The organism is Bacillus sp. 05T21 (assembly GCF_056396785.1).
In genome coordinates this window covers 1-55,841 of the sequence record NZ_JBFTMD010000018.1, presented here as the reverse complement: position 1 = coordinate 55,841, position 55,841 = coordinate 1, and the positions used below count along the sequence as shown (strand labels likewise).

The window sequence follows — 55,841 nt, the reverse complement described above, 5'->3', positions numbered from 1 at the left end:
AGAAGATGAATTAGTCGTACTAATTGATTATAACAATGATGTCATTACAGATGCACTTCGCGTAGCGCGTGAATTTGGATCAACATTAAAAGGGGTACGTGTCGATACGTCTCGCACAATGATTGATCAATACTTCATTCGTCACCCAGAAGTACTTGGAACATTCGATCCACGTGGTGTAAATCCATCACTTGTATTTGCACTTCGTAAGGCTCTTGATGAGGAAGGGTTCCAACATGTAGATATCGTTGTAACTGGTGGGTTTGATGAGAAGCGTATTCGTGAATTTGAAGCTCAAAATGTTCCTGTCGATATATACGGAGTAGGAAGTAGCTTATTAAAAATGAATATTGGTTTTACTGGTGATAACGTAGAATTAAATGGAAAACCAGAAGCAAAAGCTGGTCGTAAATACCGTCCAAATTCACGTCTAGAGCGTGTTCAATTAGAAACAAAAGAAGATATGTAAAAGCGAGAAAAACTGATAGGTGATTGACCCTATCAGTTTTTCTGTTATCATAGTATAGCGGCTTGTTTTTTGCTATAATAAATGTGTTATGGACATAAAAGAAGTACGTACGAGTTTATCACTGATAAGTGAATATAAAAAGAAATTCACTGCATCAGAAATGTATGATGATTACCAAAATAAGAAAAGATTCATATACTGTCTTATAGATAGGCCGTTGTATTAGTTCGAAATGTTGGAGGTTCTTTAAGATGACAGTTTACCATTTTGTAGGAATTAAAGGAACAGGAATGAGTTCATTAGCACAAATTCTTCATGACATGAAGCATACTGTTCAAGGGTCTGATTATGAAAAGCGTTTCTTTACACAAACAGCATTGGAAAAGCGTGGTATTTCCATCCTTCCTTTTGATAAGAATAATATTAAAGAAGGACAAGTGATTATCGCAGGAAATGCATTTCCTGATACGCATGAAGAAATCGTAGCAGCAAAAGAATTAAATATCCCAGTACATCGTTACCATCACTTCTTAGGTGATCTTATGAATCAGTACACAAGTGTTGCTGTAACTGGTGCACATGGAAAAACATCAACAACTGGTTTGTTAGCCCATGTAATGCAAGGTGCACACCCAACATCATACCTTATTGGAGATGGAACGGGGCATGGGGTAGAAAATAGTAAGTATTTTGTATTTGAAGCTTGTGAGTATCGTCGTCATTTCTTGTCTTACTATCCAGACTATGCAATCATGACAAATATCGATTTCGATCACCCAGATTATTTTGCAGACATCAATGATGTATTTAATGCATTCCAAGAGATGGCATTGCAAGTGAAAAAAGGTATTATTGCATGTGGTGATGATGAAGAACTTCAAAAAGTTCAAGCGAAAGTACCTGTTATTTTCTATGGATTTGGAGAAGATAATGATTTCCAAGCACGTAACATTCAAAAGAGAACTGATGGTACTATATTCGATGTATTCGTTCGTAATACGTATTATGACACGTTCAAAATTACAGGATACGGCGATCACAGCGTATTAAATGCATTAGCAGTAATCGCGCTTTGCCATTATGAAAACGTTGATGTAGAAGCAGTTAAGCATCAGCTAACAACTTTTGAAGGCGTAAAACGTCGCTTTAATGAAAAGCCAATGGGAGAACAAGTTATCATTGATGACTATGCACACCATCCGACAGAAATTAATGCAACGATTGAAGCAGCACGTCAAAAACATCCAGAGCGTGAAGTTGTCGCTGTATTCCAACCACATACATTCTCACGTACAGAGAAGTTTTTAGATGAGTTCGCGGAAAGCTTAAGTAAAGCTGACCAAGTATACTTATGTGATATTTTCGGATCAGCACGTGAAAACAAAGGTGAATTAACAATTGAAGATCTGCAAAAACGTATCGATGGCGCAGAGCTGATTACAGATACAACAACGGATGTGTTAAAGAAACATAAAAACGGCGTTCTTATTTTCATGGGCGCAGGAGACATCCAAAAATTCGAAGCAGCTTACGTAAAAGAAGTTCAAGTTGCAGAGAAGTAATAGAAAAGACGCATAGCTTGGCTGTGCGTCTTTTTTTGTTGTGTCCGATTTTTATTTATGTATTGACCTAGAGTTAGCTCTAGGTTGTAAGATGAATATGTAAAAACAAGGGGGAGAAAACATGTATAAAATCGGTGAAGTAGCAGAGCTAACAGGGATGGGTATTCATACTTTGCGCTATTATGAGAAACTAGGTTTATTGCCACCACCAACGCGAAATAGTGGTATTCGTCAGTATACAGAAGGTGATGTGCGCCTGTTAAAATTTTTATATTCATTAAAGCAAACTGGAATGTCTTTAGAAGAGATGGCTGAGTTTGCAAGTGACGGATGTATTATAGAGGAGATTAGACAGCGGGAAGAGGAAGTACCTGCGAAAATAAAAAAGAGGATTTCAATTTTAACAACACACTTAGATCGTTTAAGGGAACAGCAGGAGCAATTGCAAAAAGTAGTTTTGTTAACAGAGGAGAAGTTAGAAATTTATTATGGTTTTCTAGAAGAGAAAAACTCGGAGGCCAACAATGAAGAATAAAGTATACGCTCAGTTACTAGGGTTTGCGATTTTCACTGGCGGAACATTTAATGCTTCGAAATATGCGGTGCAATATTTCGAAGCGATTCATATAGCGGCATGGCGTTTTGTGATTGCTGCATTTGTGATGTTATGTCTGTTAAAAATACGAAAAGATTTTGAGGTGGAGGTATGGAGGCAGAATGGGGCTTATTACCTTTTGCTAGGTATTGTTGGTATATTTGGTTTTAACTTCTTTTTCTTTTTAGGTATGAAACATACAGAAGCTATTAATGGTGCACTTATTATGGCGACGAATCCGCTCGCTACGACGCTGTTAGCAAGGGTTATTTTACGAGAAAAAATTATAAAGCGCCAAGGTATTGGAATGTTACTTGCATTACTTGGTGTTGTTTTTGTACTTACACAAGGTTCGTTTACAATACTACAAAGCTTATCATTTTCAAAAGGGGATTTTTATATTTTATTAGGGAATATTTGCTGGGCGTTATACGGTGTACTAGGCAGAAGGTTTATTAAAACTGGTAGCCCAATACAAACTACGACATATACGATGACGATTGGTGCTCTTGCCTTTATTGTGATATCTGTCACTCAAAAAAGTATAGTACCAGTTTTGGAAATTCCTTTGTTAGCTTGGGGAGCGATTCTCTTTATGGCAATTGGAATGAGTGTGCTCGGTTACTTATGGTGGAATAATGGAATTGCTCAAATTGGGGCAGCAAGGACATCTCTATTTTTTAATTTAGTGCCTGTTGTTACAATGATTATTTCTTTTATTGAAGGAGTAAATATAACACCCGCACAATCTATAGGAATGATATTAGTTGTTACGGGAGTATTATATTCTTCTGGTTTTATACAAATAAAACCGAAAAAAGTGTGAATATTTAACATTTTGTATCTGTAAGTGTTAGAATAATAAGAAAAATAAAAAGGGGCTAAAAAACATGTTCACACTCCGAGTAGATGACGAAATCGAACTACAACTATTAGAAAAACATCATAAAGAGGAATTATATCAATTATTAGATCAAAACCGTAACCATTTAAGAAGATGGCTCCCTTGGGTAGATGGAACGAAATCAGCTGATGCGTATAATGAGATTTTTCCGATGTGGTTAAAGAAATTTGCAGAGGGCGATGGGTTTGAAGCTGGCATACGTTATAAAGGAAAGCTCGTTGGGATGGTGGGGATTCATCCGGTGAGCTGGGGTAAGAAAGCTACGAGTCTTGGATATTATCTTGCAGAAGATGCTGGTGGGAAAGGTATTATGACGCGAAGTGTGAAGGCTGTGCTTCATTATGCATTTGATAATTTAAAGCTGAATAAAATTGAAATTCGTTGCGGTGTTGAAAATGCGAAAAGCCGTGCGATTCCAGAACGTTTAGGTTTTAAATTAGATGGTATTTTAAGAGATGACGAATGGTTATACGATCATTTTCAGGATATTGCTGTTTATAGTTTATTAGCTTCAGAATGGAAGAAGATTCGATGAACAAGAAGATTTGTATTATTCCGTATGAAAGTATGTTTCAAGAGGAAGTAGTGGATCTTATCGTTCATATTCAGCAAAAAGAGTACAATGTCCCAATTACGAAAGAAGAGCAGCCTGACTTACTTGAAATAGAAACGTTCTATCAAAGGGACAACGGAAATTTTTGGGTAGCAACTTATGATGGGAAAGTAGTTGGAACGGTAGCTTTATTAGATATTGGAAAGCATCAAGTAGCGCTAAGAAAAATGTTCGTGAAGAAAGAGTTCCGTGGAAAAGAATGGGGTGCATCAAGTATGCTACTTCAAACAGCAATTTCTTGGGCGAAGGAAAAGAAATTGGAAGACATTTATTTAGGAACAACAGTTAAATTTCTAGCAGCACACCGTTTCTATGAAAAGAATGGTTTTCAAAGCGTGAGTATAGAAGAGTTGCCAAAAAGTTTTCCTGTGCTAGAGGTAGATAAGAAATTTTATAGGTATACTGTTTAAAAAGGTCATTCATAAATGGCCTTTTTTTATGAACTAAAATGGAAAAAATGGTATAATTTAGTTAGGGGGTGCGTGTATGGATTTTCCAATTCAAAGAAGTAAGTCAGCGGTAATTTTCGTTAGTCTCACATTAGCTTTTATGTTTGTTTATCCAATTGTCATGCTTTTCACAAATAAAGAGCAGTGGATGTCAGCGTTGATTGGAATGGGTTTATGCTTCATTGTAAATGTACCAATCGTTTGGGAAATATTTATTAAAAAACATAAAGTGGAAAATGGCGTATTAAAATATGGTATTTTAAATGACGATGTTGTATTAAAAGATATAAGAGTTGTTCGTCAAGTTGGGAAATCCCTTGAAATTACGACGAATGCATACAAAGTACATATGGTTGCGATGCCGCAAGATATGAATGAATTTTTGGCGCTTATCGAGAAAGAGAACCCAAATGTGAAAATAGAAATGGTAGGTAAGAAATGAAATATGTAAAACCTTTATTCTGTTTAGAAATTTTATTTGTGCTTGTTGGTTGCACTAGAGTATATATGAAATGGGATCTGCCCTTATATGTTCCAATATTAATAGGTACTATCGCAGTGACGCTTTTATTTTATTTTCGTTTCCAGCAAACAAAAAGCAAGAAAAGTAGCTCTATATAGTACAGGAGGGATATAGAAATGAAAAAAATCTGTATGTTGTTTATATTTCTGCTAACAGCATCGATTCTTTTAATAGGATGTAGTGCGAAGAAAGAGAAGTCTGATGTTAGTTTAGAAAAGGCACAAAAAATTGAAATAGAATCCCTTATTGATTCGAGTGATAAAAAAACAATTACTGATAAGAAAGAAATCACAAAGTTGTTTGAATCAATCAAAATGGATGAGTGGGAAATGGAATCGGCTCCTATGGATACTCCGCAAGGGAAAACGTTTAAAATGTATCAAGAGGATACACCGAAATTATTGGATTCGAGTAAAGATAAAAAAGAGTTATATGAAATTGGTACTATGACAGTATATAAAGATGTCCCTTATGTTGAGGTTGAATTGAAAATTAATAAAATAAAAAATAAAAATAGTTTTAAAGTACCAGAAGATGTGGCTAAAAAATTATTAGAGTATTAATGAAAAAGCGCTCTGGATTCTATCCGAGCGCTTTTCATATTATTTTAAGTTCTCTGGGTTTAAAGCTTCTAGTTCAGTTACAACGAAGCGTCCGTCTTTACGGATTAATACGTCGTCGAAGTAAATTTCACCGCCGCCGTATTCAGGGCGCTGAATGCATACTAAATCCCAGTGAATGTTAGAGTTGTTGCCGTTCCATGCATCTTCATAAGCTTGTCCAGGTGTGAAGTGGAAGCTGCCATCGATTTTTTCATCGAATAGAATGTCTCCCATTGGATGTAAGATGTATGGGTTTACGCCGATTGCGAACTCACCAACGTAGCGTGCGCCTTCGTCCGTATCGAAGATTTTGTTAATGCGCTCTGAATCGTTTGCAGTTGCGTCAACGATTTGGCCATTCTCAAATTTAAGTTGTACATTTTCAAATGTATAACCGTTGTAAGGAGATGGTGTGTTGTAAGAAACTGTACCGTTAACAGAATCGCGAACTGGTGCAGAGTATACTTCACCATCTGGAATGTTTAAATGACCCGAGCATTTAATAGCTGGAATGTCTTTAATAGAGAATGTTAAATCAGTTCCAGGGCCAGTTAAGCGAACCTTATCTGTTTTATTCATTAATGTAACAAGGCTATCCATCGCCTTATCCATTTTACCGTAGTCTAAGTTACAAACTTCGAAGTAGAAGTCTTCGAAAGCTTCTGTGCTCATTTTAGCAAGCTGCGCCATAGAAGCATTTGGGTAGCGAAGAACAACCCAGCGTGTTTTCGGAACACGGATGTCTCTATGAACTTTTTTGCCAATTGTTTGGCCGTGAACTTTCATACGTTCACTTGGAACGTCAGCTTGTTCGTTAATGTTATCGCCAGAGCGAAGGCCAATGTAAGCATCCATATCTTTCATTACGCTCGCTTCATATGCAGCGATTTGTTCGAAATGTTCTTCAGTAGCACCCATTAATAAAGAGCGATCTACTTGATGATCTTTTAAAGAAACGAATGGGAAACCACCAGCTGCATATGCTTCTTTTACAAGTGCAGTTACAAGTTCTTTTTGTAAGCCAAAGTTTTCAATTAATACTTTTTCGCCTTTTTTTAAACGAATAGAGTAGTTAATTAAATTGTATGCTAACTTTTCAATGCGTGGATCTTTCATATGTAAAGCCTCCCTACTAATTATGTATCCTCTCCTATTGTAACCTACTTAGTGGAATTTGTTGAATCATTTATGTTAAAGTTAACGAATAAGTATGAAAATTCTAATGAAAAGATAGGGATTAGAATGAAACGGAAAATGATTGTATAATGGGAGAAAGTATGAAAAAGATAAAGGAAGTGATGAAATGCAAGTTCTTCTATATGTAAGTGCGGCTATTATCGCGGTTGCTTTCGCAGTATTAGTAGTGTATGTATGCAGAACGTTGTTATCGGTTCAGAAGACGTTAGAAAACGTTGCGAGCACGTTAGAAGGTTTAGAAAAGCAAATGCAAGGAATAAGCGTAGAGACGGAGCAATTATTACATAAGACAAATGCGTTAGCTGATGATATTCAACAGAAGTCACAGTCGCTAAATAAAGTAGTAGAAGGTGTGGATGGAATCGGAACGACGATCCACTCTTTAAATACGAAGCTTCGCAACGTTTCAGAGTCTGTTACGGACGAAATTGAAAATAATGCAGATAAAGTGGCACAAGTTGTACAGTGGAGCAGCGCAGCAATTGAAGTATATAATCATTACCGTACTACGAGACAAGAGAAAAAGATTGAAAAAGAAGAGCGTAAACTTGAGAGAGCTGAGCAGAAGGCTGAAAAGAGAGAGAAGCGCTCTAGACTTCGCATGAGAGGTGAGTAATGATGAGTATGATGAAGATTGAAACGATTGAAGAACTTGAAGCGTTAGTAGAAAAGAACGAGCCTTACGTTCTTTTTAAACATAGTACGACATGCCCAATTAGTCACGGTGCATATACTGAGTTTCAAGCGTATTGCGGTGAAGAAAGAGAAGTGCCAGCATATTACTTATACGTACAAGAGGCGAGAGATGTTTCGAACCATGTTGCAGAGCAGTACAGCATTAAGCATGAATCTCCGCAAGTGTTATACATAAAAGATGGAATGGTAGTATGGCATACATCGCACTGGAATATTAAAAAAGAAGCTTTAGAAGAGAATGTAAAATAGGGAGAGGCAAGCGAAGGGCTTGCTTCTTTTTTATTTTGTTGCAATATATTTAGTGGTACACTAGAGATACTTTAAAACTAAGTAAATTGACTTTTGAAAGTGGGTTTTAAGCAATGAAGAAAATGGCATTATGCATCGCAAGCTTAAGTTTATTACTGGGGGCTTGCAGCAATAATACTATTGAGAAGAAGGATGAAGTTGTACAGAAAGATACGAAAGAAAAAAGTATGATTCCAAGAACTGCTGTTTCTAAGGATTACTATAGAACTGTTATTCCTTTAAAAGAACAAAGGGTAATTAATACAGTTAATGTTAAAACTAATTCTAAACTAGATTTAGCAGAATATGAAAATGGTTTAATGGATATTGCTTCAAAACAATTCGATACAGAAAATTACGTATTACAATTAAATCAATATATTCCAGAGAAAACAATTGATGAATTAGTTACGAAACAAGAAGTACCAGTTTTGACTAATATTATAGAACAGGACTACTTCGGCAAACAAAATTCAAATGAACTAAGCTTATCTGGTGTTGTTATTGGTTTATCTATGTCTTCAAGTGTATCTAATGAGGAAGCTATTTCTAAAGGTACTGAAGTCGCTAAGGGGCTTATAGAAGCTATTAATAAAAATGATAAATATAACAAATCTCCAATTACATTTGCTATATTCAAGCAAGAAAGTACAAGTTCTTTAAAGAATGGTACTTATATTTCAAGCGCTACTGTTCAAAAGAACGAGACTAATCTTGGAAATTGGGATACTATTGATGAAAAGTCGTATTCGTATCCTTCTCAAGAATTTGGGGGGGCACATGGAGAAGATAATGATAAGCTAAAGAAATTTTCTGAAGCAATGAAGGCATTTTCTCCAGGAGATTATATCCCTGTTAATGCTAAGATTTCTTATAAGCAAAATAAGATGGATAAATTAAAGATGGATATTGTCGTTAAATATAACGGTAAGTCAGAATTAATGGCACTCTCTCAAACGGCTGCTCAAAGTATGTTAGAACAATTTCCTAAAGATGCTAAAGTTCAATTACAGATAAAGTCCGAGAATAAAATCGAGGCTGTTATTATAAAAGAGAAGAACAGCGATAAACCGTTTGTTTCTTTCTTATAATGAAAAGACAGTATTTAAACTGAGGCTACTGAAAAAGTGAATACTTCGAGAAAAACATTTCGAATTTCCTAAAGATGTTGAAAGAAGAAAGGAGGTCATTACCTGTACATAGTAGGGAATGACCTCTTTTTTCTTATGAAATAGACTATTTCAGTGCCTTCTTTAAAGTGTTAGATTATGTTGATGTTATTCAAATTGGCGCTCGCAATATGCAAAACTTTGAACTGTTAAAGGCAGCTGGTGCTGTAAATAAACCAATATTATTAAAGCGTGGTATTCGCACATATGAAACAGCAACGCGTAATACGCTTGATATTTCCGCTGTGCCAATTTAAAAGAAAGAAACACATTTACCTGTTGTTGTCGATGTAACGCATTCTACAGGGCGACGTGACCTTCTCTTACCGTTTGCAAAAGCGGCTATGGCAATTGGTGCTTTTGCTATTATGGCTGAAGTACATCCAGGCCCAGCAGTTGCATTATCAGATGCAGCGCAGCAAATGGGTATTCCAGAATTCAATGAGTTTATGAAAGAATTAAAAGCATTCGGAAGTAATTTATAAAAAGATTTCTTAGTCTATGTAGCCCTTGTTACATAGCTTTTTTACAAAAATTGACCTTTTTTGCATAAAAAATACGAAAATACGAGAAAAGAAGCGAATTTTTTCGAAACTTTTGCGGGAAAATATTGTATGACCCTGTGTTTTTAGCGTATCATTAGTAAAAGGAAGAACTCGGGACGATTGTTGGCATCTGCAAATAGAGTTGATGTCTTTTTTTCATTCAAGTGAACCGATACATAAAAATAGATAACATAAATAGAAGGAGTGTGCGAAGAGATGAACGTAACAATCTATGATGTAGCGCGTGAAGCAAATGTTTCAATGGCTACCGTATCACGCGTTGTGAATGGTAACCCAAATGTAAAGCCTACAACAAGAAAGAAAGTATTAGAAGCAATTGATCGTTTAGGATACCGCCCGAATGCGGTAGCACGTGGACTAGCAAGTAAGAAGACAACTACAGTGGGTGTTATTATTCCTGATATCTCAAATACGTTTTATGCAGAACTTGCTCGTGGAATTGAAGATATCGCAACAATGTACAAATATAACATCATTTTAAGTAACTCTGACCAGAACAAAGAGAAAGAGTTCCACTTATTAAATACGATGCTTGGGAAACAAGTGGACGGGATTGTTTTCATGGGTGAAGATATTACAGATATTCACGTTGAAGAGTTCAAAAAATCTCCAGTACCAATTGTATTAGCAGCGTCATTTGATGAACAAAATGAAACGTCATCAGTAAATATTGATTATACACAAGCAGCTTACGATGCAATGAAGCATTTTATTGAGCAAGGACATAAACGTATCGGTTTCGTCTCTGGTCCTTTCATTAATAAAGCAGGAAGCGCGAAGAAGTTACAAGGTTATAAAAAAGCTTTAGAAGAAGCAGGTATTTCATATGATGAAAATCTTATAATTGATGGAGATTACACATATGATTCAGGTATAGAAGCGTTTGAAAGACTTTGGGGCATGGATGAAAAACCAACAGCAATCTTCGTATCTTCTGATGAAATGGCACTAGGTGTAATCCACGCAGCACAAGACGCGGGATTAAACGTACCAACGGATATCGAAGTGCTTGGTTTTGACAACACACGTCTTGCATTAATGGTTCGCCCGCAACTTTCGACAGTTGTACAACCAATGTATGATATCGGTGCAGTAGCAATGCGTCTACTAACGAAATATATGAACAAAGAAAAAGTAGAAGATCACTCAGTTATCTTACCTCACCGTATCCAATTTAGAGATTCAACGAAGTAAGAATAAGAGAGCTCACAGCGATAGCTGTGAGCTTTTATTCATATTCAGGATAATGGTGTTTAACTACTGTATCTACACTTTCAGTTTTCTTAACATGTAAAAAGCGTGCATATAATTCTTTTCCTGTCTCAAATGGTGTGTCATCTAATTCGAAAACATGCAACACTTTTCTAAACGTCCATGTTACTTGCTCACCGTACATATTATCGTACGTATCTTCAGACTGTAGAGCTATCTTTTCACCTAGCTCATGCGCTTCCTCTAAACTGTTCGCCTTAACGAGAATGATACTTTCTTCAAAAAGTGTATCGTGATTCTCTTCATAATGTTCATCAATTTTAATAGGATTAGGTTTACCTGAATGGACAGATTCAAATAATAATTTTACAGCATACATATGGGAGAATCTCCTTATGCTGAATGTTTTACTTTATAAACAATACTCGCGATAAGTGAAGCGGGTATTGTAAATACGTTACTTTGATAATGATAATGTACTTGGGATTCTTCATAAGACATTTTGTCGTAAAGTTCATTTTGAGACACGTTCATTTTTTTCTGTTTTTCCTTGAGCATCTTAATATAGTTGTACTGTATTGGGACGAGAATGATGAAATAGGCTAATACGATTAGTGAAATCCAAATCATTATGAACACATCCTTATAAAGAATATTTCTATATAACAATTATATCAATAAAAAGAAAAAATAACCATTTTTTCTTTTTATTGAAGCTAATTTTCTTCTGAAAATGCGAACAGTTCCTCTTGGTTTCTTAAATTGCGATCAATACATGTTTGAGCAATACATTTTAATCCTTGTAATAATGTGTCTATGTACAAAGTATCGTACTGAATTATATTTCCCTCTACTATTGTTTCATCTTTTTCCAAGTTAATTGATATTTTTAGTACAGCTGTATTGTTTTGCAAATTTACAACGTCGATGCAAAAAAATGTTTTTCTAAGTCAATCGTAACATAATCGAATCTTTCGGATAGCTCCAAATTGCATGTGGTAGTGTATTCCAAATGAAAGCCTCCTTATTGTGAAGTGTATGTTGTAATGCTTTCGCTACAGTGGGGGAGATTCCTTGTTATATGTCACACAAGTGCAAATTTAACTATTATAGGGCAATGTCATGTATAATAGAAAGAAAAGGCTTGTGAGGGGGGAGAAGAGATGATCGTTCTTTGGATAATTACGCTTTGCATGACCGCTATTTTTGCATATATGACGTTAAAACAAAATGGCTTAAAGCGATTTGTTCCAGGAAGTATTCTTGCAGGAATCGCCCTTATCACGTATGTAATTTCAATTTTTACTGAAAGTATTTCGATAGATTTAAGTACGAGTTTAATGTTTATCGGTATTACACTATTTGCAGGTAGCATTATGGTACTTATGGTTGCTGGTATTATTTTATTTATTCATATGAATTCAGAAACGTTATAGCATATAGAAAAGGCATGTCCCGAGGGGGCATGCCTTTTTATCCGTTCAATTATGCTCTATCTTTAGAAGAGTTTTGTTGTTTTAGTAAGTCGCGAATTTCACCAAGAATTTCTTCTTCTTTTGTTGGTTCTGGAAGTTCTTCTTTCTTTTCTTCTTCTTCTTCTCTTTTAGATGTTAGTTTGTTGAAAACTTTAACGAACATAAAGATAGCAGCTGCAATAATTAAGAAATCAAAAATAGTTTGGATGAAGTTACCATACATAATAGATGATTTACCGAATGTAAGTTTTAAATCTGTAAAGTTAACGCCGCCCAGTACCATACCAAGTAATGGTGTGATGATATCTTTTACTAAAGAACTAACGATTTTACCGAATGCAGCACCGATTACAACCCCGACAGCTAAATCGATTACATTCCCTTTGAATGCGAATTTTTTAAACTCGTTCCACATGTGTTAATCCCATCCTTTCCACGATTCAATATGAAATTTATAATTCCTATCAACATATTCTATAGAAATTTGCGAGAGAAATAAAGAGGAAATGGGAATGAAAGTAAATTCTGAAAAATGTATCCGTTTTAATTTTTAGTTGCATTCTCCAGTAGAGATTGCAACAGTTGCTGCGTTTTTAATCCTTCTAATCCATCTACAACAGGTTTTGTATCTCCGTGAACACATTCGATAAAATGATGAACAGCATCTTCAAAACCGCGCTGTTTTAACGTCGTATCCCATGATGGTGAACCGCTTTGCGAGACGGAGTTTTCTTGTTCAATTTCAAATGTATTCATATTTTTTACGCGAATAATTTTCCCTGTCGTTACAAGTTCAATTTGTTCTAAGTTTGTACCTGCATGGCGATGCATCGCGGTAGAAAGTAACAGTCCACTTGGAGTTGTATATGTATGATGTCCGTAAAGAAGTTCGTTCTTTTCATTGATTTGCATCATATTATGAACGACGTTAAGGTCATCGTTAGCTAACCAGCGAGCAGTATCTACAATATGTAAGTAATCATCTAACATAGTAAAGTCATACGTATATGGCCCCACCTTATTTGTGCGGTGCTTTTCAATTCGAATCCATGAAATATCATTAGCTTGCTCTTTGGCAGCAACGTACATAGGAACGAATCGGCGATTAAATCCGACCATTAACTTTCGGTTATACTTCTCGCTCAACTCGACTAGTTTCTTAGCTTGTTCTACTGTAGCTGCTAGCGGCTTATCAACATAAACATCGATTCCTTTTTTCAGAAGTTCAGAAACGATTTCATAATGTGTAGCAGTTGAACTATGAACGAAGATTGCATCACATTCAGAAGCTAGTGTTTCCATAGAATGAAAGTCTTGAATACGATATTGTTGGCAAATTTGTTTTCTTTTCTCGGGGTTAGGTGTAAAGGCCCCTACAAAATTCCAATCTGTTTCTTTTGTAAGTGTTGGAAGATAGGCTTTTTGTGCGATACTTCCAAGTCCAATCATCCCAATTTTAGGTTTGTTCATGTTTATTCCCACCCTATTAATATTGATGTAACGGGTTAAATGTAGCATAGGGTGGGGGAGGAAGGCAAAAGTTAGCTTTTTACTTACGTCCTTCTAACAAAATCTTTTCTATTTCTGCAAAGTTATGAGCGCGAGCATGTTGTAATGAAGGGAGTATCATTATTGTCGGAATGCCTATGACTGTAAGGAAAAGGATATATAAGGTAATTTATGTTAAAATTTAAAGGGGAATAAAAGATCTGTGCCAACACGCACGATGGTTTGAGAGGGAGTGCTAGATTTTGGGGGCTGAATTAAAGGATAATAAATTAAACAAGGCTGTAAAGATTGGAACTAATATCGTACTTATTTTATTAATTATCGGTGCAATACAAATGTTTTATGATGAAGATTCTACAAATGATCATTTCGGTGGGTTATTTATGATGGTCTTTTTTGGAATTAAAATAATTTCTAATTTTATGATAACTTTAAAAGAAGGAGATAAAAAGTCAGTATTTATTGATTTAGGTTTAGTAGTTTTTGTTGTTCTTCTTTTAGTTGTTTCTAGTGTGAAATATTTTTCTTGAAGGTTAATATATTCATTAACGAGGCTTTAATGGAATAAGCCTCGTATCTTTCTGTGTTATTTAATACTTGCGTCTGATTGTAAAAAATCACTCTATATTAGGTGTTTTTCTTTGAAAATAGGACTTAATTCACTCCAAACATCAAATTTATTACCATCTAAATCATAAAAAACAAAATTCTTCCCAGCATGCCCTCTGTTTTCAATCTCTCCAACTAGAATTTCCTTTTCAATAAATTCACTATGAATTGATTTTAGTGTATGTAATCCATTAACTTCGAATGTTATAGAAAAGCGTTCTTCACCGTGAAAATCAAAAAAATTTAAGGTTTGATTATCTTGGGATTTAACTAGAAAAAAGCTTTGATTTGCAAAGTTAATAATAGCTTTGTCTTCGTCTTTAAAGTTCAACTCTGCTCCCAATTTGTTCACATACCAATTTGAAGAAAGTTCTACGTTGGTAACTGGAATATAAGTCGTTCCAACTCTTAATAATTTTTCTTTCACCCTATTTCCCTCCTTTAGCAAAACAGCACTAATAAACTTGTTCTCTCTTCCTAGACTTATTGCCTTTGTGAGTCCTTAATTTTCTTTTTAATCCCAAAAAATTCTTGAGTAATAGAAGTAAACCGACTGGCTTCTTCTAAAAAAGGATAATGGTTACTGCACTCAAATGGTACAAAGATAGAATTACGAATGCCCTCATGTATCTCAATAGAATATTGAATCGGGCACTGCACATCATGTCTTCCGCAAATAATAAGCGTCTTTGTGTGGATAGAAGGTAAGTACTTTCTTAAATCAAATAACGGATATTCATAAGAGAAAGCATTCATCCGGCTAGCGGACATTGTTTTTTGGATTGGTTTACTAAAATAAGAGTTATAGTTTTCGGGTTTATACAATGATAATTGGGTTCTCTTAGTAGATAGTTCTTTCCGTTCTTCACTTGTAAGGTGAGGGCTTTTTAAGTTTTCAATGAGTTGTTGCATATAATGAAACTGCGAATGTTCGGGGTGATAAACACAAAATGGTGTTTCGGTATAGTTACTTGCTGCGGCTCCGGCGATGACTAATGATTGCAAGAAAGTTGGATATGTAATGGCATATAAAAGTCCAAGCATACCGCCTGTTGAATGACCGGCGAAATGCCATATTGGAAGTTGTAATGCTTCTCGTATTGCTTCTAAGTCGTGAATTGTTTCAATCATGGTTAATTCTTTTTCTGAATGAGCTTTTGCTGAGTTACCAGCGTCTCGTAAATTAATAAGGAATACACGATGCGTAGAAGTGAAAACATCCGCAAAGTAATCACCAGTTTCATTAAATTGCGAATAGTGATGTGTAATGCAAAGCGGTTCGCCATTGCCTTTAGTGAAAATTTCGAATGTGCCGCGCTTTGTATTGATTATTTGTTGTTTCCACATAGTGTCACTACCTTTTTTTATAAGAGTTGGGCCAGTCCATTAGTACATAAAAATATATCAGCGATTATTAGATTATATCGACCACAACTCGAAATATATCAGCGCTTTTTAAAATATATCGACTTACCGACAGAAATCGACAATAAAGAAAAGGAGGCTGTTCAAAAAACGAGCCTCCTCTCTGTTTAATATAAAGATTTTGTCATATTATTCCGAATGATTTCGAGAGATTTCGCTACAGTTAATGCATTTTTTTCTTCGATTTCTGGTTTTCTAGGGATAGGTTGATACATGTTGTCTGGATCTTCCCATGTAAGGGGAAGGTCGGTTTCTGCTTGTCCTTTCCAAGCGTCAATCCATTCTGGAGGGAGATAACCTGAGATGTTTTGGATGTTGTTCATTTCGAGCCAAATGAGTGCCCAAGCTCTTGGTACGACGCGCCAGTGATCATAGCCACCACCGCCGACAGCAATCCAGCGACCGTCGCAATATTCATTAGCGATTTCACGAGCGAGCTTCGGTATTTCACGGTAAATATTCATCGTTGCGCAAAGGTGTGTAAGTGGATCGTAATAATGTGCATCAGCACCATTTTGCGTTAAAATAATATCCGGTTTAAAGTATGCTGCCACTTCTTTTACAACTGTTCGATATGAATCTAAAAACGATTCGTCTTCTGTAAAAGCGTCGAGTGGAACGTTAAAAGAATAATTATATCCATTTCCTTGTCCACGTTCATTTACTGCGCCAGTTCCAGGAAATAAATAACGCCCAGTTTCGTGTAATGAAATGGTGCATACGTTAGGATCGTCGTAAAAAGACCATTGTACCCCGTCACCGTGATGAGCATCTGTATCAATATATAAAACGCGTAAACCGTATTTCTTCTGAATATATTTCATTGCGATAGAGCTATCGTTATAAATACAAAAGCCAGATGCTTTACCACGGAAGCCATGATGTAAGCCGCCGCCTAAATTGAGGGCGTGCTTTACTTTTCCGGAAATAACAGCATCGACAGCTGTTAATGTTCCGCCAACGAGTAATGCACTTGCTTCATGCATATTTGGAAACATTGGTGTATCTTCTGTTCCAAGTCCATATGTCATCGCAATTGATTTTTCTAACTTACCTTCTCCAGCACGTTTTACCGCATTTATGTACTCCTCTGTATGAACGTAGGCAATCTCTTCATCTGTAGCCATCCGTGGCGCGATGACTTGAGAGGGAGAGATAAAACCGCTCTTTTGTAATAAATCATACGTGAGTGTGACGCGCAGTTGGTTAAAAGGATGATCAGGGCTAAATGAATAGCCCCGAAAGTCATCCGAATAAATGAAGGCGCTGCTCATGCTTGCATCCCCATTATGTTTGGCCATAATACGCGGTAGCCCTCTGCTTCGAGTGCATCAATCACTTTTAGAGGATTCATCGTTTGAATGCGGAAAACGAGTACTTTATCATTCTCATCTTTTGCTGGATAGACGAGAACGCTCACAATATTTATTTGTAAATCACTAAAAATAGCAACGACTTTTCCGAGAATACCAGGTTCATTTTTCACTTGAATTTCAATTTGTGAACTCGGTTGATGAGCTCCTGTTAATTTTACTAACGTGTGCAGCACTGTAGATTCAGAAATGATACCTACGAGTTTTCCAGCTTTCGTAACAGGAAGACAGCCTATTTTATTTTCAAAAAATAAAGTCGCAATTTCCTCAACGAAATCGAGAGGGTGACAAGTCATAACAGGGTGTTTCATTATGAGTTCAAGTGGTTGCTTCAGCATATCGAGTGAAACTTGTTCATCTAAAATAGACGGACTTGCATCTCTTACATCCCGATCAGAAATAATGCCTACGACATGATTATTTTGATCGACAATTGGAATGTGCCGAATGCCTTTCGTACGTATTGTTCGGATTGCTGTTTCAATTGTATCGTTTGGATGCAGTGTCACTACATCTTGATTCATAATTTCTTCTACAATCATTCCAGTTGCCCCCTTTATTAATACATAAAACGATTGTGAAAACGTAGACGATCAAATGCTTGAATGGAATCCGTATCAACACGTTTACCGATGCGGACCATTAAACAGTTGGCAGGATGTGAACAAATTTCAGGATCATCTGTAGCCATCCATTGTAAACCACCAGCATTCATCATTTTTTCCATTACTTTTCGGTATTCCCAAACATTTAAGCCTGTTTGTTTTAAATCCCAGTGCCAATAATATTCAGTCGTTAATATAATGTAATCTTCCATATGATCGTCCATCATTGAAACTTCTAATAAATTTTTTCCGACAGAGCAACCGCGAAAGGCTGGGACAACTTCAATCGCCCCAAGCTCAATTAAGTTTTCAATCTTTCCTTCTGACCATCGCTCGAGCGGATCAGGATACAAGTATGTAACATATCCAACAATCGTTTGGTCATGTCTAGCAATAATGAGACGAGCTTCTGGTAACTTAGAAATTTCGACAATTGCTTTATATTGCTGCTCGGCAGGACGAAACGCAATTAAGTCTGGATGAAATTCATACATTTCAAGATTATGTGTAGAGACAGGACCTTCAATAATTAAAGTGCCTTTCGCTGTTTTTAAGTTTCTGGCATTATATATTTTTTTATGAATCAATTTATTGCTCACCACCTTGAGGGTTTGTGAATCTATTAATATCGTACTTTATAATATATGCGATGTGAATCGAATTTTGTCATTAAAAATTTGTCTAAAAATCAACAAAAATACTGAAAATTTTAAATAATGTCATTATAATAGATAATAGAATACATAGGAGGGGGATGTAAAGTATGAAAGTGGAAACGCTTCCTGTCATTAAAGGAGAAAATAATTTGCCGAATTATGAAGAGGCATACGCGAATTTTAACTGGGAAGAGGTTAATAAAAATTTTACTTGGAATGAAACAGGCCGAGTGAATATGGCGTATGAGGCAATTGATAAGCATGCGAAATCCGATCGAAAGAATAAAGTAGCACTTTATTATCAAGATGGATCGCGAAAAGAGAAATATACGTTTAAGGAAATGAAGGATTTTTCTAATAAAGCAGGAAATGTCCTGAAAAACTATGGCGATGTTGAGAAAGGCGATCGCGTTTTTATTTTTATGCCGCGTTCCCCAGAATTATATTTCGCACTTTTAGGTGCAGTGAAATTAGGGGCAATTGTTGGACCATTATTTGAAGCATTTATGGAAGGCGCAGTTCGCGATCGTTTAGAAGATAGCGAAGCGAAGGTGTTAATTACAACTCCTGAATTGTTAGAGCGCATACCATTAAATGATTTACCTGCTTTAAAAACAGTCTTCCTTGTTGGAGACAATGCAGAAGAAGGCGGTAAAACTGTAGCGTTCAATCCTTTATTTGAACAAGCTTCAAAAGAATTACATATCGAATGGTTAGGCCGTGAAGACGGTTTAATTCTACATTACACATCTGGTTCTACTGGTAAGCCAAAAGGTGTCCTTCATGCTCAAAACGCAATGGTTCAGCACTATCAAACAGCGAAATGGGTATTAGATTTAAAAGAAGATGATGTATATTGGTGTACAGCTGACCCAGGCTGGGTAACTGGAACAGCTTACGGTATTTTTGCACCGTGGTTAGTGGGAGCATCAAATGTTATTTTAGGCGGGAGATTTAGTCCGGAAGCGTGGTATGAAGCACTGCAAGATTACGGTGTAACAGTTTGGTATAGTGCACCGACAGCGTTCCGTATGCTAATGGGAGCTGGACAAGACGCAATTAAAAAATATGATTTATCACAAGTGCGTCACGTATTAAGTGTTGGTGAGCCATTAAATCCAGAAGTAATTCGCTGGGGTATGAGCGCATTTGGACTTCGTATTCATGATACGTGGTGGATGACAGAAACAGGCGGACAAGTTATTTGTAACTATCCTTGTATGGAAATCCGTCCAGGTTCAATGGGGAAACCAATTCCAGGTGTGAAAGCAGCGATTGTTGATAATGAAGGAAATGAAGTGCCTCCATACACAATGGGGAACTTAGCAATTGGTAAAGGTTGGCCATCTATGATGCGTGCGGTTTGGAATAACCCGCAAAAATATGAGTCTTACTTCATGCCGGGAGATTGGTACGTATCAGGTGACTCTGCTTATATGGATGAAGATGGATACTTCTGGTTCCAAGGACGTATTGACGATGTAATTATGACGTCAGGTGAGCGTGTTGGTCCGTTTGAAGTAGAAAGTAAATTAATCGAGCATGCTGCTGTAGCGGAAGCTGGTGTAATTGGTATTCCTGATCCAGTACGCGGAGAAATCATTAAAGCATTTATCGCGCTTCGCGTGGGATACGAACCATCTGATGAATTAAAAGAAGAGATTCGTCAATTTGTGAAAAAAGGCCTAGCAGCTCATGCAGCGCCAAGACAAATTGAATTTAGAGATAAATTACCGAAAACGAGAAGTGGTAAAATTATGCGCCGCGTATTAAAAGCGTGGGAATTAAACTTACCAACAGGTGACTTATCGACGATGGAAGATTAAAAGAGGAAGGGTCTGAATGAATACGTTCAGACCCTTCTTTTTTATCCCGCTATTTGCGGGCAGTAAAACTCCCACCTCAAAATTCAGCTGGGGCAAAGAGGTAAGGTGGGAGTCGGGCTGCCCGTAAACGCCCGATTGGTGAGGGCTAATAATCAGTGGGGGATGAACAAAACCCCCACTGATTAAAGTTTCACTTTATGTTATTATAAACTTATATATACGTGTTGGAAGGGGAGAAGGAAATGAAAACAGAAAAAGAAAAGATGATACAAGGGGAGATGTACATACCGGCTGATCCCGTTTTAGTTCAAGGGAGGGAGCAAGCTCGTATATTAACGAGAAAATTAAATGAAACACCAGAAGTAAAACTAGAAGAACGTAGTGCAATCGTAAAAGAATTATTCGGAACGACTGGAGATAACATTCATCTTGAATCTTCTTTTAGATGTGATTACGGTTATAACATTCACGTTGGTGAAAACTTTTACGCAAACTTTGACTGTACGATTTTAGACGTATGCCCAGTTACAATCGGAGTGAACTGTATGTTAGCTCCAGGTGTTCACATTTATACAGCAACGCATCCGCTTGATCCGGTAGAGCGCATAAGCGGATCAGAGTACGGAAAACCAGTTACAATTGGCGATAACGTATGGATTGGCGGAAGAGCGATTATTAATCCGGGCGTAACAATTGGAGATAATGCTGTGATCGCATCTGGCGCTGTTGTAACGAAAGATGTGCCGGACAATGTAGTAGTTGGCGGGAATCCTGCGAAGATTATTAAAAAAATAAAATAATATTTGAACGAAGTGCCTTCCTCGTCTGTATACATTTATGAAAGAATAGATGAGGGAGGCTTTTTTATGTCTAATAAGTTACTTCTTGCTTTTGCCGTAATTGGAATTATCGTCGTATTTTCTTGTGGTTTGCTATTACCGATGCCAATCGGATTTAAAGTATCAATGATTACAGCCGGTGTCATGATGATTGTTATGTTTTCAATCATTATTCCGTTTGATAGAAAACATATAGTACGGAAAAAAGGATATAAAATTGATTTTACAAAAACAAAAGTGTATTTTCGCTGGAATGTATTTGATACGATTTCGGCTTGTTTGGCAGTGTATGCGTGCATATGTGTGCAAGCATTAAATATTTTAGTTTCAACCGGACAGACAATTCAAAACCCGTATGTTCAATTTTTTACGAATCAATCGCAAGTATGGATTATTGTCGCAAGTTGCTATTTAATTTCCCGCATTTCATTAACGTTAAAAGGAATAAAGGAGATCAAAAATCATGGCGCAGATTGGGATTGAGGAAGAGCTCATGCTTGCGTATCRAAGTGGAGATAAGCAGGCAGGAGAAAAACTATATGTTTTGATCAAACCAGCGCTATACACATTTTTATATCGATTTAACCGAGATGAACAATTAAGTATCGATCTCGTGCAAGATACATTTTTGACATTAGAACGAAAGAAACATATGTATGAACCTGAAAAAGGTAAAATAAAAACGTATTTATTTCAAATTGGTTATCGTCTTATGATTAATAAATTAAATAGAAGAAAAAAGTGGCGTACGCTTTTGCCATTTTTAGTGCCGATTCAGGAAAAAGAATTTTCTCACGAAGATCGGCTCACAGTAAGAGCGGCAATTTTGAAAGTTCCTGAAGAACAGCGAGCTGTCCTTATTCTTTCTTATTATCATGATATGCAGCAAAAAGAAATTGCGGAGATATTAAACATTCCGATTGGAACAGTGAAGTCGAGACTTCATAACGGGATAAAGAAATTGAAACAATTGCTGGAGGTGGATGAAATTGAGCGAAAATCCCTTTAAGAGTGAATATAAATTAAAGCATCATTTAGATAGTGATCATGTAGAAATACCAAATTTTCCAAAAACGGTAAGTCGCTTCGATCGATTAATCGGATTTCTTGGTTCTCCAGCGAAAGATCCTGTGGAGGCGACGATTGGCAATGATTTATCGGTTATATTTCATGTGTCGTTATTAGTTGGAGTTCCAATTCTTTCTCTTATTACGATACTCTTTGCGACGTTGTAAAGGATTGGCAAGGAGAGAAACTCGACCTCTATTTGACACGCCTATATAAATGATGGTATAAAGAAAAGTATATGAATAATTGAGCGTGGAAAGGGAGAAGTAGTGATCATTTCCCTGTTTTAGAGAGCTGATGGTCGGTGGAAATCAGCACATAGATGATCGCGAATTACGCCCCTAGAGCATCTTTTTTCGATTGAATTGTATTCAAAAGGGAAAAGACGGTGCTAAGCCGTTATGTAAATAAGGTGGTAGGCTTTTTTTGTCTGCAACTAGGGTGGTAACGCGATGATCAAAATCGTCCCTTATTTAAAGGGGCGATTTTTTTATGTTTTCAACCTTCACGCCAGTAATGAACTTAAAGGAGAGTATGTAGGATATGGGTATTTTACAAGATCTTGAATTTCGCGGTCTAATTAACCAGCAAACAGATGCTGAGGGCCTTGAGCAATTATTAGAAAAAGAAAGCGTTAAATTATACTGTGGTTTCGATCCGACAGCGGATAGCTTACACATCGGTCATATGTTACCAGTATTAATGTTACGTCGTTTCCAATTAGCTGGTCACCAACCAATCGCACTTGTTGGCGGTGGTACTGGTATGATCGGTGACCCAAGTGGTAAAAAAGCTGAACGTACATTAAATACGAAAGATACAGTTGCTTACTACACAGAAAGCATTAAAAACCAACTTTCAAACTTCTTAGAGTTCGAAAACGTGGACAACCCAGCAACAATGGCTAATAACTATGATTGGCTTGGTAACTTAGATGTAATTTCATTCTTACGCGATATCGGTAAAAACTTCGGTTTAAACTATATGTTAGCAAAAGATACAGTAGCATCTCGTTTAGATACTGGTATTTCATTTACTGAGTTTAGTTATATGATTTTACAATCATACGACTTCTTAAACTTATACCAAAACCATAATTGCCGTCTTCAAATCGGTGGTAGTGACCAATGGGGTAACATTACAGCTGGCCTTGAATTAATCCGTAAATCAGAAGAAGATGCGAAAGCATTCGGTTTAACAATTCCGCTAGTTACAAAATCTGATGGTACGAAGTTTGGTAAAACCGAGGGCGGCGCAATTTGGTTAGACCCAGAGAAAACAACTCCTTACGAGTTCTACCAATTCTGGATCAATACAGATGACCGCGATGTAGTTAAATACTTAAAATACTTCACATTCTTATCTCATGAAGAAATTCTTGAGCTTGAGAAGCAAGTAACTGAAGCACCAGAAAAACGTGCAGCACAAAAATCATTAGGATCTGAAATGACAAAACTTGTTCACGGCGAAGAAGCGTTAGAGCAAGCAATTAAAATTTCAGCTGCATTATTCAGTGGCTCTGTAGCAGAACTTACTGCAAGCGAAATCGAGCAAGGATTCAAAGACGTACCATCTGTAGAACGTACTGCAGAAGATACAGTATTAATCGACTTACTTGTAGAAAGCAAAATTTCACCATCTAAACGTCAAGCACGTGAAGATGTAACTAACGGTGCAATCTACGTAAACGGTGAGCGTACACAAGCGTTAGACTACGTTGTAACAGAAAACGACCGCATCGAAGGTAAATTCACAATCATTCGCCGCGGTAAGAAGAAATATTTCTTAATTCGTTACTAATCAGAAACGAATGTAAAACAAATAGTACCCCGAATGGTAGGCTGAAAAGTCTATCGTTCGGGGTTTTTATGTATGCATTTAAATTGCCTCATGATTTCTTTTAAATAGAATATGAAGAATTAATACAAGCATGTAAAGTAAGCTAATTAGCATAACGACAAATGCTGTGGGATAAAATTTTGCCGCATATATAAAGAAATCGATTTGATAAATATCGTCATAATGTGAAACGTACCCTTTAAAATAATTCGTAAACTTAGCGCTATATTTCCATTCATCAGGATAATCTATTAAATTACTCCCTTGATACCAACTCATAAGTGCTGAAGTAATAAACAGCATAAATGCACTGCCTAACTGAACCATTTGGTTTATTGTCAAAATGAAACAACCTCCTATTTAATGGTTATTATAGCGTGCATTCGTATTCCTGTAACCTTTTTGTTGTAATCTCCTTTTCGAGTTCATACGGAAATCACATGTAAGCGGTATGATAAATGTATAACAAATAGAAAGGAGTGGTAAAACAAAATGTCACTAGAAGCGCTCATTATTTTTTCTTTGCTAAACGCTGGTCAGCTTGCAGAGCATTCAAAGGTTGATGTACATAAAGAGCAGAAAGATGCTTATGTATATGTTCAAAAAGAGGAAAATAAATAATTTTAATATATAAATAAAAGCTACCAGAGAGAACGTTTTAGTTTCTTTGGTAGCTTTTTCTATTGAGATATAATTTGGAAGTAATGAAAAAAGGAGTAGTCTGAAAACGAAATGATTATATGTTTAAGGGAATAAGTATAACAGCATGTAATGAAGATGGATTATAAAATTTTGCACAATAAACGGAGCCAGTATTAAAGAGAATCCAATCGTTGGAATGAATAAAAGAGAAGTAAGGACGATTATCCATAACTCATGAAAAAACTTCCTTGAAGTATCTTACTATACATACGACATTTATATAAATAAAAAAAGCCCAGGCCCCTTGATAAACAAGGTTCCTAAGGCTTTTAATAATACTCTTTGCAGAGTACCGAGATTAACGAGAGTAGAACTCTACGATTAATGCTTCGTTGATTTCAGCTGCTAACTCAGAACGCTCAGCGTGACGAGTGTAAGTAGCTTCTAACTTATCAGCATCGAAAGTTAAGTATTCTGGTACGAAGTTGTTAACTTCGATCGCTTCTTTAACAACAACAAGGCTGTTAGATTTTTCGCGAACGCTGATAGTTTGGTTAGGTTTAACGCGGTAAGATGGGATATCTACGCGAGCGCCATCAACCGTGATGTGACCGTGGTTTACTAATTGGCGAGCTGCACGGCGAGTGCGAGCTAAGCCCATACGGTAAACTAAGTTGTCAAGACGAGCTTCAAGAAGGATCATGAAGTTTTCGCCGTGCTTACCAGGCATTTTACCTGCTTGGTCAAATGTGCGACGGAATTGACGTTCAGTCATGCCGTACATGTGACGAAGTTTTTGTTTCTCTTGTAATTGTAAACCGTATTCTGAAAGTTTCTTACGTTGGTTAGGACCGTGAGGACCTGGTGCGTAAGGGCGTTTTTCTAATTCTTTTCCTGTGCCGCTTAGAGAGATTCCAAGACGACGAGACAGTTTCCATGCTGGACCTGTATAACGAGCCATAGTTGACTCCTCCTTTAAAAATGTTTTTATTTTCGTAAAATAAAAACAGACGTAATCGATATTTACGGGTATTTTGTTTTCATGTACCTTCGCTCCAGCAGCAGGGAGTTACGAGATACACCTCCGCAGAGGAACAAAATACAAACGATAAACTCACATTACAAGGCTGCCTTTTTATTTTACACAAACGCTATTATATCTTTTACTTACAGTTTCGTCAAGAGACTCCCTTTTTGTTTTATGCAGATAAATTTTGGAAATTAACAAGAAGGAATTTAAAACAATATAAAAGAAAAGATAGAAACACAAATAAAACGCTTACATAAAATGTAGTAAAGACGTTCATCAGATTTTTCCTGGTGGATATGTGGAAATAAAGACATAAGGGGGATGTTTTTATGAAAAAGAAACATATAGAGACAGCATTAATTCATCACGGATATGAATCAAATGAAAATAAAGGGAGTTTAACACCACCTTTATTTCAAACTTCTACATTTACGTTTGAGACAGCACAGCAAGGAGAAGCGAGTTTTGCGGGAGAAGATCCATCTTATATTTATTCAAGGCTTGGGAATCCAACTGTGAAATTATTTGAAGAACGTATGGCTGTTTTAGAAGGTGGAGAGGAAGCGCTGGCGTTCGGTTCAGGTATGGCAGCCATTTCAGCAACGTTAATCGGTTTTCTAAAGGCTGGAGATCATATTATTTGTTCAAATGGATTATATGGATGTACGTACGGTTTTTTAGAAGTATTAGAAGAGAAATTTATGATTACTCATTCGTTTTGTGATATGGAGACAGAGACTGATATTGAAAATAAAATTCGTCCAAATACAAGGCTCATTTTCGTTGAAACACCGATTAATCCAACGATGAAATTAATTGATTTAGAAAAGGTGATCGGGGTAGCGAAGCGAAATGACTTGCTTGTTATTGTTGATAATACGTTTTGTTCACCTTATTTACAAAGACCTCTTGAGCTCGGTTGTGACGCCGTCGTTCACAGTGCGACAAAATATATTGGTGGTCACGGGGATGTTGTAGCGGGTGTAACAATTTGTAGAACGAAAGCGTTAGCTGACAAAATCCGTCCGATGCGAAAAGATATCGGCGGTATTATGGCGCCGTTTGACGCATGGTTATTGTTACGCGGATTAAAAACATTAGCAGTAAGAATGGATCGTCATTGTGATAATGCAGAAAAAATTGTATCGTTTTTGAAAAATCATGAAGCAGTAGAAGGTGTTTGGTATCCGGAGGGAGAATTAGCATCTCGGCAAATGAAACGAGGTGGGGGCGTTATTTCTTTTTCAATTAAAGGCGTGAAAGAGGAAACACAGTCGTTTATCAATGACCTGCATTTTATTACAATTGCCGTAAGTTTAGGTGATACAGAAACGTTAATTCAGCATCCAGCGACGATGACGCATGCAGCTATTCCGGCTGAACTAAGAAAAGAAATGGGTATTTTTGATAATTTAATACGCCTATCTGTCGGCTTAGAATCATGGGAAGATATCGTTTTTGATTTAGAACAGGCACTAAAGAAGATATCTACTGTTAGTAATCAATAAAATGAAACTTTAATCAGTGGGGGGTTTGTCCATCTCCCGCTGATTATTAGCCCTCACCAATCGGGCTTTTACGGGAAGTTATCTCCCACCTAACTTCCTTGTATTCGCCGAATTTACTGCCCGTTAATGCGGGATAAAAAAGAGTGAGCTATCGGTTTCGTACGTTACGTACGTAATCGATAGCTCACTCTTTTCTTTATTAAATATGCTTTAGGAGTGTTTCCACAAATTTTTCTAAATAGTGCTGATCTACTTCATCGAAACGATTTTTTTCAGGACTATCAATATCAAGCACACCAATGATATTTCCTTCTTTCATAATCGGTACAACGATTTCAGAATTAGAGGCACTATCGCAAGCAATATGTCCTGGGAATTGGTGGACATCTGCTACAAGTTGCGTTGTTTTTGTTTCAGCTGCAACGCCGCAAACACCACGTCCGAACGGAATACGCACGCAAGCTGGCATCCCTTGGAATGGTCCAAGAACAAGTTGATTTCCTTCTGTTACATAAAAGCCAACCCAATTAACGCGATCTAAAAATTGATTTAATAGTGCGGACGCATTTGATAAGTTTGCGACTACGTTCGGTTCGCCAGTTAATAATGCATCCAGTTGTTTAATTACTGTCTCATATTGCTCTTCACGAGATCCTGCATAACTTTCTTTTGTAAACATGGAAACAACTCCCTTTTTAGCGAGATATGTAAAACGATAGCAAAATACGATGTATTTCACATGACTTTGTCGATAGAAAATTAAAGGAATTTGTCTTAAAAGTCAAGAAATTTAAACTATAGCTGTTCAGTGAGAGGAAGTGAGCGCATGAAACAGACGAAACAAAAAGTAATTGATGCGGCAATATCGTTGTTTAACACGAAAGGTTATGATGGAACGTCGGTGCGAGAAATTGCAAAGCGAGCGGATGTGAATGTAGCGAATATTTCATATTATTTTGCTGGAAAGCAAGGGTTATTAGAACAGCTTATTACTGATTTTTTAGAAGGATATATTCACGTAATTGAAACGTCATTTGAACAGAGAGAATATTTATCGGCTAAAGATGTGATGGTGCAAATGGTGCGCGGGATTTTACGATATCAATTTGATAATAGAGAACTAACACGTTTTTTTTATAGAGAGCTTTCGCTTGATACGACATTAATTCGTGAAGTGATGACCGTTTATTTTTCTAGAGAAAGATATTATATAGAGCAAATCATTAAACAAGGACAAATGAATCAAGAATTTAAAAAGGTATCTTTTACAATGTTTATGACACAATTAAAAGGCATGATGAATATGCCGTTTTTATATCCACAATATATATCAGAGGTGCTACACTCATTTCCGTCTGAGACGTTTTTCTTAGAAATGTATACGAAGGAAATTGAGCAATGGATGGAACGAACATTATATAAAGCGAGTATGTATTATGAACTACCAAGAGCTGTTCATATGTGAAAAATCCCCACCTAACGAACTGAGGTGGGGATTTTTATATGTTGTTTTCTTTGCCATAAATTGTTGCATACTAGCGCAATAATTGTTAATGAGGCGCTGGCAATTTCTATGTTATCGACAGTATAACTTTGAAACATAGAACCGATAAGTGCAAGTACAGGAACTAAATTCATAAATAATATGCCGTTAATAGATGAAATATATCGATTTCCCGTGTTCCAGCAAAATACAGCGATCCCCCCCCCGCAACAATCGACATATAAAAGAGTTCAAAACGAACGCTCATAATTGTATGTAGTGACGGTACAGAAATTATATTTGTGTAGGTATATTACCGATTTTAGCGGTTCATTACATATCAAAGTGTAAAGACTTATTAGAGGATACATATGAAATAGAATGGAAAATTGAGCATATGAAAGCATTAATAGAGTTATTTAAAGAGTGGAAAATTGAAGCGGTGTTCATCGATTCAGTAGTGGAAGGCGCTACATATATAAAAGAAATGCGGGAAGAAAAAATCGTTTGTGCTGTTTCAAATGATCATCCGTATAGAGTGAAAAAGGTAGTCCGAATGGAAGAGTTGCAAAATGAACAGCTAATTGTATACCTAGAAATATGTGATGTAAGGAAAATGATTATGAATGTGTTTCAATGTATGGGCGCGAAACCAATAATTGCGGTTGAAACATCTTATGCAGAACCGATGATTGCGATGGTAGGAGCTGGACTTGGTATAACATTGCTTCCGGAAACCGCTTTACAGTAACCCGTAATGCAAGGTAACGTACGTGCGATTTCTGTAGAACCACCACTAATGCGAAAGATTTATTTCGTCTCTCATATGAAAGAGAGCTCGTTATCCTGCATTAACTGCCCGTAAAAGCCTTACCTTTATTGCATTCATTTGAGGACGGATAATGGAAAAAGTGGAATATTAAGAAATATTACAATCACATGTAAAGAAACATGAAATTTTAAAAAAAACTAGGTCAAAAACACGTCATTACATGGTATGATTAGAACATTGTTAGTTGTTAAATATAGGGGAATTCCCTTTTTATACATAATGCCTTCCATTTCATAAACGGAACGGACAAAAAAAGAGATATAACTAGGAGGCTTTTTTGCATGGATTCTATCCTGACGATCGTTATCATTGTAGTAAGCTCTATTCTAGTGCTGCTCATGATAGAGCTTGTGATAAGAAATCGTTCATATAAAGATATTGAAGCACTGGAGCAGTGGAAACAAGAGATAAAAGATAAACCTGTGGCAGATGAACTAAAGCGGGTAAAAGATTTAAATATGACAGGTCAAACAGAAGAGCTGTTTGGTAAATGGCGTGAAGAGTGGGATGAAATTGTATCAACAACTCTTCCGAGAGCTGAAAAAGATTTAGGGCAAGCGCGAAAATTCGCCTCGCAATTCTCCTTCCGCAAAGCAAAGCATGCGATGAAAGAATCCATAAGTGGTTTAGATGACGCTGATAATCGTATTACAGACATTTTAAATGAATTACAGCAACTGTTAGAAAGCCATGAGAAAAATAGCGCGGAAATTGAAGGGTTACGTGATACATATCGTAGTATGAAAAAGAGCGTTCTTGCTCATCGACACATGTATGGAGCAGCTGAGCAAAAAATTGAAGAGATGTTAGATGTTGAATCCGAGAAGTTCAAAATTTTTGAAGAGGCAACAGATAATGGTGATTATTTAAAAGCGAGAGAAATTGTTATTAGTTTAGAAGAAGGTTTAGCAAGTTTAGAAATCGTTATTCATCAAATTCCGGATTTATTGGTAGAGTGTCAAGCGACATTACCAGTTCAGCTGGAAGATTTATTACAAGGTCATGATGATATGATAAGACAAGGCTATGTATTAGAGTATTTGGAAATCCCTAAAGAAGTCCGCGATATGACGACACAACTACACACATGTTTAATGGATATACAGGAACTTCATATAACAGAAGCAGCAGAAAAAGTAGAGAACTTAAAAACTCGTTTAGACAGTTTTTATGATCAACTTGAACAAGAAGTGCATGCGAAACATTATGTGGAGCAAAAAACACTGTCTGTTTATGAAGATTTAGAAGAAATTCGTACAGAAACAATTGAAACGAAAATAGAAACACAACTTGTGAAACAAAGTTATCAATTACAAGACAAAGATATTGAGTCACAAAAAGTAATTGAAAAGCAAATGCATATTTTAATGAAACGTTTTGAAGTGTTACAAATACGCGTTGCTGAACAAGATATTGCATTCTCTATCATTCGTGAGGAACTAGAAGAGGTTTATGAGCAATGTGAAACTTTAAAAGTACTTCATGCAGAATATAAAGAAATGCTGCAAACGATGCGCAAAGAAGAATTTGAAGCACGTGAGAAGTTACAAGAAATGCGAAATACAATTTTTGAGACGAAACGTTTTATGCAAAAGTCGAATTTACCAGGTCTTCCAGAGAGTATTATGGAAGATTTACAAAAAGGGCAAATGGCGATGCAAGCTGTATATGAGCAATTAGAAGTAAAGCCGTTAAATATGAATACTGTAAATAGCAGTTTAGAAGAAGCATACACAGTTGTGAATGGTGTATCTGAAATGACAGAAGAATTAATTGGACAAGCTTATTTAGTTGAAAAACTAATTCAATACGGTAACCGATACCGCAGTCATGATGAGAATCTTGCAGAAAGCTTAAATTATGCTGAGAAATTATTCCGTGAATATCAATACGATGCAGCTTTAGAACAAGCGGCTTCTATATTAGAGCAACTTGAACCTGGTGTTGTTCAAAAAATAGCTGAATATGTAGACAATGAGCAAACCCTTTAATAAAGGGTTTGTTTTTTTGTGTAATTTTGAAGTCGATGTTGCTATAATGAATAGCGGAATACAGTAAGGTTGTTCGTTTCAAAATAAAGTGAAACCATAAGTGATGGGGTTTCATCCACCACTGATTATTAATCTTCACCACTCAGTATGCCTGCAAATGGCCGGGGGAAATGTACACTTTTATATAAAAACGGAACCTTTGAGTAGTCTTAGCGTAATTACACGTATTTGTGATATGATTATATGATGTGATAGCGCTGAAAGGGGAAGAACGATGATCTATTTTGATAATAGTGCGACGACGAAGCCATATCCAGAAGCGCTTCAATCGTACGTAACGGTTGCAGGGAAATATTTTGGTAATCCTTCTTCTATTCATTCGCTTGGAGGAGAGGCAGAGCGTCTATTAACACAATCGAGAACGATTGCGGCACAGCTCCTTCACGTTAAACCTTCTGAAATTATTTTCACATCAGGTGGAACGGAAGGGAATAACCTTGCGATTAAAGGGATAGCGATGAGGAATCGTTCGCGCGGCAAACATATCATTACAACAAATATTGAACACGCGTCTGTGTTTGAAGCATATAAACAATTAGAAGATCTCGGTTTTGATGTAACGTATTTACCGGTTAACGAGCACGGTGTTGTATCGGTAGAAGATGTAAAACGAGCACTTCGTGAAGATACGATTCTTGTGTCAATTATTCACGTGAACAACGAGACTGGAGCGATTCAGCCCGTTACTGAAATTGGAACATTATTAACGAACTATCCGAAAATAAGATTCCACGTGGACCATGTACAAGGGATAGGAAAAGTACCACTTGATTTATACGCTTCTCATATTGACCTTTGTTCAATATCTGGACATAAATTTCATAGCGTAAAGGGGACAGGTCTTCTTTACGTACGTGATGGTGTAAGATTAGATCCAATCTTATCAGGTGGTCAACAAGAGCTCAAGTATCGTTCAGGTACAGAAAATTTACCTGGTATTGTAGCAATGGTGAAAGCACTTCGTATGACGATGGAACAAGTGAAAGAAAAGATAGTTCATTTGCAAAATTTACAAACAGAGCTGGTCCGTTTCTTTAAAGAGATGGAAACTGTAACGATTAATACATCACTTGAATATGCGGCACCGCACATTTTAAATGTATCATTTGTCGGTTTAAAACCAGAAGTAGTCGTTCATGCTTTAGAAGAGCATGGTGTATATGTATCGACGAAGTCTGCTTGTTCTTCAAAAGCAAATGAAGTGAGCAGAGTACTAGTGGCAATGGGAGTACCGCACGCCGCAGCTACAAGTGCGATTCGCATTAGTCTAGCACCAGACAACACGATGGAAGAAGTAAAACAATTTGAAGGTATTGTTAAAGAGACGATGCCAAAATTATATGAAGTGATGAGGTAAAGAAATATGATGACATATGAATATATTTTAGTTCGTTATGGAGAAATGACGACAAAAGGAAAGAACCGTTCTAAGTTTGTAAGTACGTTAAAAGATAATGTGAAATTCAAATTAAAAAAATTCCCAAACATTAAAATTGATGCAACACATGATCGTATGTACATTCAGTTAAATGGTGAAGACCATGAAGCAATTTCTGAAAGATTGAAAGATGTATTTGGTATTCATAAGTTTAACTTAGCAATGAAAGTACCATCAGAATTAGAAGATATTAAAAAAGGTGCATTAGCAGCTTTCTTACAAGTAAAAGGTGATGTGAAAACATTTAAAATTACAGTGCACCGCTCTGATAAGCGCTTCCCAATGAAGACGATGGAGTTACTTCCAGAAATCGGTGGGCACATTTTAGAAAATACAGAGGATATCACAGTAGATGTTCATAATCCAGATGTGAATGTACGTATAGAAATTCGCAGTGGTTACAGCTATATTATGTGTGGTGAGCACATGGGAGCTGGCGGTTTACCAGTTGGCGTTGGCGGAAAAGTAATGGTACTTCTTTCTGGTGGTATCGATAGCCCGGTAGCAACTTACTTAACGATGAAACGCGGCGTATCTGTGGAAGCAGTTCACTTCCATAGTCCACCTTTCACAAGCGAGCGCGCGAAACAAAAAGTAATCGATTTAGCACAAGAGTTAACGCAATACTGTAAACGTGTAACACTTCATCTTGTTCCATTTACTGAAGTGCAAAAAACGATTAATAAAGAAATTCCATCTAGCTATTCTATGACAGTTATGCGTCGTATGATGATGCGTATTACAGAGCGTATTGCAGAGGAGCGTAATGCACTTGCAATTACGACTGGTGAAAGTCTTGGACAAGTAGCGAGCCAAACGTTAGATAGTATGCATACGATTAACGAAGTGACAAACTATCCTGTTATTCGTCCGCTTATTACGATGGATAAATTAGAAATTATTAAAATTGCAAAAGAAATTGGAACGTATGATATTTCAATTCGTCCATATGAAGACTGCTGTACAGTGTTTACACCAGCAAGTCCATCGACGAAACCGAAGCGTGAGAAAGCAAATCGTTTTGAAGCGAAGTACGATTTCGCGCCGTTAATTGAAGAGGCTGTAGCGAACAAAGAAACAATGGTATTACAAACAGTAGAAGTAGTGGCTGAAGAAGAAAAATTCGAAGAACTTTTCTAAACCCATAAATTACCACATTCAAATGTGCATGAAGTCATGTTGTTTATCACACTCTATACTCACAAGGAGGTGATACAACATGGCAAGCACAAATAAATTAGCAGTATCTGGTGCTCAAGCAGCATTAGATCAAATGAAATACGAAATCGCTCAAGAGTTTGGTGTTCAACTTGGAGCTGATGCAACATCTCGCGCTAACGGATCTGTTGGTGGCGAAATTACTAAACGTCTAGTTTCACTAGCTGAGCAACAATTAGGCGGTTACCAAAAATAATCCCATATACGATGGCTTAGAAAGAGCGGGTTCTCCCGCTCTTTCTTTTTGTCGTTTTCGTCGTTATTTGCCGATGAATCGTTATGTTAAAAACATCGTCGCTATACATTCATACATCAATTCGACATAAATATAAAAAAATTGTCAAAAGAAGAGGGTTCAAAATTTACTGAAAATTCTTTATTATATAAGGGAGGCATAGAAATAAAGGAGGATGTTATATGAAGAGAGAGGAATTGTTAGCGCCGCCGTCTTATAATTTAGTTTCGGAAATAGAGAAATATACGAGTGATAAAGAGAAGCTTGCTTTAATTTGGCAAGATGATAAAGGGAATAGACGAGAGATTACATATTTTGAATTAATGCAAGGTGCGAATAGAATTGGAAACGCTTTTATAAAAAGTGGCTTACAAAAAGGGGACAAGCTCCTTATTATGATGCCGCGCTTAATTGAAGCTTACATGACGTATATTGCTGCGATTAAAGCAGGATTTGTCGTTATTCCAAGCTCAGAAATGTTGCGTAAAAAAGATATCGAGTATCGTATTGGGCACGGAGAAGTAAAGGCTATCGTAAGTTACGAACCGTATATTGGACAATTTGACGGCGTAGAAGCGGTGGAATCTCTTCAAAAATTCGTCCTGAGCGAGCGATCAGTAGATGGATGGACGAATTTAAAAACAGCATTAGAAACGGAAAGTGATACGTTAGAAATGGCGAAGACGGATAAAGAAGATATGGTCTTTTTATCTTATACGTCAGGGACGACAGGAAATCCAAAAGGAGTTGTTCATACGCATGCCTGGGCATACGCTCATTTACGTACAAGCGCTCCGAACTGGCTCGGAATCGAAGAAGAAGATGTTGTATGGGCAACGGCTAGTCCAGGTTGGCAAAAATGGATTTGGAGCCCGTTTGTAGCGACTCTCGGTTCAGGTGCAACAGGATTTGTATATAACGGCAAATTTGAACCAAAAACATATTTAAATTTATTAGGTGATAATAAGGTGAATGTACTTTGTTGTACACCGACTGAGTATAGATTAATGGCAAAGGTAGAAAACCTAAGTGAGTACGATTTAGAAGCTTTACATAGCGCTGTATCGGCAGGTGAGCCGTTAAACAGGGAAGTCATTGAAACGTTCCAAAGGCATTTCGATATTACAGTAAGAGACGGCTATGGGCAAACGGAAAATACACTGCTTGTTGGAATAATGAAAGGGATGGACATTAGACCAGGATCAATGGGAAAACCGACGCCAGGAAATCATGTTGATATCGTAAATGAAGAAGGAACTCCTGTACAGGTAGGAGAAGTTGGCGATATTGCAGTTCACATTGAAACACCAGCCCTCTTTAAGCAATATTATAAAGATGATGAGCGCACAGCGATGCAATTCCGTGGTGATTATTATATTACGGGTGATAAAGCGAAAAAAGATGAAGAAGGCTATTTCTGGTTTGAAGGGCGCGGTGATGATATTATTATTAGCTCTGGCTATACAATCGGACCGTTTGAAGTCGAAGATGCGCTTGTAAAACATCCTTACGTAAGAGAATGTGCGGTTGTTGCAAGCCCTGATGAAATTCGCGGAAGTGTCGTGAAGGCATTTATCGTATTAAGAGAGAATATAGACAAGAACGAAGAAACATTAATTCCAGTGCTCCAACAACACGTCAAAGAATTGACTGCACCATATAAATACCCTCGCAAAATTGAATTTGTAGATGAACTACCAAAAACGATTTCCGGAAAAATTCGCCGTATTGAACTTAGAAAACAAGAAATGGAGCTTCCTTCAAAATAATTTTGAAAATAGGGAAGTAAATAGTTGAATGAAATGTAAAACGATGATATTATAAAAAACGAACACAAGTTCGATTTTATAAACTAAAAAAAGAGGTGTCCGTATGATTTTAGGTATTAATCCGTACTTAGTTTTAGATGGTAGTGGGCAAGAAGCTGTACAGTTTTACAAAGAGGCGTTAGACGCAAAAGTAGAAGTAATGCAAACTTTTGGTGACATGCCTGAAAATCCAGAATACCCAATTCCAGCTGAAGCGAAAGAGCGCGTTTTACATGCTACTTTAAAAGTTGGTAATACGGACCTTATGATTTCTGATACATTCCCAGGTCAAGGGCATGCAATCGGATCTCAAGTAACAATCGCAATTCAAATTAATAATGCAGAAAAAGCGAAAGAAGTATTTGATAAGTTACAAGAAGGTGGAGAAGTTATTATGCCACTTCAAGAAACGTTCTGGAGCCCAGCATACGGACAATTAAAAGATAAATTTAGCATTGAATGGCAAATTACAACGAACCCTACTGAACAAAATTAATTTTTGGAAAAGTACCATTTTTAATCGAAATGGTGCTTTTTTTATACGTACTAATTTCGTAGACTAAAGGAAAAAGGGGATGGGCATATGGGAGAAATTTGGTATGGCGGCACCATTTACACAATGCGAGAAGAGAATGAAAAAGTAGAAGCCGTTTACGTCGAAGATGGCGTCATTGTTGATGTGGGGAATAAAGAAGCGTTAGAGAACCGATATTCTTCGGTGAAGTTGTACGATTTAAAAGGGAAAACGATGATTCCAGGTCTTGTTGATAGCCATATACATCTTATTGGGCATGGGGAGAGGTTACTTCGTCTAGATTTATCAAATTGTACATCTTATAAAGAAGTGCTTACTCTTGTTCAGAAGCGCGTAGAAGAAGCGCCAAAAGGATCTTGGATTATCGGAGAAGGATGGAATGAAAATAATTTTACAGATACAAAACAAGTTCATGTACGTGATTTAGATGAAATCTCTAAAGAACATTCGATTTTATTAAAGCGTGTTTGTCGTCACGTGACATGGGTGAATTCATACATATTGCAAGAAGCGAATATAACAGAAGCGACGCAAGATCCAAAGGGCGGGAAAATTGGCCGTGATGCGTCAAATAATTTAACAGGACTTTTATATGAGCAAGGACAAGAGTTAATTAAACATGTTCAGCCTGAAATAGATGGAGTGTATTTGCAAAGTGCTCTGCAAACAGCGATTTCAGACTGCTGGCAATACGGACTCGTTGGCGGACATACGGAAGACTTAAATTATTATGGCGGCTTTCAAAAAACGTACAATGCGTTTTCACACGTTATAAAAGAAATGCGGTTTAAAGCGCATTTACTCGTTCACCATGAAGTAGCGAATGAACGAAAAGAATATGAAAATGAGCACTATATTGAATTTGGTGCGATGAAAATTTTTTCTGACGGCTCTTTTGGCGGAAGAACAGCTTTATTAAGTGAACCGTATGAAGATGCGAAGGAAACAAATGGAGTTGCCATTTTCTCACGTGAAGAGCTTGCAGGTTTAGTGAAAAAAGCACGAGATTTACATATGCCAGTTGCGATTCATACAATTGGTGATTTATCGCTTGAATATGTCATTGATGCGCTTGAATTACATCCACCAGCAGAAGGATTACGTGACCGTATTATTCATTGTCAGCTAGCTCGTGAAGAGTTGATTGAAAGAATGAAACACTTGCCAGCTATTATTGATATTCAACCAGTCTTTGTTTCATCGGATTTTCCATCAGTGATTGAAAAACTAGGAGACCATCGTCTTCGTTATGCGTATGCTTGGAAGACGTTACTGGACGCAGGATTACACTGTAATGGAGGCTCTGATGCTCCAATTGAACAAGTGAATCCGTTTTTAGGTATATATAGTGCTGTTACACGTAGAAGTTTTATTGATGGTGTATGTTATATCCCAGAAGAAAGATTAACGGTGTATGAGGCTGTTTCTTTATTTACAACAGGAAGTGCGTATGCAATTGGAAAAGAAGCGAAGCGAGGACAAATTGCAAAAGGATATGAAGCAGACTTTACGATATTAGACCGCAATATTTTTGAAATTGAGGCGGAAGAAATAAAAGAAGTACAGGCAGAAATGACCGTCATTGATGGGAAGATTGTTTATAGAAAAGACGTGTGAAAATATATCAGCGATTATTGAAATATATCGACCATAACTTGAAATATATCAGCGATTATTAAAATATATCGACTTACCGACAAAAGCTGACAATAATGGCGACTGCATAGTAAGAGATGGCCGCCCACACCAATCGTGGGAAATAAAAGACCGCAGAATTATGGAATCCCATAATTCTGCGGTTATTTTAATACTATAAAAATGTTCTCTGTACTTTTTCCCAGAAAGAGTTGTTTTTTAATTTAACAGTTTTAATTTGTTTATCGCTTAAACGAACAACGGCTTTCTCCACTTGCTTAATGCTAAGTGCTTCGTTATCCATGCCGATAACAGGGTAATCATTGCCATCTGGTTTAAGTGTTAAAGTTAACGTGCGCTCGTGATTTAAAAGAAACGGTGATCCGAGTGTACGGTATGTGTTGTTATTTAAAGATGCTAGTTCGCTTACTTGGAAACATGGGATAAGTGGATCGACAACTGCACCATGTAATGATTTATTGTAAGCGGTACTTCCTGTTGGTGTGGAGATAACTAATCCATCACCTCTAAAGGTTTCGAAATGTAAATTGTCGACGTGTACATCTACGACAAATGTTTTAATGATACTAGAGCGTAATGTGAATTCATTTAAACAATGGAAAGATGTACCGTGATCTACATCTACTTTAATTGTTGGATATTTTCGCACTTCAATTTCGTTTTTTGTAATTTCTTGAAGGGCTGTATCAACGTGATCGATGTGGAAATCGCAGTAGAAAGAAATTTCATCTTTCGTAGAAATACCTGCGTATAAGCAATCTTCTCTAAAGCCGGTTTTACGAACGGCTTGTAAGAAAGTCCCATCATCTCCAACGCTGACGATAGCGTTTGCATTTTTTGGATGATCTAATATGGTAAATCCATTCTCCTCTAAAATACGATATACTGGTTTCATTTTTTCAACGAGCGTTACTTTGTCATCACCATAAAAGAAAAATAAATTGCGACGATTTGCCATTATGTATCCCTCCACTGCAGTTGAATTTTCTAGTCTTAGTGCTACATATCGTCAGAGTATGTTTCTGGATGATATGTTCAAATAGTATATTTCGATATAAATTGTCAAAATTCCTTTTTATTTTTAGAAAAATTTTTATATTCAATTTTATCAAAGTCTGTTTAATGATGAATAAACTTGTCGATAATGGGTATGGAGTGAAAGGATGGTAAGAATGAAGTGGCTCGTAATTGGAATGATAATTCTTCTACTTTTTATTTTGCTTATACTATTATCGAAAATATCGCTTAAGGTGACGTTTTTATATTCAGAAATGGAAAAACAATGTTTATTTCAAGTGAAAATATGGATGATTCGATATACGTTTGATGTATTGGAAAGAATTGAAAAACAGCAGAAGAAGACAGGACAAAAAATTAAAAAAGCTGAAGAGGACGGAGGAATAGATAATAAAATTATGGCACAACTCGATAGTATAGGGGAACTGATAAAAAAGCTTCAAGACGTTCATACTATTGTTAAAGATTTTCTCAAAAGAGTGAAAATCAATGGTTGGAAATGGCATACGCAAATTGGAGTAGGCGACGCGGCTAGTACTGGAATTGTCACTGGATATGCATGGGGGACAAAAGGAATGGCTGCTGGAGTTGTAGGACAATATATGCATATTGTCGACATACCAGAATTTGAAATTACTCCTGTTTTTCAAGGAAAGGGATTTGCATCAAGATGCGAGTTAACAGCATCTTTTCGTATATTCCGTACTGTAAAAACAGCGATAAAATTACTCATGTTTATGAGAAAGCAAAGATCTGGTATGACAGAAAAATCTGTTCAAGCATAGGGGGGATATAGAATGGACCATCCAATTCAAGGTTTAATGACAACCGCAATGCAGCATTTAAAACAAATGACTGATGTAAATACAATTGTTGGTGACCCAATTAAAGCGGCAGATGGAAGTGTAATTCTTACAGTTTCGAAAGTCAGTTTTGGATTTGCTGCTGGTGGAAGTGAATTTGGTAAAGTAGAACATTCAGGCCGTCATCCATTTGGCGGGGGAAGTGGTGGAGGAGTTTCTATTAATCCTGTTGCCTTTCTTGTTATAAATGGAGAAGGTGTGAAAGTATTACACTTAGATAAGCAAACACACGTCATCGATAAAATAATTGAATTAGCGCCACAAGCTGTTGATAAAGTGAAAGAAATGATGGATAAACGAAAAGAAGATGATCCTGAATTTCAAATTTAACGAATAAAGAAGCTGATCAGTGGATTAGCTTCTTTAATTTTTTTGTAAATAAAGCCATTTTATTTGCATTATCGATAGGGACAAACTATCATTTACATTGTACATATTTTGTTTAAAATAAGGGAGGATTTTTAAGTGGCAAATGTAACTTTTAAAGGTAACCCAATGACTTTAGTTGGAACAGAAGTTAAAGTTGGCGATCAAGCGCCTAACTTCCAAGTATTAGCAAATGACTTATCTCCAGTAAGTTTAGAAACATACAAAGGTGAAGTGAAATTAATTAGTGTTGTACCTTCAATCGACACAGGTGTATGTGATGCACAAACTCGTCGTTTTAACGAAGATGCAGCAGGTATTGAAAACGCGAAAGTATTAACAATTAGCGCTGATTTACCATTCGCTCAAAAACGCTGGTGTGCAGCAAACGGTTTAGAAAATGTTGTAACACTTTCTGATCACCGTGACCTTTCATTCGGTGAAGCTTACGGCTTAGTAATGAAAGAACTTCGTTTACTTGCTCGTGCAGTATTCGTAGTAGATAGCAATGACAAAGTAGTTTACGCAGAATACGTAGGCGAAGGTACAAGCCATCCAAACTATGAAGCAGCATTAGAAGCAGCTAAATCTGCGAAGTAATGTAAATGAAGACGACCTCTCATTAAAGTTTTACTTTAGAAGAGGTCGTCTTTTCTCATATATTGTTAACTGAACCAATATATGAGAAAAGACGTTACATCATAAACAACTTGAAGGGGAGCTCTTTGCAAGAGGTCGCTTTTTCTTTTGGGAAAAATTTAGATTATGGTATGATATAAGTTATGTGTAAAAGAGAGAAGGAGGAATGTACGTGAGTCAGGCAGTAGAAACATTATTTTCTATTTTTGATTCTTCTACGGTAGTTTTACGTAAAGAATTAGATGTAACATATTTAGAGGCGCTTGTAGAAACAGGTGATAACTTGTTTGAAGGAGCGATTTTACAAGAGGAATTATCCGAATCAACAATTGAAAGGTTGAATCGTGAATATAGTACGTTTAATGAAGAAACATATAAAGGGGAAGAAATTCGTAAAGCATTTCAGCTAGCCATTTTAAAAGGAATGAAAGAGGGCGTACAAGCGAATCACGAAATGACGCCAGATGCAGTTGGAATGTTCATGAGCTACTTATTCCATAAGTTTATGCAAGGTCAAAAAGAAATTACTGTTTTAGACCCTGCAATTGGAACTGGTAACTTAATGACTACATTGTTTAATAGCGCCAAAGAAGAACTAACAATGAGTGGATTTGGTGTGGAAGTGGATGAGGTGTTAATTAAACTTGCTTTAGTAAATGCAAATTTACAAAAGCATGCAATCGAATTCTTCCACCAAGATGGACTAGCACCACTTTATATTGATCCAGTTGATGCAGTCGTTTCAGATTTACCAATTGGTTATTATCCAAATGAAATTGTTGCAAGTGAATATACATTAAAAGCAAATGAAGGAATGTCATATGCACATCACTTATTTATTGAACAAAGTGTGAAACATACGAAAGAAGGCGGGTATTTATTCTTCTTAGTACCAAACTTCATTTTTGAAAGTGATCAAGCGCCAAAGCTACATGCATTCATTAAAGAGACATGTTTTATTCAAGGATTATTACAGCTTCCTGTTTCCATGTTTAAAAACGAGAAAAATGCAAAAAGTATATTTGTTCTCCAAAAGAAAGGCCAAGGTGTAACAATGCCGAAACAGGCACTACTAGTGGAATTACCTAAATTCTCTAACATGAAGGCTATGGAGAACATTATGGATCAATTGAATACTTGGTTTGCAACACATAAATAATACGATATATATGTAACAGGGTTAGTAATTAATGTAGTACAGTTTTATAGGATATGTAATGTTTTTTAATATATACAAGATTTAACTGAATTTTTTTGAAATCTGTAATATATTTTTTTTCTTGGTGTTACAATTTTTTCACTTGAAATATATGTCGGACGATGTTTAAATTAAAATCGTGAGTATAAAATTTACTAATGATGAAACGTTTTCATAATGAGTGAATTTAATTAGATAAAATCGAGCGGTTTGTGGAATGATCCACATAACTACCAAGAGAAAAAGGGGCGAAAGACTAGATGTCAAAAATCATCGCGATTAACGCAGGAAGCTCTTCGTTAAAGTTCCAATTATTTGAAATGCCAAGTGAAACAGTATTAACAAAAGGTTTAGTAGAACGTATCGGTTTAGAAGATAGTATCTTCACAATTACTGTAAATGGCGAAAAACAAAAAGAAATTACAAACATCCCAGATCATGCAGTAGCAGTTAACATGCTTCTTAAGAAATTAACTGAAAACGGAATCGTAAAATCTCTTGATGAGATTGGCGGTATCGGTCACCGTGTTGTACACGGCGGTGAAAAATTTGCTGATTCTGTATTAATTGATGCTGAAGTATTAGCTGATATCGAAGAATTAAGCGATTTAGCACCACTTCACAACCCAGCAAACCTTGTTGGTATTAAAGCATTCCAAGAAGTACTACCAAACGTACCAGCAGTAGCAGTATTCGATACAGCATTCCACCAAACAATGCCGGAATCTGCATTCCTATACAGCTTACCATATGAGTACTATGAGAAATTTGGCATCCGTAAATACGGTTTCCACGGAACTTCTCATAAATATGTAACTGAGCGTGCGGCTGAATTATTAGGTCGTCCAATTGAAAGCTTAAGCCTACTTTCTTGTCACTTAGGTAACGGTGCAAGTATCGCAGCAGTAGAAGGCGGTAAGTCTATCGATACTTCTATGGGCTTCACTCCACTTGCTGGTGTAACAATGGGTACACGTTCTGGTAACATTGACCCTGCGTTAATTCCATACATCATGGAAAAAACAGGCCAAACTGTAGAAGAAGTAGTTAGCGTATTAAACAAGAAGAGTGGTATGTTAGGTCTTACTGGTTACTCTAGTGACCTACGTGACATCATTGCGAAAGAAGAAGAAGGCGACCACCGTGCGAAAGTAGCACTTGACGTGTTCGTGAGCCGTATCCATAAATACATCGGTTCTTACACAGCTCGTATGAAAGGCGTTGACGCTATCATCTTTACAGCTGGTGTAGGTGAAAACAGTGCAATTATTCGTGAGCGCGTATTAGAAGGCCTTGAGTACATGGGCGTATACTTCGACGTAAAACGCAATAACGTATTCGGTGAAGAAGCATTCATTAGCTTCCCACACTCTCCAGTAAAAATTATCGTAATTCCAACTGACGAAGAAGTTATGATTGCTCGTGACGTATTACGTCTTGGAGATATTGGTTAATATACTATATAAAAAAAGACGAGATCCTATAGGATTTCGTCTTTTTTCTTTTGGATATAGTTTAAAATTCCATCTGGATATAGCACTTTTTCCTTCTGAATGAAAGCTGTAATGGGAATCCATTTCGCATACGATACGGTTTGCTCATCTTGTATATTCATTTTTTCCATTTCATATAGTGATGTGTCTAATAAGCGTAAAGAATATAGCTGAATGATTTCATGACTAATTTCTCCATCAAGATGAAAGATATTTTCTAAGCAGCCTAAATAATTGGTGATTTCCACTTCTGTGTGAAGCTCTTCTTGAAATTCGCGAATAACAGTATGTGCTGATTTTTCACCAAGTTCAATTGATCCGCCAAGAGGTCGGTAATATGTTTCATCGCCTGTATGATATTCTTGTACGAGAAGGCGACCGTGATGTATAGCAATGCCAAAAGCTTTTGCACGTGGATACATATATAATCACTCCTTATTTATTTTGTATAAGGATGATTATAAGGCAGGGTGTGATAAAAGGTGACGTGTATTTAAGCGTTTGGCCGAATCGTGATTCCATCAAATAAGTCATTCCAAAATGCTTCATTGTACTGATATACATCCATAATAGGGCATTTTATAACACAAATGTTTTGTAATCCCCAATCTTCTTGGGCGATAGTTGGTACATCTTCAGGAATGAGTAATAGGACAGAGAATGTATGTTTAACTATTTGAGATAAAATTTGTTCCAAGGAACGTGCTTCTTCGTATGTTCCTCCCGTCCGAATAAACAAYGTGGATTCTGCCGTTTCGATTGTAGTTAGAAAACGATTAATTCGATGCTCATAGTTTAACTTAATTTCTGTATAAGAAGGCCAGGATGTTGGTGTGTTTACATCTGTTTTAAAGTCGTGACAGGAGTCGATTTCATATAGGCTGTCACGTAGTCTTAATTTCGCATCATCATCCCAAAATGAGATGAAGGATAAGTTTTCGAACTGTAAAAAACGGTCAAATCGATTTTGTAATAATAAATTCACTTTTTCTAATGAAGGGCTTAGCATAAAATCGATAACACCAAAAAATGGTGATAATTCGAATTGATATAAAGCCCAAGCAGGCCAGCAGTTTTGTCCTAAGCTGAATACTGCATTATATTCTTTTTTTATATTGGATAGATTCATGTGATTCATCTCATCCTTTTTGCTAATATTTTATGTCACTAAAAAATGGTATGTGAATAAAGATAGACAAGCATATTTGCAAAGAACAAGCGGAAATATGTTACAATAGAAAAAAATCGAACGAGGTGGTTGTTGCGATGCGATCGAAGCGAGAACAAGCCATTTTAGACAATATAAAAGAATGGGAATCGCAATTAGTTGAGCAAGAAGCGACCGATTTTCAAAAAATGTTTGATAAATGGGTACATACTACAATTGCGAAGTTGCCTGAGAAAAAACGAAAAGATTTCTTTACGAAAGCAGATGGATGGCTCTTTCATTTGCATGCACTTATTCAAAGTTCACAATCACAGTTAGATGCACGTAATCGCATTTTAGGAACATCGAGATTATTTGATGAATCAATTGAGCAACTTGAAGATTTGAAGGCGTTATCTATTGATCAATTAACATACATAGCAGAGCAGCAAACAGCAAGACATCGCCTATATTCATTCGTACAAGGCGGAGCAACGGGTGCTGGGGGGTTATTATTATTAACAGCTGATTTTCCGGTTATGATCGCGTTAAATGTGAAAGCTGTTCAACTTATTGCAACATCATTTGGACATGATGTGAACAAGCCGTATGAAATGATGCTTGCGTTAAAGGTGTTTCACGCAGCATTATTGCCGGCGAGACTTCAGCAATATGCATGGTACAATTTACTGAGAGAACTTGAGCAAGAAGATTCATTCTTTTATGAAGGAGACGAAGCGGTATTACAGCCAGCTTCTACTGAAGTTGTGTTAAAACAAATTTTGAAAACATTTTCGATTTATGCTCTTCGTCGTAAATTATTCCAAGGTATTCCGGTCATTGGAATGGCAATTGGGTCTACAGTGAACTATCGTTTAACAAGAAGCGTTACTGAATTTGCAAATAGATTTTATCAAGTGCGCCACATAGTCGAGAAGGAAAAAAGAGCATAAAAAAAGCGAGAGGCCGAGGCCTTTCGCTTTTTTAATTTGTTGCATGCTTTTTGGACATTGGAATAGATACTGGTTGCTTTTCTGCTTTCTTTTCTGCTTTTGGATAATAAATTAAATCCAATGTTTTTGCCTGTACGGCAATCGAAAGAATAGTAAAAGCAATTTCTGTCCAATTTAAATAATATAATGAAAGCGCAAGAACAATCGCGTCAAAGACGAAGAAAATTTGCCCAATTGTAAACCGAGTTCGTTTGCTTAATATAATTGTTAAAATATCGTCTCCGCCGGTTGCACCGCCAAATCGCAATATAAAACCGAGTCCAATACCAGCTAACGCACCGCCAACTACTGCAGCTATAAATAAATTATTTGATAAATTGACCGTAAATGGAGAATAATTTTCCATAAGAGAATAAAATACTCCGAATGAAATCGAACCTAGGAATGAGTAGCCAACCATTTTTCTACCTAAAAATGAAGCACATAGTAAAATAATAGGGATATCCATTACTACAGTTGAAATGGATGGTGAAATATCATAAAAATTTTGGATAAATAGTGCAATACCTACAAAGCCACCTTCTGTTAAGTGGTTTTGGAAGTGAATGTGATATAGCGCTGCTGCTAAAATAAATGAACCGATTAAAACCATAAAAACTTCTTTAATAATTTGTCGACTTTGGATGTTCCTCATCGTTATTCCTTCTTTCCGTAGTTAGTAGTCCTTGTTGTGTTGTAAACTAACTACGAGCTCACATGTAGCTTTCAGTTAGTTTACGAAAAAAACTAACTACGCTATATGTCGCTGAAGAAATAACGAATAATCCTCTCGTCCATCAATTCTCCCTACCTTCGTTTTAGTTTAAGTCTTAAAACGACTAAACAAAACGTGGAGTAGGATTCTTCATTTAGCAATCCTGCTCTTCTTTGTTTTGTTTAGCTAGTAACAATTAAGTCCTAAACAAAACGCTATGTGTAAGAAGAGTCTTTTTTTTGCCAAATTATCCTTCGGGCAATCATAATTTCCCCACTCTCGTATTTTTTTCGCTAGACTAAAGTATCTGAGCTGAAAAATACGCTACGTGTATGATTCGTCAATACGATGCCACATGCTCCTTCGAGCGATCATGATATCAAAATCCCTTCCTTCAAGATTTATATTATTATATCATACTTTCAAAAAATGCATGCGGATGGAAACCGACAATAACCGGAGGGAATCTACAAAAAATGTTATGTTTAAATATTTTTGTAGAAAAGCCTAAGTGATTTTGCAGGATTGGGCAGTTTTTAGAAGTTTGTCCAATAAGTAAGAAAAGAAGAGTTTTCATTTAGTAGTATTGTTTTCGTCACTTTTATCTTTAAAAAATGCATCCCAGCTAATGATACTTAAAAAAGTTAAAGCGATAATAATGAAAGCTCGCATAAGTTTGAGACCTCCTTTTGTACATAGTATATGAATAATTTGTTTCGGAATGTGTCATTTTTTTACAAGCTCTAACTATTATGAGAGTATATTAATATAGATAGATGAGGGGGAGAATGGAGATATGCTAAAAGACATGTTTAAAAGAAAAGAATTAAAATGTGTTTCATGTCAGAAAAAGATTCAATATGAAGAAGAGCTAGTTGCTTTTGTAAAGTTGCCAAAAGAAAGAAGTATATTAGTTGGTCCGTTTGATGTGTGTTTGGCGAAAACAGCACAAGAAATATATTGTAAATCGTGTTACGACAAAAAAGCATGACCCAAAGTAATTGAGGGGCATGCTTTTTTCATTGGTGTGYTTTTCCCTCAGATACGTTTTGGGTTAGACGATACCAAAGCCAAAGATCATTAATAATTGAAGCAAGATCGGCAATTTCTGAATTAAGCCTACAGGAAATTTCGAAATTCTCTTCGTTATTTAAGCAATGTTGTTTTTGATTAATATGACGTTCAAGCTCTTGTATACGATCAGGTATTTTTCCGCGAACTTGCTCCCATTTTAATAAAATAGAATGCTGCGCTTGTTCAGAGATGTCTTCCCATTTTTCTTGTATGTTCGGCAATTCAATCCCTAGATGTTCATTGTATATAAAATACTTTTTCATAGAAACCCCTCCATTTTCCTGCCTCTATTTTACATAAAAAAAGAAAGAAATTCGACGAAATTGTTTGAAAAAAATTTATGGATTCCCCTTGATTCATTTTATGAAAGGTGTTAAAGTTTGGATTATTATAAGATAAAATGAATATTTATTCTTTAGGGGGATGCAAAATGGAGAAGAAAAAAGTTGTGTTAGCATATTCCGGAGGTCTTGATACTTCCGTTGCGATTAAATGGTTACAAGAAAAGAATTATGATATTATCGCGCTTTGCTTAGATCTAGGGGAAGGTAAAGACTTAGCGTTTGTAAAAGAAAAAGCACTTTCAGTAGGTGCAATTAAATCATATATGATTGATGTTCAAGAAGAATATGCGAATGAATATGCATTGATAGCGATGCAAGCTCACACGTTATACGAAGGGAAATATCCTCTTGTCTCTGCATTATCTCGTCCGCTTATTGCAAAAAAATTAGTAGAAATTGCAGAGCAGGAAGGCGCAAGTGCAGTTGCACATGGATGTACAGGGAAAGGGAATGACCAAGTTCGTTTTGAAGTTTCTATTCAAGCGTTGAATCCATATTTAGAAGTTATTGCGCCCGTACGTGAATGGAAATGGTCACGTGAAGAAGAAATTGCATATGCAAAAGAAAATGATATACCGATTCCAATTAATTTAGATAGCCCGTTTTCAATCGATCAAAACTTATGGGGACGCAGCAACGAATGTGGAATTTTAGAAGATCCATGGGCAGCGCCGCCAGAAGACGCATACGAGATGACGTTGGCATTAGAAGATACACCGAATAAACCAGAGTTTGTAGAAATCGGATTTGAAGCAGGAGTACCGACGACTTTAAACGGCACTGCATACCCACTTTCAGAACTAATTAAAACGTTAAATGCACTTGCTGGCAAGCATGGCGTGGGACGTATCGACCATGTAGAAAATCGCCTTGTCGGTATTAAATCTCGTGAAGTATATGAATGCCCAGCAGCAATGACATTAATAACAGCGCATAAAGAACTTGAAGATTTAACACTTGTGAAAGAGGTCGCTCATTTCAAACCGATGATTGAGCAAAAACTAACAGAATTAATTTATAACGGTTTATGGTTCTCACCTTTAAAACAAGCGCTCAATGCTTTCTTACAAGAAACGCAAAAAAATGTAACAGGTACAGTGCGTGTGAAATTATTTAAAGGTCATGCGATTGTAGAAGGGCGTAAATCTGAGTACTCTTTATACGATGAAAAATTAGCAACGTATACTGCCCAGGATGAATTTAATCATGATGCAGCAGTTGGTTTCATTTCATTATTCGGTTTACCTACAAAAGTATACAGCCAAGTGAATCAAAAGAAGGTGGAAGCGTGAGCAAACTTTGGGGCGGACGTTTTACAGAAGAAGCGGAAGCATGGGTAGAAGAATTCGGAGCTTCTATTTCCTTTGATAAGCAATTGGTTAGCCAAGATATAAAAGGGAGTATCGCACACGTAACGATGTTAGCAAAGCAAGGCATCGTTACGAAAGAAGAAGCAGAAAAAATAAAGATAGGGCTTCAGTATTTACTAGAGGAAGCGAAAGAAAATAAATTGGATTTCTCGGTAGAAGCTGAGGATATTCATTTAAATATTGAAAAGATGTTAATTGAAAGAATCGGTGAAGTAGGAGGGAAACTTCATACAGGCCGAAGCCGTAACGATCAAGTAGCGACAGATATGCACTTGTATTTAAAAGAAAAAGTAGAAGATATTATAAAAGCTACAAAACAATTGCAAACTGTTCTTGTTCATCAAGCGGAAAATAACATTGAAACAATTATGCCCGGCTATACGCACTTGCAACGTGCACAACCGATTTCATTTGCGCATCATATTCTTGCTTACTTTTGGATGTTAGATCGCGATGTGAATCGTTATGAAGATTCGTTAAAGCGTATTAACATTTCACCATTAGGAGCAGGAGCACTAGCTGGTACAACATTCCCGATTGACCGAGAATATAGTGCGGAGCTTCTTGGATTTAATGGAATCTATGAAAATAGTTTAGATGCGGTAAGTGATCGTGATTTCATACTGGAGTTTTTAAGTAACTCATCTATGCTCATGATGCACTTATCACGCTTTTGCGAAGAACTTATTTTATGGAGTAGCCAAGAGTTTCAATTTATTGAAATGAGCGATCAATACGCAACAGGAAGCAGTATTATGCCGCAAAAGAAAAATCCGGATATGGCGGAACTTATTCGTGGTAAAACGGGCAGAGTATACGGTAATTTATTCAGTTTACTTACAGTAATGAAAGGATTGCCGCTCGCTTACAATAAAGACTTACAAGAAGATAAAGAAGGAATGTTTGATACAGTGAAAACAGTAGAAGGATGCCTTCATATTATGGCAGGCATGCTTGAAACGATGACTGTAAACAAAGAAAAAATGGGGCAAGCTGTGACGCAAGACTTCTCTAATGCAACAGAAATTGCTGATTATTTAGCAAGCAAGGGACTGCCGTTCCGTCAAGCTCATGAAATTGTTGGGAAACTAGTTCTTCATTGTACGCAAAAAGGAATCTATTTATTAGATGTACCACTTGAAACGTATAAAGAAATGAGTCCGTTATTTGAAGAAGATTTATATGAAGTTCTTTCACCTTATGCAGCTGTAAAGCGTCGTAACAGTGCTGGCGGGACAGGATTTGAGCAGATTGAAAAGGCTTTGGAGAAGGCGAAGGGGTTAACTAAAGAAGTTATTAGGAATTGAGTTGGAAAGTACGCCAGTCTGTGAAAGTCTGGCGTACTTTCTTTTTTACTAGTGTGTAAGTTATAGTATAGTGAAAAAACACAATTTAGGGGAAATTTATGAAAAAAATAGTATTTATCATTTTACTGTTAATTAGCTTAATTGCAAACGTGAAAGTATTTCTTTTGGACAAATATATGTTTGTTGGTGAACAAGAAAAGCGAGAAGAAGCGATTATCGCAACGATGTGGCACTTGCAAGAGAAAGGATATAAAGAAAGTGATATTTCATACATAAAACCGGCCTTTTATAGTAAAATCGGTTCTTACGGTATGAATGTACAGTTTAAAGATGAACCAAATGAATCGTATACATATAGAGTTTCGAAAGATGCTAAAACAAATAAAATAACTGTACACCAAGATAGCAATGAGCCAGGTGGTATGGGTGGGAAGCATCAAGAGCTTAAATAGATATAGGAGACTGCTGATAAGTAATATGAGCAGTCTTTTATATTTTTAGAAGGGAGTCGAGCATTTTATAGTTGTTCTTCATAATGCTAAAATGATGCTTCTCATGAATCGCTAATAGTTGGATAGATTGAATAAGGTTAGGATAGTGAGCAATTGGATCTGAAAATACGATATGTCCTGCAATATCTTCTTCTATATTTTGAACTAGTTTTTTTATTTCATCTGTTTCACGTGAAAGTAATTCTTCTAATTCGTTTACATTCATAGAGTAATAGACTTTTTTTGAAGGGATTAAAATCCAAGGAGCTTTCATTCCTTTTCCGTGTTTTTCTTTATATTCGGCATAAATGTCATGTATTTCAGTTGCAAATGGGATGTTTTTTCTTAGCTTGGCATAAGGGATAAGAGTGAAAGAGAATTTAATCGCTACTTTTAGCATCCTTGTGATTAAATATAAGTGATAAAAGTGTTCACCAATAGACCATTTTCCGTCCTCTTTCCTATACCATAGTTGTTCATGTGAAAGTGAATAAAGCTTAGGAAGGAACTGGTTTCTTTGTACATGTAATGTGTGAAAATGTTTTGATATATTTTCAGATTGCATATTTTGATATCCCCCATGTTTTTTCCTAATTATAACATTTCCGTATGGATTTAATTAAGCCTAGAACAATATGCTCTAGGCTTAAATTTTCATCGATTAATCATACTTGTGTCGATCTTCCGTAATTCGAATGTATTCAATATCCATCAAATCTCGAAGCAATGCACCGTGACTTAGTTCAACACCATGTTTTTCTTTAAAATGCTCGCGAATCGTATTTAACATTTCGAGTTCTGTATCATTCACATCTAAAATAATACGTTCATAATCATCCATGTAGCATCCTCCTTTTCTAAACACATATATTTTGTCCGTCTATTTCTAAAAAATGTATGTTAATGTAATGTTAGGAAATAAGAAAGGAATGGAAAATGAGACGTATTTATTTTGTAGGGTTAATTTTGTATACGCTAATTGTATTACACGCTGCATTCCCAAAAATATTTTCATTTGAGAATGTGGAAACAATACATATAGCAATATTTATCTTTACTTTATTTGTAGTAGATTGCTGTATTTCTGTATGGCTTTCTAGAAAAAAGAAAGTACAAGAAGTAAAAGATAAAAAAGAAATAGAACGGAAAAAGAGAAAACGTTCATTTTGGATGACAACGTATTGTTTTTCTTTAGTGATTGCTGCTGCATTTTTTAGTGAGTATATTCCACTAGAAAGATTGGATATTGAATTTTGGGTAATTGTATTTGCATGTTATTTTTTTATGCATTTTCTTCCTTATATGAAAGAAAGGCGAGGAGTAGAGGAAGATCCGATTGAAGAAGAAGTGAGAGAACAAGAGAGTAAGAGAATAGAAGAAGACATAAAGAAACTTGGCGAACAAAAGTGGTATTTAAAATCAAAAATTATATATGTTCTTTGCTTCATTACGCCGCCAATCGGTTATGTGTATGTTTTCTTACTTCGTAAAAAAATGACAGAAGATGCAAAGCAAACGTACTTAACTGTTGCGACGATAATGATGGCGCTATGGTCTTTGAAATTCCTTCCGCCGTATGTGTTGGCAGGTACCGTTGTTGTTGTAGCTTGTCTTGTATTTATAGTGAAGTTTGTGAAATGAAAAACACCAAGCCCATGTGGACTTGGTGTTTTTTTATTATAAATTAAAGATCACCTTGCTCCTCATCACCACGAACAACAAGGACATCGCATTTCGCATAGCGAATAATATGTTCAGAGACGCTACCAATTAGGAAACGTTCTACAGCATTTAAACCAGTTGCACCACACATAATTAAATCCACTTTATTGTTTGGAGCGATTTCTTTTGAAATTTTAGATTTAGGATTACCAAATTCTAATACAGTTTCTACTTTTTCAAGACCAGCTTCAAGCGCAGTTTTTTTGTAGTCTTCTAATAAGTCTTCTGCAAATAGATTTGCACGTTCAGCAATTGCGCGGCTATAAGCCTCTACTGCTGAGTATGCTTTTACATCAACGATATGAGCAATTGTTAATGTTGCGTTGTTTCGTTTTGCAACTTGAATTGCTTTTTTAAAGGCTTTTTCTGCTTCTTTAGAACCGTCCACCGCAATTAAAATATTTGTATATGTATTATTCATAGTAAATTCCTCCCAATCATTTTTATTACCGTTTACAACTTTATTATAAAACAAATTTTGGTAATGTGCTTGTCGGAAACGTTACAGAATTTTGAAAACTTTGCCTTAATTCATTTTAGTTGTAATTGAAGCGAGAACTTGTTACATATGGAGTATAGCAATTTAAAAGGAGGCATGTTTGTGAGACACGCGCTCATTACAGCCGGTACGAAAGGTTTAGGAAAGCAAGTAACAGAAAAGTTATTGGATAAAGGATATTCAGTAACAGTAACATATCATAGCGATACAAGTGCTATGGAAACAATGAAAGAAACATATAAAAATATGGAAGAACGTCTACAGTTCGTGCAAGCTGATGTCACGAAAAAGGAAGATTTACATAAAATAGTAGAAGAAGCGATGAGCCGTTTTGGCAAAATTGACTTCTTAATTAATAATGCTGGTCCTTACGTATTTGAAAGGAAAAAATTAGTCGATTACGAAGAAGACGAATGGAATGAAATGATCCAGGGTAATTTAACAGCGGTGTTTCATTTATTAAAACTTGTCGTACCGATTATGAGAAACCAGCAATTTGGCCGTATTATTAACTATGGATTTCAAGGGGCAGATAGCGCGCCTGGATGGATTTATCGTTCAGCCTTTGCAGCTGCGAAAGTCGGACTTGTTTCTTTAACGAAAACAGTCGCATACGAAGAAGCTGAATACGGTATTACTGCGAATATGGTATGTCCTGGTGATATAATTGGTGAAATGAAAGAGGCAACGATTGAAGAAGCACGAAATCTGAAAGGTAGTAACACACCAATTGGTAGATCTGGAACAGGGGAAGATATCGCAAGAACCATTTCGTTTTTATGTGAGGACGATTCTGATATGATTACTGGCACGATTATTGAAGTAACAGGTGCTGTTGATGTTATTCATAGACATCGATAGAATTAAATAAAGTGAAGTTTCGAATAATTGGACAGTTTATCCTTTATACTGAGAGGTACGGATAATACTGTCCTTTAATGTAGGATTAAATCTATCGGAAAACTTGTATTATTTTTTGTCAAATATTGAGATATTATGTTAGAATATAAGAGCATAGAAAGCGCTTTAAAAAATGATTCAGGGGTCATTTCATAACTCAAGGGGGAACTAATAATGCGTATCGGTATTCCAACAGAAATTAAAAACAATGAAAACCGCGTGGCAATGACGCCAGCGGGAGCTGTACATTTAGTACAAAATGGTCATGAAGTTTTTGTTCAAAAAGGATCAGGTGTAGGATCAGGCTTTACAGATGAAGAATACGTACAAGCTGGTGCGAAACTTGTTGAAACTGCTGAAGAAGCATGGAATCAAGATATGGTTATGAAGGTAAAAGAGCCAGTTGAAAGTGAATACGGTTATTTCCGCGAAGGTTTAATTTTATTCACATACTTACACTTAGCTCCAGAGCCAGAATTAACGAAAGCATTAATTGATAACAAAGTGGTATCAATTGCATACGAAACAGTACAATTAGACAATCGTTCTTTACCATTACTTGCACCTATGAGTGAAGTAGCTGGTCGTATGTCTGCGCAAATCGGTGCACAGTTCCTTGAGAAAAACAAAGGTGGTAAAGGTATCTTACTTGCAGGTGTTCCAGGGGTGAAACGCGGTAAAGTAACAATTATCGGCGGTGGTCAAGCTGGTACAAACGCAGCGAAAATTGCAGTAGGTTTAGGTGCAGATGTAACAATCATCGACTTAAGTGCAGAACGTCTTCGTCAATTAGATGACATTTTTGGAAACCAAGTAAAAACTTTAATGTCTAATCCTTACAATATTGCAGAAGCTGTAAGAGCATCTGATCTTGTAATCGGTGCAGTATTAATCCCAGGTGCAAAAGCGCCAAAACTTGTAACAGAAGAAATGATTCAATCAATGGAACCAGGTTCTGTCGTTGTAGATATCGCGATTGACCAAGGTGGTATTTTCGAAACAACTGACCGTATTACAACTCATGACAACCCAACTTACGAAAAATATGGCGTTGTTCATTATGCAGTTGCAAATATGCCAGGTGCGGTTCCACGTACATCAACTCTTGCATTAACAAACGTAACAGTACCATATGCAGTACAAATTGCTAACAAAGGCTACAAAGAAGCTTGCCTRGGCAACACTGCATTATTAAAAGG

The 55,841-nt window shown here is 36.4% G+C and carries 65 protein-coding genes, 4 pseudogenes and 1 other annotated feature (1 of these 70 running past the window's edge); of the genes and pseudogenes, 46 read left to right on the top strand and 23 right to left on the bottom strand.

The genetic code is table 11. The features are described 5' to 3' along the window. The 9 genes from AC1DKZ_RS23960 to AC1DKZ_RS23920 form a co-directional block, all read left to right on the top strand. On the top strand, positions 1–469 hold the end of the coding sequence (locus tag AC1DKZ_RS23960; RefSeq protein ID WP_002015597.1) for a nicotinate phosphoribosyltransferase. The gene continues 650 nt to the left of window position 1, outside the view; only the last 469 of its 1,119 coding nucleotides appear in the window; the start codon falls outside the window, past its left edge; the stop codon is at positions 467–469. A 251-nt stretch (positions 470–720) separates the two neighbouring features. Continuing rightward, entirely contained in the window at positions 721–2,031 is a 1,311-nt protein-coding gene (gene murC / locus AC1DKZ_RS23955) for a UDP-N-acetylmuramate--L-alanine ligase (RefSeq protein ID WP_002015598.1), read from the top strand. A 121-nt stretch (positions 2,032–2,152) separates the two neighbouring features. Continuing rightward, positions 2,153–2,566: a MerR family transcriptional regulator gene (locus AC1DKZ_RS23950; RefSeq protein WP_002015599.1), complete on the top strand. Its 414-nt coding sequence runs from the start codon at positions 2,153–2,155 to the stop codon at positions 2,564–2,566. Next, positions 2,556–3,452: a DMT family transporter gene (locus tag AC1DKZ_RS23945; RefSeq protein WP_476997207.1), complete on the top strand. Its 897-nt coding sequence runs from the start codon at positions 2,556–2,558 to the stop codon at positions 3,450–3,452. The genes AC1DKZ_RS23950 and AC1DKZ_RS23945 overlap by 11 nt, the downstream gene beginning before the upstream one ends. A gap of 64 nt (positions 3,453–3,516) precedes the next feature. After that, positions 3,517–4,065, top strand: a complete 549-nt coding sequence (locus AC1DKZ_RS23940; protein ID WP_476997206.1) for a GNAT family N-acetyltransferase — start codon at positions 3,517–3,519, stop codon at positions 4,063–4,065. Beyond that, complete coding sequence (locus AC1DKZ_RS23935; RefSeq protein ID WP_476997205.1) at positions 4,062–4,553, top strand: GNAT family N-acetyltransferase; 492 nt, start codon at positions 4,062–4,064, stop codon at positions 4,551–4,553. Before AC1DKZ_RS23940 ends, AC1DKZ_RS23935 begins: the two co-directional genes overlap by 4 nt. Before the next feature lie 76 nt (positions 4,554–4,629). Beyond that, positions 4,630–5,034 (top strand): PH domain-containing protein, encoded by a 405-nt coding sequence (locus AC1DKZ_RS23930; RefSeq protein ID WP_476997204.1) that lies wholly within the window; start codon positions 4,630–4,632, stop codon positions 5,032–5,034. Next, on the top strand, positions 5,031–5,213 hold the full coding sequence (locus tag AC1DKZ_RS23925; RefSeq protein WP_476997203.1) for a hypothetical protein: 183 nt from the start codon (positions 5,031–5,033) through the stop codon (positions 5,211–5,213). Before AC1DKZ_RS23930 ends, AC1DKZ_RS23925 begins: the two co-directional genes overlap by 4 nt. A gap of 18 nt (positions 5,214–5,231) precedes the next feature. Then, complete coding sequence (locus tag AC1DKZ_RS23920; protein ID WP_476997202.1) at positions 5,232–5,678, top strand: hypothetical protein; 447 nt, start codon at positions 5,232–5,234, stop codon at positions 5,676–5,678. Positions 5,679–5,717: 39 nt separating this feature from the next. On the opposite strand, the gene AC1DKZ_RS23915 is transcribed toward AC1DKZ_RS23920, so the two are convergent. Continuing rightward, positions 5,718–6,833: an aminopeptidase gene (locus AC1DKZ_RS23915; RefSeq protein ID WP_476997201.1), complete on the bottom strand. Its 1,116-nt coding sequence runs from the start codon at positions 6,831–6,833 to the stop codon at positions 5,718–5,720. Between the two features lie 187 nt (positions 6,834–7,020). Between AC1DKZ_RS23915 and AC1DKZ_RS23910 the strand changes: the two genes are divergently transcribed. The 5 genes and pseudogenes from AC1DKZ_RS23910 to ccpA all read left to right on the top strand — a co-directional run bounded on the left by AC1DKZ_RS23910 (position 7,021) and on the right by ccpA (position 10,827). Then, positions 7,021–7,530 (top strand): DUF948 domain-containing protein, encoded by a 510-nt coding sequence (locus AC1DKZ_RS23910; protein WP_088032316.1) that lies wholly within the window; start codon positions 7,021–7,023, stop codon positions 7,528–7,530. A 2-nt stretch (positions 7,531–7,532) separates the two neighbouring features. Beyond that, positions 7,533–7,859, top strand: a complete 327-nt coding sequence (gene ytxJ, locus AC1DKZ_RS23905; protein ID WP_002067603.1) for a bacillithiol system redox-active protein YtxJ — start codon at positions 7,533–7,535, stop codon at positions 7,857–7,859. A 113-nt stretch (positions 7,860–7,972) separates the two neighbouring features. Next, positions 7,973–8,989 (top strand): CamS family sex pheromone protein, encoded by a 1,017-nt coding sequence (locus tag AC1DKZ_RS23900; RefSeq protein WP_476997200.1) that lies wholly within the window; start codon positions 7,973–7,975, stop codon positions 8,987–8,989. 164 nt (positions 8,990–9,153) lie between these two features. Beyond that, a pseudogene (locus tag AC1DKZ_RS23895) lies at positions 9,154–9,552 on the top strand (bifunctional 3-deoxy-7-phosphoheptulonate synthase/chorismate mutase); the annotation flags it as partial. Between the two features lie 276 nt (positions 9,553–9,828). Next, entirely contained in the window at positions 9,829–10,827 is a 999-nt protein-coding gene (ccpA, locus tag AC1DKZ_RS23890; RefSeq protein WP_002034370.1) for a catabolite control protein A, read from the top strand. Between the two features lie 34 nt (positions 10,828–10,861). Here the strand turns inward: ccpA and AC1DKZ_RS23885 are convergent, their stop codons facing one another. The 3 genes and pseudogenes from AC1DKZ_RS23885 to dhp61 all read right to left on the bottom strand — a co-directional run bounded on the left by AC1DKZ_RS23885 (position 10,862) and on the right by dhp61 (position 11,857). Beyond that, positions 10,862–11,224, bottom strand: a complete 363-nt coding sequence (locus tag AC1DKZ_RS23885) for a DUF4288 domain-containing protein (protein ID WP_002089024.1) — start codon at positions 11,222–11,224, stop codon at positions 10,862–10,864. Between the two features lie 14 nt (positions 11,225–11,238). Next, positions 11,239–11,475, bottom strand: coding sequence for a DUF3949 domain-containing protein (locus tag AC1DKZ_RS23880; protein ID WP_002129441.1), 237 nt, complete (start codon positions 11,473–11,475; stop codon positions 11,239–11,241). An 86-nt stretch (positions 11,476–11,561) separates the two neighbouring features. Further along, positions 11,562–11,857, bottom strand: a pseudogene (gene dhp61 / locus AC1DKZ_RS23875) (protein Dhp61). A gap of 151 nt (positions 11,858–12,008) precedes the next feature. Between dhp61 and AC1DKZ_RS23870 the strand changes: the two are divergent. After that, positions 12,009–12,281, top strand: coding sequence for a DUF3917 domain-containing protein (locus AC1DKZ_RS23870; protein ID WP_476997199.1), 273 nt, complete (start codon positions 12,009–12,011; stop codon positions 12,279–12,281). Positions 12,282–12,330: 49 nt separating this feature from the next. On the opposite strand, the gene mscL is transcribed toward AC1DKZ_RS23870, so the two are convergent. After that, a complete protein-coding gene (gene mscL / locus AC1DKZ_RS23865; RefSeq protein ID WP_002164962.1) occupies positions 12,331–12,735 on the bottom strand; it encodes a large-conductance mechanosensitive channel protein MscL in 405 nt (134 codons plus the stop codon). A 128-nt stretch (positions 12,736–12,863) separates the two neighbouring features. Further along, positions 12,864–13,790 carry a Gfo/Idh/MocA family protein gene (locus AC1DKZ_RS23860; RefSeq protein WP_476997198.1) on the bottom strand — a complete coding sequence of 309 codons (927 nt, stop codon included), beginning with the start codon at positions 13,788–13,790 and terminating at the stop codon, positions 12,864–12,866. A 281-nt stretch (positions 13,791–14,071) separates the two neighbouring features. On the opposite strand from AC1DKZ_RS23860, the gene AC1DKZ_RS23855 reads away from it, so the two are divergent. Continuing rightward, complete coding sequence (locus AC1DKZ_RS23855; protein ID WP_476997197.1) at positions 14,072–14,359, top strand: hypothetical protein; 288 nt, start codon at positions 14,072–14,074, stop codon at positions 14,357–14,359. 92 nt (positions 14,360–14,451) lie between these two features. Here AC1DKZ_RS23855 and AC1DKZ_RS23850 read toward each other — a convergent pair whose 3' ends face one another. The 5 genes from AC1DKZ_RS23850 to acuA form a co-directional block, all read right to left on the bottom strand. After that, positions 14,452–14,865 (bottom strand): VOC family protein, encoded by a 414-nt coding sequence (locus tag AC1DKZ_RS23850; protein WP_219301240.1) that lies wholly within the window; start codon positions 14,863–14,865, stop codon positions 14,452–14,454. A gap of 56 nt (positions 14,866–14,921) precedes the next feature. Next, positions 14,922–15,785: an alpha/beta fold hydrolase gene (locus tag AC1DKZ_RS23845; RefSeq protein WP_476997196.1), complete on the bottom strand. Its 864-nt coding sequence runs from the start codon at positions 15,783–15,785 to the stop codon at positions 14,922–14,924. A 185-nt stretch (positions 15,786–15,970) separates the two neighbouring features. Beyond that, on the bottom strand, positions 15,971–17,137 hold the full coding sequence (acuC, locus tag AC1DKZ_RS23840) for an acetoin utilization protein AcuC (protein ID WP_404443831.1): 1,167 nt from the start codon (positions 17,135–17,137) through the stop codon (positions 15,971–15,973). Then, positions 17,134–17,778 (bottom strand): acetoin utilization AcuB family protein, encoded by a 645-nt coding sequence (locus tag AC1DKZ_RS23835; RefSeq protein WP_000634566.1) that lies wholly within the window; start codon positions 17,776–17,778, stop codon positions 17,134–17,136. Before AC1DKZ_RS23835 ends, acuC begins: the two co-directional genes overlap by 4 nt. 17 nt (positions 17,779–17,795) lie before the next feature. Then, the gene (gene acuA, locus AC1DKZ_RS23830; protein ID WP_002112293.1) at positions 17,796–18,428 is read right to left on the bottom strand and encodes an acetoin utilization protein acetyltransferase AcuA; all 633 of its coding nucleotides are present in this window, start codon (positions 18,426–18,428) and stop codon (positions 17,796–17,798) included. A 176-nt stretch (positions 18,429–18,604) separates the two neighbouring features. On the opposite strand from acuA, the gene acsA reads away from it, so the two are divergent. The 6 genes from acsA (at position 18,605) to tyrS (ending at position 24,030) form a co-directional block, all read left to right on the top strand. Further along, positions 18,605–20,323 carry an acetate--CoA ligase gene (acsA, locus tag AC1DKZ_RS23825; protein WP_305926731.1) on the top strand — a complete coding sequence of 573 codons (1,719 nt, stop codon included), beginning with the start codon at positions 18,605–18,607 and terminating at the stop codon, positions 20,321–20,323. A gap of 242 nt (positions 20,324–20,565) precedes the next feature. Next, positions 20,566–21,123: a maltose acetyltransferase domain-containing protein gene (locus AC1DKZ_RS23820; RefSeq protein WP_476997195.1), complete on the top strand. Its 558-nt coding sequence runs from the start codon at positions 20,566–20,568 to the stop codon at positions 21,121–21,123. A gap of 66 nt (positions 21,124–21,189) precedes the next feature. Beyond that, on the top strand, positions 21,190–21,645 hold the full coding sequence (locus AC1DKZ_RS23815; protein WP_061674736.1) for a hypothetical protein: 456 nt from the start codon (positions 21,190–21,192) through the stop codon (positions 21,643–21,645). Continuing rightward, positions 21,626–22,171, top strand: a complete 546-nt coding sequence (locus AC1DKZ_RS23810; RefSeq protein ID WP_476997194.1) for an RNA polymerase sigma factor — start codon at positions 21,626–21,628, stop codon at positions 22,169–22,171. Before AC1DKZ_RS23815 ends, AC1DKZ_RS23810 begins: the two co-directional genes overlap by 20 nt. Then, positions 22,152–22,397: a hypothetical protein gene (locus AC1DKZ_RS23805; RefSeq protein ID WP_240380509.1), complete on the top strand. Its 246-nt coding sequence runs from the start codon at positions 22,152–22,154 to the stop codon at positions 22,395–22,397. Before AC1DKZ_RS23810 ends, AC1DKZ_RS23805 begins: the two co-directional genes overlap by 20 nt. Positions 22,398–22,474: 77 nt before the next feature. Next, positions 22,475–22,703 (top strand) — a binding site (T-box leader). Positions 22,704–22,773: 70 nt separating this feature from the next. Further along, complete coding sequence (gene tyrS / locus AC1DKZ_RS23800; RefSeq protein WP_002015575.1) at positions 22,774–24,030, top strand: tyrosine--tRNA ligase; 1,257 nt, start codon at positions 22,774–22,776, stop codon at positions 24,028–24,030. 78 nt (positions 24,031–24,108) lie between these two features. Here the strand turns inward: tyrS and AC1DKZ_RS23795 are convergent, their stop codons facing one another. Then, on the bottom strand, positions 24,109–24,411 hold the full coding sequence (locus AC1DKZ_RS23795; RefSeq protein WP_012261829.1) for a YjdJ family protein: 303 nt from the start codon (positions 24,409–24,411) through the stop codon (positions 24,109–24,111). A 150-nt stretch (positions 24,412–24,561) separates the two neighbouring features. On the opposite strand from AC1DKZ_RS23795, the gene AC1DKZ_RS23790 reads away from it, so the two are divergent. Further along, the gene (locus AC1DKZ_RS23790) at positions 24,562–24,690 is read left to right on the top strand and encodes a hypothetical protein (protein ID WP_000050938.1); all 129 of its coding nucleotides are present in this window, start codon (positions 24,562–24,564) and stop codon (positions 24,688–24,690) included. Positions 24,691–25,069: 379 nt separating this feature from the next. Here AC1DKZ_RS23790 and rpsD read toward each other — a convergent pair whose 3' ends face one another. After that, positions 25,070–25,672: a 30S ribosomal protein S4 gene (gene rpsD / locus AC1DKZ_RS23785; protein ID WP_002015568.1), complete on the bottom strand. Its 603-nt coding sequence runs from the start codon at positions 25,670–25,672 to the stop codon at positions 25,070–25,072. 398 nt (positions 25,673–26,070) lie between these two features. Between rpsD and megL the strand changes: the two genes are divergently transcribed. Next, positions 26,071–27,249, top strand: a complete 1,179-nt coding sequence (gene megL / locus AC1DKZ_RS23780; protein WP_476997193.1) for a methionine gamma-lyase — start codon at positions 26,071–26,073, stop codon at positions 27,247–27,249. Between the two features lie 199 nt (positions 27,250–27,448). Here megL and AC1DKZ_RS23775 read toward each other — a convergent pair whose 3' ends face one another. Continuing rightward, a complete protein-coding gene (locus AC1DKZ_RS23775; protein WP_002138633.1) occupies positions 27,449–27,928 on the bottom strand; it encodes a GAF domain-containing protein in 480 nt (159 codons plus the stop codon). A 147-nt stretch (positions 27,929–28,075) separates the two neighbouring features. Between AC1DKZ_RS23775 and refZ the strand changes: the two genes are divergently transcribed. Continuing rightward, complete coding sequence (refZ, locus tag AC1DKZ_RS23770; RefSeq protein WP_002164973.1) at positions 28,076–28,714, top strand: forespore capture DNA-binding protein RefZ; 639 nt, start codon at positions 28,076–28,078, stop codon at positions 28,712–28,714. Between the two features lie 11 nt (positions 28,715–28,725). Here the strand turns inward: refZ and AC1DKZ_RS23765 are convergent. After that, positions 28,726–29,042: pseudogene (locus AC1DKZ_RS23765) on the bottom strand (EamA family transporter); the annotation flags it as partial. Here AC1DKZ_RS23765 and AC1DKZ_RS23760 point away from each other — a divergent pair. From AC1DKZ_RS23760 to AC1DKZ_RS23725, 8 genes and pseudogenes are all read left to right on the top strand, one after another. Beyond that, a pseudogene (locus AC1DKZ_RS23760) lies at positions 29,031–29,597 on the top strand (LysR family transcriptional regulator substrate-binding protein); the annotation flags it as partial. The pseudogenes AC1DKZ_RS23765 and AC1DKZ_RS23760 overlap by 12 nt on opposite strands. A 248-nt stretch (positions 29,598–29,845) precedes the next feature. Continuing rightward, on the top strand, positions 29,846–31,555 hold the full coding sequence (ezrA, locus tag AC1DKZ_RS23755) for a septation ring formation regulator EzrA (protein WP_476997192.1): 1,710 nt from the start codon (positions 29,846–29,848) through the stop codon (positions 31,553–31,555). A 274-nt stretch (positions 31,556–31,829) separates the two neighbouring features. Next, positions 31,830–32,972 (top strand): cysteine desulfurase family protein, encoded by a 1,143-nt coding sequence (locus AC1DKZ_RS23750; RefSeq protein ID WP_002067571.1) that lies wholly within the window; start codon positions 31,830–31,832, stop codon positions 32,970–32,972. A 6-nt stretch (positions 32,973–32,978) separates the two neighbouring features. Then, positions 32,979–34,193: a tRNA uracil 4-sulfurtransferase ThiI gene (gene thiI / locus AC1DKZ_RS23745; protein WP_002034334.1), complete on the top strand. Its 1,215-nt coding sequence runs from the start codon at positions 32,979–32,981 to the stop codon at positions 34,191–34,193. Between the two features lie 79 nt (positions 34,194–34,272). After that, positions 34,273–34,467, top strand: coding sequence for an alpha/beta-type small acid-soluble spore protein (locus AC1DKZ_RS23740; RefSeq protein WP_000168891.1), 195 nt, complete (start codon positions 34,273–34,275; stop codon positions 34,465–34,467). Positions 34,468–34,688: 221 nt separating this feature from the next. Further along, the gene (gene mbcS, locus AC1DKZ_RS23735; protein WP_476997191.1) at positions 34,689–36,275 is read left to right on the top strand and encodes an acyl-CoA synthetase MbcS; all 1,587 of its coding nucleotides are present in this window, start codon (positions 34,689–34,691) and stop codon (positions 36,273–36,275) included. A gap of 103 nt (positions 36,276–36,378) precedes the next feature. Further along, positions 36,379–36,810, top strand: a complete 432-nt coding sequence (locus AC1DKZ_RS23730; RefSeq protein WP_002129408.1) for a VOC family protein — start codon at positions 36,379–36,381, stop codon at positions 36,808–36,810. 87 nt (positions 36,811–36,897) lie between these two features. Then, complete coding sequence (locus AC1DKZ_RS23725) at positions 36,898–38,466, top strand: amidohydrolase (protein WP_476997190.1); 1,569 nt, start codon at positions 36,898–36,900, stop codon at positions 38,464–38,466. Positions 38,467–38,659: 193 nt separating this feature from the next. Here the strand turns inward: AC1DKZ_RS23725 and AC1DKZ_RS23720 are convergent, their stop codons facing one another. Continuing rightward, complete coding sequence (locus AC1DKZ_RS23720) at positions 38,660–39,463, bottom strand: NAD kinase (RefSeq protein WP_002015552.1); 804 nt, start codon at positions 39,461–39,463, stop codon at positions 38,660–38,662. A gap of 205 nt (positions 39,464–39,668) precedes the next feature. On the opposite strand from AC1DKZ_RS23720, the gene AC1DKZ_RS23715 reads away from it, so the two are divergent. From AC1DKZ_RS23715 to ackA, 5 genes are all read left to right on the top strand, one after another. Continuing rightward, positions 39,669–40,307, top strand: a complete 639-nt coding sequence (locus AC1DKZ_RS23715) for a DUF2953 domain-containing protein (RefSeq protein WP_242248622.1) — start codon at positions 39,669–39,671, stop codon at positions 40,305–40,307. Between the two features lie 12 nt (positions 40,308–40,319). After that, positions 40,320–40,715 (top strand): GerW family sporulation protein, encoded by a 396-nt coding sequence (ytfJ, locus tag AC1DKZ_RS23710; protein WP_000350005.1) that lies wholly within the window; start codon positions 40,320–40,322, stop codon positions 40,713–40,715. 135 nt (positions 40,716–40,850) lie between these two features. Then, positions 40,851–41,351, top strand: coding sequence for a thiol peroxidase (gene tpx / locus AC1DKZ_RS23705; protein ID WP_002015549.1), 501 nt, complete (start codon positions 40,851–40,853; stop codon positions 41,349–41,351). Positions 41,352–41,562: 211 nt separating this feature from the next. Beyond that, positions 41,563–42,549 carry a class I SAM-dependent methyltransferase gene (locus tag AC1DKZ_RS23700; RefSeq protein ID WP_002015548.1) on the top strand — a complete coding sequence of 329 codons (987 nt, stop codon included), beginning with the start codon at positions 41,563–41,565 and terminating at the stop codon, positions 42,547–42,549. 299 nt (positions 42,550–42,848) lie between these two features. Continuing rightward, positions 42,849–44,042, top strand: a complete 1,194-nt coding sequence (gene ackA / locus AC1DKZ_RS23695) for an acetate kinase (RefSeq protein ID WP_002015546.1) — start codon at positions 42,849–42,851, stop codon at positions 44,040–44,042. A 26-nt stretch (positions 44,043–44,068) separates the two neighbouring features. Here the strand turns inward: ackA and AC1DKZ_RS23690 are convergent, their stop codons facing one another. Next, a complete protein-coding gene (locus AC1DKZ_RS23690) occupies positions 44,069–44,503 on the bottom strand; it encodes an NUDIX hydrolase (RefSeq protein ID WP_476997189.1) in 435 nt (144 codons plus the stop codon). A 71-nt stretch (positions 44,504–44,574) separates the two neighbouring features. Then, positions 44,575–45,210 carry a DUF1796 family putative cysteine peptidase gene (locus tag AC1DKZ_RS23685; RefSeq protein WP_002138623.1) on the bottom strand — a complete coding sequence of 212 codons (636 nt, stop codon included), beginning with the start codon at positions 45,208–45,210 and terminating at the stop codon, positions 44,575–44,577. A gap of 137 nt (positions 45,211–45,347) precedes the next feature. Here AC1DKZ_RS23685 and AC1DKZ_RS23680 point away from each other — a divergent pair, with 137 nt between their 5' ends. Next, positions 45,348–46,181, top strand: a complete 834-nt coding sequence (locus AC1DKZ_RS23680; RefSeq protein WP_476997188.1) for an EcsC family protein — start codon at positions 45,348–45,350, stop codon at positions 46,179–46,181. Between the two features lie 31 nt (positions 46,182–46,212). Here AC1DKZ_RS23680 and AC1DKZ_RS23675 read toward each other — a convergent pair whose 3' ends face one another. Further along, the gene (locus AC1DKZ_RS23675; protein WP_476997187.1) at positions 46,213–46,875 is read right to left on the bottom strand and encodes a YitT family protein; all 663 of its coding nucleotides are present in this window, start codon (positions 46,873–46,875) and stop codon (positions 46,213–46,215) included. An 856-nt stretch (positions 46,876–47,731) separates the two neighbouring features. On the opposite strand from AC1DKZ_RS23675, the gene AC1DKZ_RS23670 reads away from it, so the two are divergent. Beyond that, positions 47,732–47,926 (top strand): hypothetical protein, encoded by a 195-nt coding sequence (locus AC1DKZ_RS23670; protein WP_002067549.1) that lies wholly within the window; start codon positions 47,732–47,734, stop codon positions 47,924–47,926. A 28-nt stretch (positions 47,927–47,954) separates the two neighbouring features. Here the strand turns inward: AC1DKZ_RS23670 and AC1DKZ_RS23665 are convergent, their stop codons facing one another. After that, positions 47,955–48,272, bottom strand: coding sequence for a radical SAM protein (locus AC1DKZ_RS23665; RefSeq protein WP_476997186.1), 318 nt, complete (start codon positions 48,270–48,272; stop codon positions 47,955–47,957). A 167-nt stretch (positions 48,273–48,439) separates the two neighbouring features. Here AC1DKZ_RS23665 and AC1DKZ_RS23660 point away from each other — a divergent pair, with 167 nt between their 5' ends. The 3 genes from AC1DKZ_RS23660 to AC1DKZ_RS23650 all read left to right on the top strand — a co-directional run bounded on the left by AC1DKZ_RS23660 (position 48,440) and on the right by AC1DKZ_RS23650 (position 51,482). Beyond that, positions 48,440–49,645: an argininosuccinate synthase gene (locus AC1DKZ_RS23660; RefSeq protein ID WP_002088976.1), complete on the top strand. Its 1,206-nt coding sequence runs from the start codon at positions 48,440–48,442 to the stop codon at positions 49,643–49,645. Next, positions 49,642–51,030, top strand: a complete 1,389-nt coding sequence (gene argH, locus AC1DKZ_RS23655; RefSeq protein WP_404443620.1) for an argininosuccinate lyase — start codon at positions 49,642–49,644, stop codon at positions 51,028–51,030. The genes AC1DKZ_RS23660 and argH overlap by 4 nt, the downstream gene beginning before the upstream one ends. 98 nt (positions 51,031–51,128) lie before the next feature. Further along, positions 51,129–51,482 carry a DUF3139 domain-containing protein gene (locus AC1DKZ_RS23650; RefSeq protein WP_002067555.1) on the top strand — a complete coding sequence of 118 codons (354 nt, stop codon included), beginning with the start codon at positions 51,129–51,131 and terminating at the stop codon, positions 51,480–51,482. 37 nt (positions 51,483–51,519) lie between these two features. Here AC1DKZ_RS23650 and AC1DKZ_RS23645 read toward each other — a convergent pair whose 3' ends face one another. Then, positions 51,520–52,086, bottom strand: a complete 567-nt coding sequence (locus AC1DKZ_RS23645; protein WP_476997185.1) for a DinB family protein — start codon at positions 52,084–52,086, stop codon at positions 51,520–51,522. A 96-nt stretch (positions 52,087–52,182) separates the two neighbouring features. Continuing rightward, positions 52,183–52,362: a ProA domain protein gene (locus tag AC1DKZ_RS23640; protein ID WP_113935729.1), complete on the bottom strand. Its 180-nt coding sequence runs from the start codon at positions 52,360–52,362 to the stop codon at positions 52,183–52,185. Between the two features lie 95 nt (positions 52,363–52,457). Between AC1DKZ_RS23640 and AC1DKZ_RS23635 the strand changes: the two genes are divergently transcribed. Next, positions 52,458–53,162 carry a hypothetical protein gene (locus AC1DKZ_RS23635; RefSeq protein ID WP_476997184.1) on the top strand — a complete coding sequence of 235 codons (705 nt, stop codon included), beginning with the start codon at positions 52,458–52,460 and terminating at the stop codon, positions 53,160–53,162. A 43-nt stretch (positions 53,163–53,205) separates the two neighbouring features. Here AC1DKZ_RS23635 and AC1DKZ_RS23630 read toward each other — a convergent pair whose 3' ends face one another. Beyond that, the gene (locus AC1DKZ_RS23630) at positions 53,206–53,664 is read right to left on the bottom strand and encodes a universal stress protein (RefSeq protein WP_002164984.1); all 459 of its coding nucleotides are present in this window, start codon (positions 53,662–53,664) and stop codon (positions 53,206–53,208) included. 147 nt (positions 53,665–53,811) lie between these two features. Here AC1DKZ_RS23630 and AC1DKZ_RS23625 point away from each other — a divergent pair, with 147 nt between their 5' ends. Continuing rightward, entirely contained in the window at positions 53,812–54,603 is a 792-nt protein-coding gene (locus AC1DKZ_RS23625; protein WP_002015530.1) for an SDR family oxidoreductase, read from the top strand. A 213-nt stretch (positions 54,604–54,816) separates the two neighbouring features. Beyond that, a partial coding sequence (gene ald, locus AC1DKZ_RS23620) for an alanine dehydrogenase (protein WP_476997183.1) occupies positions 54,817–55,841 on the top strand: 1,025 nt, incomplete at its 3' end.

Bases quoted from the DNA above. Each gene is read 5' to 3' on its own strand.
- murC (WP_002015598.1), top strand. From the start codon at position 721: ATGACAGTTTACCATTTTGTAGGAATTAAAGGAACAGGAATGAGTTCA.
- AC1DKZ_RS23950 (WP_002015599.1), top strand. From the start codon at position 2,153: ATGTATAAAATCGGTGAAGTAGCAGAGCTAACAGGGATGGGTATTCAT.
- AC1DKZ_RS23945 (WP_476997207.1), top strand. From the start codon at position 2,556: ATGAAGAATAAAGTATACGCTCAGTTACTAGGGTTTGCGATTTTCACT.
- AC1DKZ_RS23940 (WP_476997206.1), top strand. From the start codon at position 3,517: ATGTTCACACTCCGAGTAGATGACGAAATCGAACTACAACTATTAGAA.
- AC1DKZ_RS23935 (WP_476997205.1), top strand. From the start codon at position 4,062: ATGAACAAGAAGATTTGTATTATTCCGTATGAAAGTATGTTTCAAGAG.
- AC1DKZ_RS23930 (WP_476997204.1), top strand. From the start codon at position 4,630: ATGGATTTTCCAATTCAAAGAAGTAAGTCAGCGGTAATTTTCGTTAGT.
- AC1DKZ_RS23925 (WP_476997203.1), top strand. From the start codon at position 5,031: ATGAAATATGTAAAACCTTTATTCTGTTTAGAAATTTTATTTGTGCTT.
- AC1DKZ_RS23920 (WP_476997202.1), top strand. From the start codon at position 5,232: ATGAAAAAAATCTGTATGTTGTTTATATTTCTGCTAACAGCATCGATT.
- AC1DKZ_RS23915 (WP_476997201.1), bottom strand. From the start codon at position 6,833: ATGAAAGATCCACGCATTGAAAAGTTAGCATACAATTTAATTAACTAC.
- AC1DKZ_RS23910 (WP_088032316.1), top strand. From the start codon at position 7,021: ATGCAAGTTCTTCTATATGTAAGTGCGGCTATTATCGCGGTTGCTTTC.
- ytxJ (WP_002067603.1), top strand. From the start codon at position 7,533: ATGAGTATGATGAAGATTGAAACGATTGAAGAACTTGAAGCGTTAGTA.
- AC1DKZ_RS23900 (WP_476997200.1), top strand. From the start codon at position 7,973: ATGAAGAAAATGGCATTATGCATCGCAAGCTTAAGTTTATTACTGGGG.
- ccpA (WP_002034370.1), top strand. From the start codon at position 9,829: ATGAACGTAACAATCTATGATGTAGCGCGTGAAGCAAATGTTTCAATG.
- AC1DKZ_RS23885 (WP_002089024.1), bottom strand. From the start codon at position 11,224: ATGTATGCTGTAAAATTATTATTTGAATCTGTCCATTCAGGTAAACCT.
- AC1DKZ_RS23880 (WP_002129441.1), bottom strand. From the start codon at position 11,475: ATGATTTGGATTTCACTAATCGTATTAGCCTATTTCATCATTCTCGTC.
- AC1DKZ_RS23870 (WP_476997199.1), top strand. From the start codon at position 12,009: ATGATCGTTCTTTGGATAATTACGCTTTGCATGACCGCTATTTTTGCA.
- mscL (WP_002164962.1), bottom strand. From the start codon at position 12,735: ATGTGGAACGAGTTTAAAAAATTCGCATTCAAAGGGAATGTAATCGAT.
- AC1DKZ_RS23860 (WP_476997198.1), bottom strand. From the start codon at position 13,790: ATGAACAAACCTAAAATTGGGATGATTGGACTTGGAAGTATCGCACAA.
- AC1DKZ_RS23845 (WP_476997196.1), bottom strand. From the start codon at position 15,785: ATGTGGAAACAACAAATAATCAATACAAAGCGCGGCACATTCGAAATT.
- acuC (WP_404443831.1), bottom strand. From the start codon at position 17,137: ATGAGCAGCGCCTTCATTTATTCGGATGACTTTCGGGGCTATTCATTT.
- AC1DKZ_RS23835 (WP_000634566.1), bottom strand. From the start codon at position 17,778: ATGATTGTAGAAGAAATTATGAATCAAGATGTAGTGACACTGCATCCA.
- acsA (WP_305926731.1), top strand. From the start codon at position 18,605: ATGAAAGTGGAAACGCTTCCTGTCATTAAAGGAGAAAATAATTTGCCG.
- AC1DKZ_RS23820 (WP_476997195.1), top strand. From the start codon at position 20,566: ATGAAAACAGAAAAAGAAAAGATGATACAAGGGGAGATGTACATACCG.
- AC1DKZ_RS23815 (WP_061674736.1), top strand. From the start codon at position 21,190: ATGTCTAATAAGTTACTTCTTGCTTTTGCCGTAATTGGAATTATCGTC.
- tyrS (WP_002015575.1), top strand. From the start codon at position 22,774: ATGGGTATTTTACAAGATCTTGAATTTCGCGGTCTAATTAACCAGCAA.
- AC1DKZ_RS23790 (WP_000050938.1), top strand. From the start codon at position 24,562: ATGTCACTAGAAGCGCTCATTATTTTTTCTTTGCTAAACGCTGGTCAG.
- rpsD (WP_002015568.1), bottom strand. From the start codon at position 25,672: ATGGCTCGTTATACAGGTCCAGCATGGAAACTGTCTCGTCGTCTTGGA.
- megL (WP_476997193.1), top strand. From the start codon at position 26,071: ATGAAAAAGAAACATATAGAGACAGCATTAATTCATCACGGATATGAA.
- AC1DKZ_RS23775 (WP_002138633.1), bottom strand. From the start codon at position 27,928: ATGTTTACAAAAGAAAGTTATGCAGGATCTCGTGAAGAGCAATATGAG.
- refZ (WP_002164973.1), top strand. From the start codon at position 28,076: ATGAAACAGACGAAACAAAAAGTAATTGATGCGGCAATATCGTTGTTT.
- ezrA (WP_476997192.1), top strand. From the start codon at position 29,846: ATGGATTCTATCCTGACGATCGTTATCATTGTAGTAAGCTCTATTCTA.
- AC1DKZ_RS23750 (WP_002067571.1), top strand. From the start codon at position 31,830: ATGATCTATTTTGATAATAGTGCGACGACGAAGCCATATCCAGAAGCG.
- thiI (WP_002034334.1), top strand. From the start codon at position 32,979: ATGATGACATATGAATATATTTTAGTTCGTTATGGAGAAATGACGACA.
- AC1DKZ_RS23740 (WP_000168891.1), top strand. From the start codon at position 34,273: ATGGCAAGCACAAATAAATTAGCAGTATCTGGTGCTCAAGCAGCATTA.
- mbcS (WP_476997191.1), top strand. From the start codon at position 34,689: ATGAAGAGAGAGGAATTGTTAGCGCCGCCGTCTTATAATTTAGTTTCG.
- AC1DKZ_RS23730 (WP_002129408.1), top strand. From the start codon at position 36,379: ATGATTTTAGGTATTAATCCGTACTTAGTTTTAGATGGTAGTGGGCAA.
- AC1DKZ_RS23725 (WP_476997190.1), top strand. From the start codon at position 36,898: ATGGGAGAAATTTGGTATGGCGGCACCATTTACACAATGCGAGAAGAG.
- AC1DKZ_RS23720 (WP_002015552.1), bottom strand. From the start codon at position 39,463: ATGGCAAATCGTCGCAATTTATTTTTCTTTTATGGTGATGACAAAGTA.
- AC1DKZ_RS23715 (WP_242248622.1), top strand. From the start codon at position 39,669: ATGGTAAGAATGAAGTGGCTCGTAATTGGAATGATAATTCTTCTACTT.
- ytfJ (WP_000350005.1), top strand. From the start codon at position 40,320: ATGGACCATCCAATTCAAGGTTTAATGACAACCGCAATGCAGCATTTA.
- ackA (WP_002015546.1), top strand. From the start codon at position 42,849: ATGTCAAAAATCATCGCGATTAACGCAGGAAGCTCTTCGTTAAAGTTC.
- AC1DKZ_RS23690 (WP_476997189.1), bottom strand. From the start codon at position 44,503: ATGTATCCACGTGCAAAAGCTTTTGGCATTGCTATACATCACGGTCGC.
- AC1DKZ_RS23680 (WP_476997188.1), top strand. From the start codon at position 45,348: ATGCGATCGAAGCGAGAACAAGCCATTTTAGACAATATAAAAGAATGG.
- AC1DKZ_RS23675 (WP_476997187.1), bottom strand. From the start codon at position 46,875: ATGAGGAACATCCAAAGTCGACAAATTATTAAAGAAGTTTTTATGGTT.
- AC1DKZ_RS23670 (WP_002067549.1), top strand. From the start codon at position 47,732: ATGCTAAAAGACATGTTTAAAAGAAAAGAATTAAAATGTGTTTCATGT.
- AC1DKZ_RS23660 (WP_002088976.1), top strand. From the start codon at position 48,440: ATGGAGAAGAAAAAAGTTGTGTTAGCATATTCCGGAGGTCTTGATACT.
- AC1DKZ_RS23650 (WP_002067555.1), top strand. From the start codon at position 51,129: ATGAAAAAAATAGTATTTATCATTTTACTGTTAATTAGCTTAATTGCA.
- AC1DKZ_RS23645 (WP_476997185.1), bottom strand. From the start codon at position 52,086: ATGCAATCTGAAAATATATCAAAACATTTTCACACATTACATGTACAA.
- AC1DKZ_RS23640 (WP_113935729.1), bottom strand. From the start codon at position 52,362: ATGGATGATTATGAACGTATTATTTTAGATGTGAATGATACAGAACTC.
- AC1DKZ_RS23635 (WP_476997184.1), top strand. From the start codon at position 52,458: ATGAGACGTATTTATTTTGTAGGGTTAATTTTGTATACGCTAATTGTA.
- AC1DKZ_RS23630 (WP_002164984.1), bottom strand. From the start codon at position 53,664: ATGAATAATACATATACAAATATTTTAATTGCGGTGGACGGTTCTAAA.
- AC1DKZ_RS23625 (WP_002015530.1), top strand. From the start codon at position 53,812: ATGGAGTATAGCAATTTAAAAGGAGGCATGTTTGTGAGACACGCGCTC.